Annotated in this window: 50 protein-coding genes, 1 tRNA gene and 1 pseudogene (1 of these 52 cut by a window edge); 28 read left to right on the top strand and 24 right to left on the bottom strand. The window is 52.9% G+C overall.

Annotated elements, in window-relative coordinates; all coding sequences use genetic code 11:
- Positions 1 to 833, top strand: the 3' portion of a protein-coding gene (locus Pr1d_RS22970; RefSeq protein ID WP_148075720.1) for an efflux RND transporter periplasmic adaptor subunit. Its footprint begins 58 nt before the window's first position; the window shows 833 of its 891 coding nt (coding positions 59-891); its start codon lies beyond the left edge, outside the window; the stop codon is at positions 831 to 833.
- Positions 834 to 931: 98 nt separating this feature from the next.
- The gene (locus tag Pr1d_RS22965; RefSeq protein WP_148075719.1) at positions 932 to 3,178 is read left to right on the top strand and encodes a biotin/lipoyl-binding protein; all 2,247 of its coding nucleotides are present in this window, start codon (positions 932 to 934) and stop codon (positions 3,176 to 3,178) included.
- 9 nt (positions 3,179 to 3,187) lie between these two features.
- Here Pr1d_RS22965 and Pr1d_RS22960 read toward each other — a convergent pair whose 3' ends face one another.
- Both Pr1d_RS22960 and Pr1d_RS22955 read right to left on the bottom strand, forming a co-directional pair.
- Complete coding sequence (locus Pr1d_RS22960) at positions 3,188 to 3,508, bottom strand: DUF5615 family PIN-like protein (protein ID WP_148075718.1); 321 nt, start codon at positions 3,506 to 3,508, stop codon at positions 3,188 to 3,190.
- On the bottom strand, positions 3,505 to 3,720 hold the full coding sequence (locus tag Pr1d_RS22955; RefSeq protein ID WP_148076496.1) for a DUF433 domain-containing protein: 216 nt from the start codon (positions 3,718 to 3,720) through the stop codon (positions 3,505 to 3,507). Before Pr1d_RS22955 ends, Pr1d_RS22960 begins: the two co-directional genes overlap by 4 nt.
- A gap of 263 nt (positions 3,721 to 3,983) precedes the next feature.
- Here Pr1d_RS22955 and Pr1d_RS22950 point away from each other — a divergent pair, with 263 nt between their 5' ends.
- Positions 3,984 to 7,478, top strand: coding sequence for an AsmA family protein (locus Pr1d_RS22950; RefSeq protein WP_148075717.1), 3,495 nt, complete (start codon positions 3,984 to 3,986; stop codon positions 7,476 to 7,478).
- A gap of 25 nt (positions 7,479 to 7,503) precedes the next feature.
- Here the strand turns inward: Pr1d_RS22950 and Pr1d_RS22945 are convergent, their stop codons facing one another.
- Complete coding sequence (locus tag Pr1d_RS22945; RefSeq protein ID WP_148075716.1) at positions 7,504 to 7,926, bottom strand: hypothetical protein; 423 nt, start codon at positions 7,924 to 7,926, stop codon at positions 7,504 to 7,506.
- Between the two features lie 199 nt (positions 7,927 to 8,125).
- On the opposite strand from Pr1d_RS22945, the gene Pr1d_RS22940 reads away from it, so the two are divergent.
- The 5 genes from Pr1d_RS22940 (at position 8,126) to Pr1d_RS22920 (ending at position 14,146) form a co-directional block, all read left to right on the top strand.
- Positions 8,126 to 9,454: a hypothetical protein gene (locus tag Pr1d_RS22940; RefSeq protein ID WP_148075715.1), complete on the top strand. Its 1,329-nt coding sequence runs from the start codon at positions 8,126 to 8,128 to the stop codon at positions 9,452 to 9,454.
- A gap of 107 nt (positions 9,455 to 9,561) precedes the next feature.
- A complete protein-coding gene (locus Pr1d_RS22935; RefSeq protein ID WP_148075714.1) occupies positions 9,562 to 10,836 on the top strand; it encodes a serine hydroxymethyltransferase in 1,275 nt (424 codons plus the stop codon).
- Positions 10,837 to 10,856: 20 nt separating this feature from the next.
- Positions 10,857 to 11,297 (top strand): response regulator, encoded by a 441-nt coding sequence (locus Pr1d_RS22930; protein ID WP_148075713.1) that lies wholly within the window; start codon positions 10,857 to 10,859, stop codon positions 11,295 to 11,297.
- 177 nt (positions 11,298 to 11,474) lie between these two features.
- A complete protein-coding gene (locus Pr1d_RS22925) occupies positions 11,475 to 13,331 on the top strand; it encodes a tetratricopeptide repeat protein (protein WP_168205440.1) in 1,857 nt (618 codons plus the stop codon).
- Entirely contained in the window at positions 13,328 to 14,146 is an 819-nt protein-coding gene (locus Pr1d_RS22920) for an alpha/beta fold hydrolase (RefSeq protein ID WP_168205439.1), read from the top strand. The genes Pr1d_RS22925 and Pr1d_RS22920 overlap by 4 nt, the downstream gene beginning before the upstream one ends.
- 86 nt (positions 14,147 to 14,232) lie before the next feature.
- On the opposite strand, the gene Pr1d_RS22915 is transcribed toward Pr1d_RS22920, so the two are convergent.
- On the bottom strand, positions 14,233 to 14,772 hold the full coding sequence (locus Pr1d_RS22915) for a DUF2617 family protein (protein ID WP_148075710.1): 540 nt from the start codon (positions 14,770 to 14,772) through the stop codon (positions 14,233 to 14,235).
- Positions 14,773 to 14,971: 199 nt separating this feature from the next.
- Here Pr1d_RS22915 and Pr1d_RS22910 point away from each other — a divergent pair, with 199 nt between their 5' ends.
- The 9 genes from Pr1d_RS22910 (at position 14,972) to pepF (ending at position 22,858) form a co-directional block, all read left to right on the top strand.
- Positions 14,972 to 15,643: an endonuclease III domain-containing protein gene (locus tag Pr1d_RS22910; protein WP_148075709.1), complete on the top strand. Its 672-nt coding sequence runs from the start codon at positions 14,972 to 14,974 to the stop codon at positions 15,641 to 15,643.
- Between the two features lie 186 nt (positions 15,644 to 15,829).
- Positions 15,830 to 17,200: a LysM peptidoglycan-binding domain-containing protein gene (locus tag Pr1d_RS22905; protein WP_148075708.1), complete on the top strand. Its 1,371-nt coding sequence runs from the start codon at positions 15,830 to 15,832 to the stop codon at positions 17,198 to 17,200.
- Between the two features lie 125 nt (positions 17,201 to 17,325).
- The gene (gene pyrE, locus Pr1d_RS22900; protein ID WP_148075707.1) at positions 17,326 to 17,868 is read left to right on the top strand and encodes an orotate phosphoribosyltransferase; all 543 of its coding nucleotides are present in this window, start codon (positions 17,326 to 17,328) and stop codon (positions 17,866 to 17,868) included.
- Between the two features lie 68 nt (positions 17,869 to 17,936).
- Complete coding sequence (locus Pr1d_RS22895; protein ID WP_148075706.1) at positions 17,937 to 18,611, top strand: hypothetical protein; 675 nt, start codon at positions 17,937 to 17,939, stop codon at positions 18,609 to 18,611.
- An 87-nt stretch (positions 18,612 to 18,698) separates the two neighbouring features.
- Positions 18,699 to 18,947: an anti-sigma-F factor Fin family protein gene (locus tag Pr1d_RS22890; protein WP_148075705.1), complete on the top strand. Its 249-nt coding sequence runs from the start codon at positions 18,699 to 18,701 to the stop codon at positions 18,945 to 18,947.
- A complete protein-coding gene (locus tag Pr1d_RS22885) occupies positions 18,937 to 19,365 on the top strand; it encodes a PIN domain-containing protein (protein WP_148075704.1) in 429 nt (142 codons plus the stop codon). The genes Pr1d_RS22890 and Pr1d_RS22885 overlap by 11 nt, the downstream gene beginning before the upstream one ends.
- Before the next feature lie 136 nt (positions 19,366 to 19,501).
- Positions 19,502 to 20,521, top strand: coding sequence for a beta-ketoacyl-ACP synthase III (locus tag Pr1d_RS22880; RefSeq protein WP_238476570.1), 1,020 nt, complete (start codon positions 19,502 to 19,504; stop codon positions 20,519 to 20,521).
- 65 nt (positions 20,522 to 20,586) lie between these two features.
- Complete coding sequence (locus tag Pr1d_RS22875) at positions 20,587 to 20,979, top strand: GxxExxY protein (RefSeq protein ID WP_148075703.1); 393 nt, start codon at positions 20,587 to 20,589, stop codon at positions 20,977 to 20,979.
- A gap of 55 nt (positions 20,980 to 21,034) precedes the next feature.
- Positions 21,035 to 22,858, top strand: coding sequence for an oligoendopeptidase F (gene pepF / locus Pr1d_RS22870; RefSeq protein WP_148075702.1), 1,824 nt, complete (start codon positions 21,035 to 21,037; stop codon positions 22,856 to 22,858).
- Positions 22,859 to 23,071: 213 nt separating this feature from the next.
- Here the strand turns inward: pepF and Pr1d_RS22865 are convergent, their stop codons facing one another.
- The 3 genes from Pr1d_RS22865 to Pr1d_RS22855 all read right to left on the bottom strand — a co-directional run bounded on the left by Pr1d_RS22865 (position 23,072) and on the right by Pr1d_RS22855 (position 25,458).
- Complete coding sequence (locus Pr1d_RS22865; protein ID WP_148075701.1) at positions 23,072 to 23,992, bottom strand: hypothetical protein; 921 nt, start codon at positions 23,990 to 23,992, stop codon at positions 23,072 to 23,074.
- Positions 23,993 to 24,089: 97 nt separating this feature from the next.
- The gene (locus Pr1d_RS22860; protein ID WP_148075700.1) at positions 24,090 to 24,803 is read right to left on the bottom strand and encodes a PEP-CTERM sorting domain-containing protein; all 714 of its coding nucleotides are present in this window, start codon (positions 24,801 to 24,803) and stop codon (positions 24,090 to 24,092) included.
- Positions 24,804 to 25,290: 487 nt separating this feature from the next.
- Positions 25,291 to 25,458, bottom strand: coding sequence for an SEC-C metal-binding domain-containing protein (locus Pr1d_RS22855; protein ID WP_210417808.1), 168 nt, complete (start codon positions 25,456 to 25,458; stop codon positions 25,291 to 25,293).
- A 262-nt stretch (positions 25,459 to 25,720) separates the two neighbouring features.
- On the opposite strand from Pr1d_RS22855, the gene Pr1d_RS22850 reads away from it, so the two are divergent.
- The 3 genes from Pr1d_RS22850 (at position 25,721) to Pr1d_RS22840 (ending at position 30,468) form a co-directional block, all read left to right on the top strand.
- Positions 25,721 to 28,240, top strand: a complete 2,520-nt coding sequence (locus Pr1d_RS22850; RefSeq protein ID WP_148075699.1) for a DUF2339 domain-containing protein — start codon at positions 25,721 to 25,723, stop codon at positions 28,238 to 28,240.
- Positions 28,237 to 29,619 carry a DUF3999 family protein gene (locus Pr1d_RS22845; protein ID WP_148075698.1) on the top strand — a complete coding sequence of 461 codons (1,383 nt, stop codon included), beginning with the start codon at positions 28,237 to 28,239 and terminating at the stop codon, positions 29,617 to 29,619. The genes Pr1d_RS22850 and Pr1d_RS22845 overlap by 4 nt, the downstream gene beginning before the upstream one ends.
- A gap of 129 nt (positions 29,620 to 29,748) precedes the next feature.
- Positions 29,749 to 30,468, top strand: coding sequence for a DUF1559 family PulG-like putative transporter (locus Pr1d_RS22840; RefSeq protein WP_148075697.1), 720 nt, complete (start codon positions 29,749 to 29,751; stop codon positions 30,466 to 30,468).
- Here the strand turns inward: Pr1d_RS22840 and Pr1d_RS22835 are convergent.
- The 5 genes from Pr1d_RS22835 to Pr1d_RS22815 all read right to left on the bottom strand — a co-directional run bounded on the left by Pr1d_RS22835 (position 30,430) and on the right by Pr1d_RS22815 (position 35,088).
- Positions 30,430 to 31,068 (bottom strand): DUF2306 domain-containing protein, encoded by a 639-nt coding sequence (locus tag Pr1d_RS22835; protein ID WP_238476569.1) that lies wholly within the window; start codon positions 31,066 to 31,068, stop codon positions 30,430 to 30,432. The two genes, Pr1d_RS22840 and Pr1d_RS22835, sit on opposite strands and share 39 nt — an antisense overlap.
- A gap of 52 nt (positions 31,069 to 31,120) precedes the next feature.
- On the bottom strand, positions 31,121 to 31,603 hold the full coding sequence (locus Pr1d_RS22830) for a YcxB family protein (protein ID WP_148075695.1): 483 nt from the start codon (positions 31,601 to 31,603) through the stop codon (positions 31,121 to 31,123).
- Positions 31,604 to 31,623: 20 nt separating this feature from the next.
- Positions 31,624 to 32,631, bottom strand: a complete 1,008-nt coding sequence (locus Pr1d_RS22825) for a Fic family protein (protein ID WP_148075694.1) — start codon at positions 32,629 to 32,631, stop codon at positions 31,624 to 31,626.
- 162 nt (positions 32,632 to 32,793) lie between these two features.
- Positions 32,794 to 34,284 carry a sulfatase gene (locus tag Pr1d_RS22820; RefSeq protein WP_238476568.1) on the bottom strand — a complete coding sequence of 497 codons (1,491 nt, stop codon included), beginning with the start codon at positions 34,282 to 34,284 and terminating at the stop codon, positions 32,794 to 32,796.
- A 249-nt stretch (positions 34,285 to 34,533) separates the two neighbouring features.
- Complete coding sequence (locus tag Pr1d_RS22815) at positions 34,534 to 35,088, bottom strand: fasciclin domain-containing protein (protein WP_148075693.1); 555 nt, start codon at positions 35,086 to 35,088, stop codon at positions 34,534 to 34,536.
- A gap of 395 nt (positions 35,089 to 35,483) precedes the next feature.
- Between Pr1d_RS22815 and Pr1d_RS22810 the strand changes: the two genes are divergently transcribed.
- From Pr1d_RS22810 to Pr1d_RS22785, 6 genes are read left to right on the top strand one after another with little or no spacing between them, the layout of a single operon-like run.
- Positions 35,484 to 36,365 (top strand): B12-binding domain-containing protein, encoded by an 882-nt coding sequence (locus Pr1d_RS22810; protein WP_148075692.1) that lies wholly within the window; start codon positions 35,484 to 35,486, stop codon positions 36,363 to 36,365.
- Positions 36,366 to 36,385: 20 nt separating this feature from the next.
- Positions 36,386 to 36,802 (top strand): thiol-disulfide oxidoreductase DCC family protein, encoded by a 417-nt coding sequence (locus Pr1d_RS22805; RefSeq protein WP_148075691.1) that lies wholly within the window; start codon positions 36,386 to 36,388, stop codon positions 36,800 to 36,802.
- On the top strand, positions 36,766 to 37,269 hold the full coding sequence (locus Pr1d_RS22800) for a hypothetical protein (protein WP_210417807.1): 504 nt from the start codon (positions 36,766 to 36,768) through the stop codon (positions 37,267 to 37,269). The genes Pr1d_RS22805 and Pr1d_RS22800 overlap by 37 nt, the downstream gene beginning before the upstream one ends.
- 56 nt (positions 37,270 to 37,325) lie before the next feature.
- Entirely contained in the window at positions 37,326 to 38,069 is a 744-nt protein-coding gene (locus Pr1d_RS22795) for an SDR family NAD(P)-dependent oxidoreductase (protein WP_148075689.1), read from the top strand.
- Between the two features lie 24 nt (positions 38,070 to 38,093).
- Positions 38,094 to 39,560: a cryptochrome/photolyase family protein gene (locus Pr1d_RS22790; protein ID WP_148075688.1), complete on the top strand. Its 1,467-nt coding sequence runs from the start codon at positions 38,094 to 38,096 to the stop codon at positions 39,558 to 39,560.
- 45 nt (positions 39,561 to 39,605) lie between these two features.
- Complete coding sequence (locus tag Pr1d_RS22785; protein ID WP_148075687.1) at positions 39,606 to 41,132, top strand: SDR family oxidoreductase; 1,527 nt, start codon at positions 39,606 to 39,608, stop codon at positions 41,130 to 41,132.
- Positions 41,133 to 41,206: 74 nt separating this feature from the next.
- Here the strand turns inward: Pr1d_RS22785 and Pr1d_RS22780 are convergent, their stop codons facing one another.
- Together Pr1d_RS22780 and Pr1d_RS22775 are read right to left on the bottom strand one after the other, a co-directional pair.
- The gene (locus Pr1d_RS22780) at positions 41,207 to 41,992 is read right to left on the bottom strand and encodes a heme-binding protein (protein WP_148075686.1); all 786 of its coding nucleotides are present in this window, start codon (positions 41,990 to 41,992) and stop codon (positions 41,207 to 41,209) included.
- Positions 41,993 to 42,028: 36 nt separating this feature from the next.
- The gene (locus Pr1d_RS22775) at positions 42,029 to 42,634 is read right to left on the bottom strand and encodes a glutathione peroxidase (protein WP_449240862.1); all 606 of its coding nucleotides are present in this window, start codon (positions 42,632 to 42,634) and stop codon (positions 42,029 to 42,031) included.
- 473 nt (positions 42,635 to 43,107) lie between these two features.
- On the opposite strand from Pr1d_RS22775, the gene dacB reads away from it, so the two are divergent.
- On the top strand, positions 43,108 to 44,517 hold the full coding sequence (gene dacB, locus Pr1d_RS22770) for a D-alanyl-D-alanine carboxypeptidase/D-alanyl-D-alanine endopeptidase (RefSeq protein ID WP_148075685.1): 1,410 nt from the start codon (positions 43,108 to 43,110) through the stop codon (positions 44,515 to 44,517).
- A gap of 271 nt (positions 44,518 to 44,788) precedes the next feature.
- Positions 44,789 to 44,968 (top strand): annotated as a pseudogene (locus Pr1d_RS26795) (hypothetical protein); the annotation flags it as partial.
- A gap of 278 nt (positions 44,969 to 45,246) precedes the next feature.
- Here the strand turns inward: Pr1d_RS26795 and Pr1d_RS22760 are convergent.
- The 10 genes from Pr1d_RS22760 to Pr1d_RS22715 all read right to left on the bottom strand — a co-directional run bounded on the left by Pr1d_RS22760 (position 45,247) and on the right by Pr1d_RS22715 (position 57,307).
- Positions 45,247 to 46,359 carry a DUF1559 domain-containing protein gene (locus tag Pr1d_RS22760; RefSeq protein WP_148075684.1) on the bottom strand — a complete coding sequence of 371 codons (1,113 nt, stop codon included), beginning with the start codon at positions 46,357 to 46,359 and terminating at the stop codon, positions 45,247 to 45,249.
- Positions 46,360 to 46,476: 117 nt separating this feature from the next.
- The gene (locus tag Pr1d_RS22755) at positions 46,477 to 48,474 is read right to left on the bottom strand and encodes an alkaline phosphatase family protein (protein ID WP_148075683.1); all 1,998 of its coding nucleotides are present in this window, start codon (positions 48,472 to 48,474) and stop codon (positions 46,477 to 46,479) included.
- Positions 48,458 to 49,309 (bottom strand): PEP-CTERM sorting domain-containing protein, encoded by an 852-nt coding sequence (locus tag Pr1d_RS22750; protein ID WP_148075682.1) that lies wholly within the window; start codon positions 49,307 to 49,309, stop codon positions 48,458 to 48,460. The genes Pr1d_RS22755 and Pr1d_RS22750 overlap by 17 nt, the downstream gene beginning before the upstream one ends.
- A 260-nt stretch (positions 49,310 to 49,569) precedes the next feature.
- A complete protein-coding gene (locus Pr1d_RS22745) occupies positions 49,570 to 50,235 on the bottom strand; it encodes a PEP-CTERM sorting domain-containing protein (protein ID WP_148075681.1) in 666 nt (221 codons plus the stop codon).
- 257 nt (positions 50,236 to 50,492) lie between these two features.
- The gene (locus Pr1d_RS22740; protein ID WP_148075680.1) at positions 50,493 to 51,929 is read right to left on the bottom strand and encodes a matrixin family metalloprotease; all 1,437 of its coding nucleotides are present in this window, start codon (positions 51,927 to 51,929) and stop codon (positions 50,493 to 50,495) included.
- A 356-nt stretch (positions 51,930 to 52,285) separates the two neighbouring features.
- A tRNA-His gene (locus Pr1d_RS22735) sits at positions 52,286 to 52,359 on the bottom strand.
- A gap of 396 nt (positions 52,360 to 52,755) precedes the next feature.
- Positions 52,756 to 54,099: a DUF1570 domain-containing protein gene (locus tag Pr1d_RS22730; RefSeq protein ID WP_168205438.1), complete on the bottom strand. Its 1,344-nt coding sequence runs from the start codon at positions 54,097 to 54,099 to the stop codon at positions 52,756 to 52,758.
- A gap of 937 nt (positions 54,100 to 55,036) precedes the next feature.
- On the bottom strand, positions 55,037 to 55,624 hold the full coding sequence (locus tag Pr1d_RS22725; RefSeq protein WP_148075678.1) for a zeta toxin family protein: 588 nt from the start codon (positions 55,622 to 55,624) through the stop codon (positions 55,037 to 55,039).
- Positions 55,621 to 56,028 carry a TA system antitoxin ParD family protein gene (locus Pr1d_RS22720; protein WP_148075677.1) on the bottom strand — a complete coding sequence of 136 codons (408 nt, stop codon included), beginning with the start codon at positions 56,026 to 56,028 and terminating at the stop codon, positions 55,621 to 55,623. The genes Pr1d_RS22725 and Pr1d_RS22720 overlap by 4 nt, the downstream gene beginning before the upstream one ends.
- A gap of 280 nt (positions 56,029 to 56,308) precedes the next feature.
- Positions 56,309 to 57,307, bottom strand: coding sequence for a sugar phosphate isomerase/epimerase family protein (locus tag Pr1d_RS22715; protein WP_148075676.1), 999 nt, complete (start codon positions 57,305 to 57,307; stop codon positions 56,309 to 56,311).
- Positions 57,308 to 57,671 lie beyond the last annotated feature (364 nt).

The raw sequence follows: 57,671 nt of genomic DNA, 5'->3' as shown, positions 1-57,671 counted from the left end.
CCGAGTCCACCACCGACCCTGTTTTTGAACGATGTATCGTCAAAGTGAAAGACGAGGTGGAGATTCCCGCACAAAAGGATGGTGTTCTCATGGAACTGCCTGTAATCGAGGGATCGCAGGTCAAGGAAAAAGAGACAATTGCCGTAATCGACGACCGCGAAGCAAAGGCTGCGGTAAGAGCTGCCCAGGCTGGTTTGAGAGCGGCCGAGGAGCGGGTCAAAGACGACATTGAAGAGCGCTATTCGAAAGCGGCAACGGATGTTGCCAGGATCGATTTGGAGAAAAGCCAGGAAGCGAACGTGCGAACGCCCTTCTCGGTCCCTGATATCGAGATCACTCAGAAAGAGTTGGTCGTAAAGAAGTCGGAACTCCAAACCGAGAAAGCGCAAAAAGACCGCGTAATGGCCAGCTTGGAAGCCGACACCAAGCGGGCGGAACTCGAAGCCGCCCAGGTCGCTTTGAACAAGCGAGTTATCCATGCCCCATTCACAGGAGAGGTCGTCAAGCTCTACCGCGAAAAATCGGAGTGGGTTAATCCGGGAGACCCGATTCTTACCCTGATGCGGTTTGACACCTTGTACGTCGAGGCCCAAGTCCCCGCCAGGAATTATGATCGCAATGAACTCCAGGGCCGTGATGTGACCGTGGCGATTCCCCGTGCTCGTGGCCGTGAAATTACTTTGCCCGGCAAAGTGGTCCATGTAGGCCAACTGATCGAAAGCGGCGGCAACTACATTGTACGAGCCGAAGTCGAAAACATCAAAGAAGACGGCTTCTGGGTCGTGCAACCAGGCATGGGCCAACGCGCGAAAATGACAATCCATTTGAAATAGAGGTTAGAGTAGTCAGTAGTCAGTCGCCAGTGGTCAGTTGTGTTGAATTTGCAACTGACCACTGACCACTGACCACTGACCACTGACAACGGACATACATGGCCACCCTTGCTCAAAGCATCGTTTCGAGTTCGTCGCGTAAGCTGGCGATACGGGTACGGCCTGATCTGAAGGCTCGCAAGCAGCGCTACCAGGGGCGGGTCTATTGGGTGGTCAAAGATCCTGTGGGGTTACAGTACTTCCGTTTTGAGGAAGAAGAGTTCGCCATCTTGCAGATGCTTGACGGGGAATCGAGCCTCGAGGAGATCGCCGAGCGGTTTGAGAAAGATTTTCCGCCCCAGACGATCCGAGTCGAGGAACTCCAGAACTTTATCGGCATGTTGCACCGCAGTGGGTTGGTACTCTCCGACTCGGCGGGGCAGGGGGTTCAGCTCAAGAAGCGACGTGACGAAAAACGCAAGCAGGAGCTGATCCAAAACTTCAGCAACATCTTGTCGTTTCGCATGCGGGGGATCGATCCTGAGGGAATTCTCAATGCGATCTATCCTTGGGTCCGTTGGTTTTTCTCGGTGCCAGCGACCATCTGTGCGTGCATCCTGGCATTGAGTGCCCTGTCGCTGGTCATTGTGCAGTTCGATGTATTTCAATCAAAGCTACCGTCGTTTCACTCGTTCTTTGCCGCCCAGAACTGGCTGGTGATCGCCGGTGTATTGGCGGTCACAAAAATCATTCACGAATTTGGTCACGGCCTTTCCTGCAAGCATTTCGGTGGCGAATGTCACGAGATGGGCATCATGCTGTTGGTACTCACACCCTGCCTCTATTGCAATGTTTCCGACTCCTGGATGTTGCCGAATCGTTGGCATCGGGCGGCCATTGGTGCGGCGGGGATGTATGTAGAAGTGGTCATCGCCTCGATCGCCACGTTTATCTGGTGGTTCAGCGAGCCCGGCTTCTTGAACTACCTCTGCCTGAACATCATGTTCGTCAGTTCTGTGAGTACCATCGTGTTCAACGCGAATCCGCTGTTGCGCTATGACGGGTATTACATTCTGAGCGATATCATGGAGATCCCCAACTTGCGCCAAAAGGCCAGTACGATTCTCAATCGCAAGCTCGGCTGGTGGTGCTTGGGACTCGAAGAGCCTGACGACCCGTTCTTGCCGCATCGCCATCAGGGGTGGTTCGCGCTCTACACGGTCGCATCGTTCTTCTATCGCTGGGTCGTGCTGCTCTCGATTCTGTACTTTCTCAACAAAGTGTTCGAGCCGTATGGACTCAAGATTCTGGGGCAAGCGATTGCAGTGGCATCTTTGTATGGCATGATCGTGATGCCATTTTGGAAAGTGTTCAAGTTTTTCCGTGTACCGGGGAGGGTGAGTAAAGTGAAAAAGGTCCGGATGTTTGCGTCGCTGGCATTGTTGGCCGCTGTGGTGGGTGGGATTCTTTTCATCCCTTTCCCGTCGAGCGTGACTTGTGAATTCGAACTCCAGCCGCGCGGGTCAGAGTCGGTCTACATCGACGTGGCAGGGACACTCGAAGAAGTGCTGGTCGAACCGGGCCAGAACGTCGAAGAAGGCCAATTGCTTGCTCGCCTACGCAACATCGATTTGGAGCTAGAGATAGAAAAAATTCAGGGGCAGCGCGAAGCGAGCCAACGTCAATTCGATAGTCTTAAGGATATGCAGCACTATGATCAAAACGCCGGCTTACAGATCGACGTGGTCCGCGAACGCTTAGCATCGCTCGATGAGCAACTCGTACAAAAACAGCGCGACCTCGATCGGCTCGAACTGACTGCCCCGCGCGCCGGTACCGTGATTCCCCCTCCGTATCGGCCTGATGCCCGCTCAAATCAGGAGGTCGAACTTGCCAGTTGGTCGGGTTGGCCAATGGAAGAAAAGAATCTGGGCGCCACTTTCTTGCCCGATGGATCAGAGAATCTATTTTGCCAGATTGGCGATCCCAACCAGTGGGATGCCGTGCTGGTGATCAATCAGAGCGATTTGGATCTGGTGCGCGAAGGGCAAGAGGTGCGTCTCATGTTTAACGAGTCAGCCTACCATGTCTTCGTGAGTACCCTCCAGTCGGTGGCCGACGACGAAATGAAAAGCATCAGCCCCCGCTTGGCCAGCACCTCGGGGGGCGCAGTACCCGCCCAACACGATCCCGGAGGCGAGGTCAAACCACTCGACACCTCCTACCAGGCCGAAGTGCAATTAGACAATTCCCTCGGTATCTTTCGCAACGGCCTCACCGGCACGGCGCGCATCAAGACGGAACCGCGTACTCTGGCGAGCCGCTTGTATCGTTATCTGAAGCGGACGTTTAATTTTGATTTGTAGGGTTCCTATTCAGGCAACAACTGTTACCTGTTTGGGTTGCAAGTGGCTCAATGCTTTGAGCAATTGCGGCAGAAGTGGGCGAATATCGTCGATGTCATTTGTTGCTGCCCGAAGAATTACTACAGCTATCGGTATCTCAATCAGGTTTTGCTCGTATCGAAGGTTGGCGTCCTTTGTCAGAAATGCACCAAAGCCAGACGAAGCTGCGAGCGATAGTAACTCACCGTTTTCAATCCCGGCCCAATCCATATATGCCACGGTGAAACATTCGTGCCCAGATATTTCATGACGAAGAGAATGCGGCAGGTTTTCATCCAGAAGCAGCTTCATGACTGTGATTGACAGGCGAGTGCCTGAATCTTGACTTCATCCAGTAGGTGCTCGACCTGACTGCGCTGAACAGTAGGGAACTGCTCCAAGAAATAGTCGATATTTCTGCCACGTTTGAGATAGTCAAATAGCGAGTTAACTGGCACTCGAGTGCCAGTGAATACAGGGGTTCCACCCAAGACGTTCGGATTAGTTGAGACTACGCTCGCCATGATTGCATTGTAGTCAGCCTTTGCGGCAGATAGAAGCGGTGCCAAAAGCTCAGCACTTAGGTTTTGCAGCAACAATCCAGATGCCTTGGGTCTTACGTCTCCCCTCGGAATGACGTCTAGTTCCCATGCTAGCAGCGCCAGCGCTTCACTCGCTCTAGGCTCGATTCTCTCACAGTCCTAGAATGGGCCATCGGAAAATCGTTTCTTCGAGAGGGATCTGTGCGCGGCTTTCGTTGCGTACCTTGCCAGCGATGGACTACGCAATGTCACGGCGCCGCAATTCGAACGACGGGCAACCGCGCCGCAAGAGTCGGTTCAAGCGTCGTATGTTTGCTCTCTTGCTTTTGGTTGTGGTGACTGTCTCCGCTGCCCCCACGATGATCGCCTATTCGCCGCTGCGCGATACGCTTTTGAATTGGCAAATGCCACAGGGTGGGTGGCACATTCAGAGTGAGCAGGGCTGCCTTTCCTGGATTGGTTCTCAATCGTTGACGAATGTGGCCATCGTTGCTCCCGATGGCAATCCTTTGTTGACGGTCGAGTCGCTTACTGTTGAACGCTCCCTAGTGGGGCTCGCGCTGCATTCGCGAGACTTGGGTGCCGTGCGTCTCGTGCAGCCCGTGGCATATGTGACGACTCGCTCCGATGGAAGTAATCTGGAAGATTTCTTGGCTGCCGTCGACAAACGCAGAGCATCAATCCCCGCAGAGTCAGGTGATCCAAGTAAACTTGTAGAGAAAATCTCGTTGCGACTCGACATCGTCGATGGAAGTGTGCACGGCTTCGATACGACTGCCGAGTCTAAATGGCAAGTCGATCAAACCAATCTCAAAGCTGTCCTTGCGGCAGAGCGTGGGCTTATCTCAGCAGACGGTTCGGCGGTTGTGCGCTATGCGGACGATCAAACGGGGAGCGTCAAAATCCGCGTCCAGGAGGCCGCCGACAATCATCAGCAACTAGACATGATTGCTGAGGGATTGTTGCTTGAACCGTTGCGGCCCTTGTTGCTTCGTACGCTGGGTGATTGCCAATTGGCAGGTGTCGCCGCGTTCGATGTCCATGTCCTGTGGAATCCGAAAAATGAGGGTCCACTGACTCTTTCGACTTGGGGACATACCGAGTGCGATTCTCTTACATTCTCGGGCGAAGTTCTCCAAGGGGACCGCTTGGAGTGCTCTCGGCTCGAGATTCCATGGAAGGCGAGCTTCGCCCATGGTGAAGTTGGCATCAGTGAATTGAAACTCAAATGCGATTGGGCTGAAGTTGCTGCTCAAGGGGCGCTGGCGCTGGAGGAACTCAAGACCTTCAGTCTCGCGAACCTCCCACAGCGGGAGTTCAAGCTCACCGGCAAAGTGTCGCTCGCGCGACTTGCGCAGATGCTGCCTCATGTGCTGCAAATACGCGACGGAGTTCGCATCGATGCAGGAGAGGTGGAGTGGAATGCCAACAGCGGACTGCGTGATGGTGCCTTTACCTGGTCTGCTGACGCCGCGCTGGCCAACCTGGCTGGCCAAGATGGGGAGAAGGCAATTCGCTCTCAGGAACCTGTGAAGATTGCCGCACAATGGAAGGACTCGCCTGCTGGTCCCCGTTTGGATCGATTCACGCTCACGGCTCCTTCCGCAGAAGCAACCGTGGTAACGACTGATGATCGGATGCATGGAGATTTTCAGGTAAACCTCGCCGAGATGGCTGAGCAGGCAGGACAGTTTATCGACATGCGCGATCTGGAATGCCGAGGATTCGCGCGAGGAAACTTTCAATACACGACGACTCACAATACCGAATTCGAGGCCAAAGCGGACGTCAAGCTCAGCGAGTTGGTTGTCACCCAGGGGCAGCGCCTCCTGTGGGAGGAACCCCAGTTGGTGGTGGACTGGCGTGCTGCTGGCCAAGCAGACCATATGCTACCGAAGTCGCTCGCTACCAGTTCCATGATACTGCATGGGGATCGCGATGAATTGGCAGTGACCCTCTTAGAGGCCGTGGATCTTTCCGCTGCAGGCAACTGGCTGGTAAAAATCGATGGCACGGGTCCCGTTGATTCCTGGGCGGGCCGCTTGCGTCCTTGGATGCAGGGTATCCCCGACGAGTTCGCAGGCCAAGCCAAACTGCAGGCCAAGCTCGCAATCACTCCGGTTGAATTGGCCGTGAGCGATCTGGCGGGAAGCATTGATAAACTGCATATTCGCAAAGGGTCGATGGCAGTGGATGACCCTCACATTGACTTTTCGGGAGATTGCAGCTGGAACGCAGCGGCGAACAACTACCACTCGCAAGAATTCCAACTCGCCGGAAGCATCGTCGCGTTCCGCTCGCGGGATGTGCGGATTGATTTGGCGGCCGGCGAGTTGCCTATCGTGACCGGTGAGATTGCCTATCGCACTGATTTGGAACGGTTGGCAGCAGCGGCGGGCCTCGTAAGTGGACGCGATTCGACTTGGCCACGTGGTGCAGCGACAGGCGTGTTGCGCTTGGCAACCAACTCCGAACAGATTCTGGCAGATTTTTCCTTGGATGCAGAGGGTTTGCAGTTAGTTCGCGCAGGGACAAGCAAGAACTCGACTCGCCAACCACCGGTAGTTGTCTGGTCCGAGCCTCAACTGCATAGCACCGGAAAGGCAATCTATAAGATCGCCGACGAGCAGGTAGCGCTTGAGAAATTCAGCATCGACGGTCAAACGCTGCAACTTACTGGCATGGCGACCTGGGACAAACCGGTTGAGGGGGGAGAAATCGCAGTCCAAGGAACTGCCCACTACGATCCCGAGTCACTCGACCGGTTGATCGCCAACTATACCGGCCCTGGTGTGCGCATCGAAGGAGATCGTGTCGTGCGATTCGAAGCGCGTGGCAGAATGCCCAAAGGAGAGTCGGCGCACTGGTCACAGCTTTGGCAAGCGACCGCCGAAGGTGGGTGGTCCAAAGCCTCGGTGTTCGGATTGCCCATCACGGCAGGCAATTTTCAGGGTTCGCTCGGCGCGGGCCAACTTGTGATCGCACCGCTGGACATTGCAGTCGGCGAGGGCAGATTCTCGGCAAGTCCCCGCGTGGTATTCGATCCACTGCCAAAACATTTGTTAATCCCCGCAGGTCCGTTGGTTACCGATGTGCAGATTTCGCCAGCGGTGAGTGAGGAGATGCTCAAATACGTGGCCCCAATCCTTGCAGGAGCGACGCGCGTCGATGGCAAGTTCTCGGTCGATTTGGCGGAATCCAAGATCCCACTGGATGCCCCCAAGCTTGCCAACACCGCAGGTAGACTGGCGGTGCATGAACTGACAGTCCTTCCTGGCCCCATGGTGGCTGACCTGGCAACTACGATCCAGCAGCTTCAAGCCATCAAGAAGGGCAAAGATTTGTTGCAAGGGGGAGTCGCCCCTAAACCTGCCAAGCTGCTTTCAATGCACGATCAGCAGATTGAGTTTCAAGTCGTGGAGGGTCGCGTCTATCACCGGAATCTGGTCTTCACAATCGACGACGTGCCGGTCCGCTCGCAAGGATCAGTAGGATTTGATCAAAGCCTGGCTCTGATGATCGACATCCCCATCCAAGACCGCTGGATCGATGGCGAAGACGCGCTGAGAGGGCTCGCAGGCCAAAGCCTGCAAGTCCCCATTTACGGCACCTTCGAAAAACCCCGTGTCGACCAAGAGGCCATGGCAAACCTCACCAAGCAACTCCTGCGCGAAACCGCCCGCCAGGCGATCGGTGGTGAGATCAATCGGCAGTTGGAGAAGTTGTTCAAACAGAGGTGAGAAAAGTCATTGAATACATCAAGTTCTAACGGATTGATTTACTCTGTGCACTCTCCGTCTGTTCTGGAAATATAAGATCACCATGCTCGTCATAATCGAGTTTGAGTGGCCCTGCTACCATTTCCCCCAACTCATCGAAAGACCCTTCCTTCCCTTCCAGAAGGTTGAGCAAGTCTTGACCATGCCGATCGATTAGGTTGGCTATTTTGCGCAGCGAACTGGAAGCAAGTTCGGGTGTGACTCCGCGCCGCACAGTTAACCACAGGATCGCTTCTCCCCCCATCGGGACCATCTCAAAATGGACATGGTCCCCATCAGCATCCATCTCAGGATAGATGACGTTTCCTTCTTGATCGCGCGATTTGGGGATGCGGTCTACATCGTGCTGCACTGGACGTTGGAGCGAGAATTCCAGGCCGATTTTTTCGCCATCTTGACTTGCATGCATCGCATTCATACCTCCAGATCAATGTTCACATGAAAAGACGACATAGATAAGACACTTGACAGAAACGGGTATCCGAAGCCTTCTCTCTCTATGATTAGCAACGAGGATCTCACTAGTCAACAGATTTGTTCATTAGAGGCTTTTGTGTCACATAGCAGCTGGGGAAGCTGATAAGAATCTAATAGGGTAGAATGGAATAATGTATCACACACTGTTACTCTTGTTTCTCTGGACTCTTTCGGTATCGGTCGACAGAGCTTTTGCCCAGTCGCCCGCAGATTGGCCCGCACCCCGCCATGTCAATCCTGCCCGCGCCGACGCAGTAGGCATCCGGGAAATCCCCGGCAAGCATTTACGACTATGGACAGATGTGCCCTCCAACTCTGCTGTAGATGAGCTACCCCAAGTGTTTGATGCTGCAGTCGCGCAGTGGGCAAACTACTTTGGTGTAACTGAAAAGCAAGTCGCCGATTGGCAGGTGCAGGGGTTTTTGATTCGCGAACGGGCGAAATTTGACGCGCTCGGCTTGTTGCCTGATGGGCATCATGACTATCTCAATGGATATGCAGTTGGGAATGAACTCTGGCTCGACGACCAACAGAGCGACTACTACCGCCGGCACCTTCTGCTTCATGAGGGAACGCATAGTTTCATGCTGGCGTTTCTCGGCAGCGCCGGGCCGGGATGGTACATGGAGGGAACAGCAGAGCTATTGGGAACACATCGTTGGCAAGAGAATCTGTTGGAGCTAAATGTTTTCCCTGCCGACCGAGAGCAAATGCCCCGGTGGGGACGGATCAAACTTATCCGTGATGCGCATCAATCTGGAAAGGCCTTGTCGCTGGGTCAGGTGATGGCAATTGACAATCGACAATCGCTCTCCACCGATGCCTATGCCTGGTGTTGGGCGCTGAGCAAATTCCTGGATTCGCATCCGGAGTATAGCGAGAAGTTTCGCAAACTTCCGCGGCTAGTGAAACGATCGGATTTTAACTCTCGGTTTCGCAAACTCTTTCACAAAGAGTGGGCCGACTTGAATGTTGAATGGCCAGCATTTGTGGCGACGCTTGATTACGGGTACGACACCGACCGGATGGCGATGCAGCATGGAGAGGCAAAACCGCTTGAAGATTCTGCTACTATCACGGTTGCCGCGGACCGCGGTTGGCAGGCAACCCCCTGGCTGCTGCGGGGAGGAACTCAGTACCAGGTGTCCGCTGCGGGCCGATACCTGATTGCCAACGTCGGCCAGCCTTGGCCGTGTGAGCCGGGAGGCGTCACAATCCGTTATCACGACGGCCAGCCGCTGGGGATGTTGCTTGGCGCCTTGCGGCCGGTGAAATCCAGCCAAGATGAGCAGGCCGACTTCGCCCATCCACTGGCGATTGGACTGGGTACGACGATCAAACCTGCTTATGACGCGGTTCTCTACTTGCGTGTGAACGATTCTCCTGCGGAGCTGTCTGATAATGAAGGGGCGCTTAACGTGCGGATCGCACCCGTCAATTCATCGCTCCACGGCGATTGACACTTCTGGAGGGTGTCTCAACAATAGGAAAGACCGGCGACTTGTAATATCGCGGTTATCATCTCCCCTTTGACTTGCGCCTAGCGCCTAACGACTCGCTCCTACTAATGACTAACTTTCTTGCTGAGAATGATCCCGAGGTGTGGGCTGCCGTTTCTGACGAAATGACGCGTCAGGAAGATGGTTTGGAATTAATTGCCAGCGAGAATTACACAAGCCCAGCCGTGATGCAGGCCGCGGGGAGTGTGCTGACTAATAAATATGCCGAGGGGTATCCCGGCCGCCGCTACTACGGCGGCTGTGAGTATGTCGATGTGGCCGAGAATCTTGCCATTGACCGCGCCAAGGAACTTTTCGGAGCCGAGTATGCCAATGTGCAGCCACATTCGGGTTCGCAGGCTAACACGGCTATCTATCTGGCAGCCTTGGAACCCGGCGACACAGTGTTGGGCCTGGACTTGGCCCATGGCGGGCATCTCACGCATGGTATGAAGCTGAACATCTCAGGGATGCTCTACCACTTTGTCAGCTACGGCGTGCGGAAAGAAGATCACCGCATCGACTTCGACCAGGTAGCCCAACTTGCCAAAGAACATAAGCCTAAGCTAATCGTTGCCGGAGCGAGCGCTTATCCGCGTGAGATTCCCCACGACAAGTTCGCCGAGATCGCTGAAAGTTGTGGGGCGAAACTCATGGTCGACATGGCCCACTACGCGGGTTTGGTTGCTGCCGGCCTGCATAATAGCCCCGTTCCCCTGGCCGACTTTGTCACGACCACCACACACAAGACGTTGCGAGGCCCGCGCGGAGGATTATGCTTAGCCAAGGCCGAGTATAGCAAGACGATTAATAGCCGAGTGTTTCCCGGTATCCAGGGCGGGCCATTGATGCACGTGATCGCCGGCAAGGCAGTATGCTTCGGCGAGGCGCTCAAGGGAGACTTCAAAGTATACATGCAGCAGGTGGTCGACAACGCCAAGGCGCTGGCTGAAACGTTGGCCGCCGGTGGATTACGCTTGGTCAGCGGCGGCACGGACAATCACCTGATGCTCGTCGACGTGACTCCGATGGAGATTGGTGGCAAGCTCGCCGAGTCGGCGCTCGATGCCTGTGGCATCACGGTCAACAAGAATATGATTCCCTTCGACGAGCGCAAACCTATGGATCCCTCGGGGATTCGCCTTGGAACACCAGCACTTTCCTCGCGGGGAATGGGAGAAGAAGAAATGCGTTCGGTGGGACGTTGGATATTGGAGGCCTTGCGGGCCCCGGAAGATACGACCACCCACGAACGAATTCGTGGCGAAGTGCGCAACATGTGTGAGCAGTTCCCAGTTCCCGCTGCGGCGTTGTGTGAAGAACTAGTTGCTGGAACCACCTGACAGAATTGAAGGCGAATGCAATGAGTGATACCAAACACCGCGTACTAATTGCCGACGACAACGACGCCAATGTCGAGCTCTTGGAGGCGTACCTGGCGGGGTTGGACGTGGAGACGGCCATTGCTGTCGATGGGCAGGATACGCTCGACAAAGTCGCCTCTTTTGAGCCAGACCTGATTCTGCTTGATATCATGATGCCAAAACTCAGCGGCTTCGAAGTCTGCCAACGACTCAAAGCAGAGCCTGCGACCAGCGGTATTATGATCCTGATGGTCACGGCGCTAAACGAGTTGGGCGACATCGAACGAGCTGTCGAGGCGGGGACGGATGACTTTCTTTCCAAACCTGTCAATAAGCTGGAGCTCGTCAAGCGTGTCGAACTCATGCTCAAACATCGCAGCATGAGCGATGAGCTAGAGCGGTTGCGGCGTTACATCGAAGAAATGGAAGAGGCCCGCTAGCTTAATAGTCCCGAGTCAAGTGCTAAGTGTCGAGAGCCGGAGTTTGCTTCTTGCTCTCGATCCATGGCTATCGGCTCTCGACTTCATTTCAGCCATAGTTTGCGTCGTGCCAAATGGGTATGATGAGAGCAGACCAAACCGAGTGTTCTCCCTCTTTCTCCACCATCGGCCAGTATCATGCGAGATAGCAAGATATTTCGGAGCATCGTGCTTAGCGCCGGCCTAGTTGGGTTTCTTGAGCCGGCTGTGGCCATCGACAAGAATCTCGCGGTGCGCCCCGAAGCACAATCTGCAACTTCGACCAACGATGCCGATTTGCAGAAGATCAAAGAACTCATTGCCCAACTAGGGAGCGATGATTTTCTTACTCGCCGCGAAGCGGAGTCGCAGATTATCGCTATGGGGGCGATGGCGTTTGATCACTTGCAAGAGGCACAGAACAACGCTGATCTAGAGATTGCCACGCAGGCTGAGTACCTGCTGCACCGCATCACTGTGGACTATTGGATTCGCTCCGACGATCCTGAAGAAGTTCGCGAACTGATGAAATCCTATGCAAAAGTGTCGCTGGCCCAGCGGCGCGAGATCATTGGGCAACTGGGGGTTCTCAATGACGCCATGGGAGTGGGAGCTTTGAGTCGCATCTCGCATTTCGAGTTGTCTCCACGACTTGCCAAGTTCGGCGCATTGGCAGTTTTAGGGGCGAGGGAAAAGCACCTCAAGTTAGCCGAGACAGTTGCTCTGAGCATCCGCCAGGAGATAGGTGACAGCCCCAGGGATACTGCTCGGTGGCTGCGCACCTATGCTGATCAGTTGCAAGATACCGAGTCCATTTCTCCGGAGTGGCTATCGTTGATTGATGCCGAGGCTGCTCTGCTGAAAGACGAGCCAGAGGAAACGAGCCTGGACGTTGTCATTCAACTGATGCAATTTCACATTCAATTGTGTGCAGACGAGAAACATCCCGCAGAATTATTCGAGTCGTTGCGGCGCCGGATTGATCTCGTGGTTGACCAAGGAGGCACCCCCAGGGATATCTTAGCAAAGACTTTGCTCTGGACGATGAATGAACAAGAGTGGAAAGCCCTGGAATTGATGGAGGCCCACTATGGTGAGCAGCTCAAGCAAGATCGGTTGCTTCTGTATTTGGTAGCCATTGCACGTGCCGAGAGAGGACAAGACGTCGATGCGAAGAAAATTGCAGGGCGAGCCTTTGACCTAGTGAAATCTGACAACGCTGAGCGGGCGAATATCGCCGACATCATCGCCGAGTATGGCCATCACGATTGGGCGGAGAAGGAATGGCGATTCGTTATTGATCACTCTGAAGTAGCTAGCCAGGAATCAATGGACGCCCGCCGGTCGCTGGCCAGCTGGTGTCTGCACGACCGAGGCGAAGATCAGGAGGCCGCAGAACTGATGGCAGAAGTTTGCGATGCGGTCGATGCGGACCCTCAGCTCAAGCAGCGCGTCATGCACGACAACGAGTTGCGTTATTTGATGAGCGATCTGCGCAAGAGCCGAGAGTTTTTCACTGCTTGCGATCTGAACAAGAAAGGCGACCATGCCGCCGAACGAAAGCATCTCGATTTGGCCTATGCCTATCAGACCGACATGCAAGACCCCGATATCTTGATCGCCATGTATCGCTTGCCAAATCAGGACGAGGCCTACCGTGCCAAGGTAAAAGAGCGTATTCGTCAGGCAGCCAATGATGTCGATCAACTCATTGAGAAATACCCCGACGAAGCACTCTGGTACAACCATTGGGCTTGGCTGGTAAGCAACACCGAAGGGGACTTCTCTAAGGCAGTTCGCTATTCTCACCGGTCATTGGAGTTGTCGCCTGATAGTCCCAGCTATTTGGATACGTTGGGTCGCTGCTATTATGCCGCCGGTGATCTGGGTAGTGCGATCAAGTATCAGCGCCAGGCCGTTGAGAAGCACCCTCAGGTTCAGGTGATGCGGCGGCAACTGACAACGTTTGAAAAGGCACTCGCAGAAAGCAAATTACAAGACAAGGGGCAACCGTGATAAAATCTGTTCAGCTCGACTCGATCCAAATCAACTATACCGACGCTGGCAGCGGGCAACCCGTGGTCTTATTGCACGGTTTTCCGCTGGATCACTCGATGTGGACTCCGCAGATTGCCGAGTTAAGTAAAGAATGTCGCATCATTGCACCGGACTTACGTGGCTTCGGCCAATCCACTCTCACGCTTGAAGATGCTGAGAATGGAGTCGAAATGCACCAATATGCAGAGGATGTCGCCGCATTGCTGGATAAGATCGGTTTGAAAGAGCCAGTGATTCTCTGCGGATTTTCAATGGGAGGCTACGTTCTGTGGCAGTTCGCTCTCCGCTATCCCAAACGCGTCCGGGCAGTCGTACTTTGCGATACACGCGCGGTGGCTGATAGCAATGAAGCTCGCGAAGGCAGAATCAAAACGGCAGAAGCTGTAATGGAATCGGGCCTAAATTCACTTATCGAGTCAATGCTCCCTAAGTTGTTGAGCAAAGTAACGCTCACCCAACGTCCTGAAGTTGTTAGCCAAGTGACGCAGATGATGCGGTCTTGTGAACCGGCGGCAGTTGCCGCAGCCCTGCGGGGGATGGCCGCACGTGAGGATGTCACGGGCGAACTCGCCAAGATTACGCTACCTGCATTGATCATCGTCGGCTCAGAGGATGTGATTAGTCCTCCTGCCGAAATGCGAGGCATGGCCGAATTGCTTCCCCATGTGCAATTCGTGGAGATCCCCGAGTCTGGACACATGACTACGCTAGAGAACCCCGGTGCAGTTACCGAATCGCTGCAACGATTTGTAGCGGAAATCACTGGCGGATGAAATGAATCCTTAGCCGGAGGCACACCTGCCTCCGGGTAACCCGCTAAGCCGCCCGCCATGGCGCTCTCTGCGACATGTGATCCAGTTTACGGAAGTTGAAATTTCGACTGAATCCGGACCACTGCGGCATCGTCAGGAAACGTATGAAACGCCTGAACGCGGAAGAGTTTGTCGCGGGCCTCGACATTAACGTAGCTGAGCGCCCCGGCCTCAAATCGCCCGCTGGCCTCGAAGCGCTGGAGGATTCCTTGACGAGTGGATTGAAGGGACAACTCGTTTTGGTAGTGCCGCATTTTTTCGGCGTTGGTGGCCTCAAGCGAAAAAGCTAAATCGTAGCGTATACCGCCATTGCATTGCAGGTAATCTTCCCGGGATGCGCGGATGCGGTTCGACATCAACCTTCGCTTCTGCGGAAGTTCTGCATGGGCAGATGTCGTGACCTCCGTAAGCAAGAGATCGCCAATTTGCCAGGTGACCAAGTGGCCGGTGCTGGTGATTCTAACCGTTGCCTTGTATTGACCCCGCTCGTAACACTGCGTTTGATGGATGTCGAATAGTTCGGGATGCAGCGATCTGCCATAGAGTTGGCAAACGAGCTCAGCAACTTTTGGTCGAACGGATAACACGTTTATACTCACCTGGTAAAAGGATGAATGACTGTCGAATGATTCCTTGATTATAGTTGTCGACTGCAACCATCTCAAAGGGAAAAATTTAGTTGGCCAAGTTCCCCCGAATTCAGTATTGACAAACCTGGAGTGAGTAAGTCTCAGATTGAGTATCATCGAGTTTAATTTGCTAGCATTTGCAGATGTATTTCAAACTATGTCCACGATCGCTAAACAAGTGTACGACCGGGTCATTCAAGCATGGGGTCCCCAGCAATGGTGGCCCGCAGATTCGCCCTTTGAAGTAATGGTCGGGGCGGTACTTGTGCAAAACACAAACTGGAAGAATGTCGAACGGGCCATTGAGAATCTCAAGTCTGCCGCCGTCTTGGCGCCGCAGGAATTGCTGGCATTGGAGCTGGAAAAACTCCAAGAGTTAATACGCCCGGCAGGATACTTTCGGAACAAAGCCAAGCGGTTGAGAGCATTAGTACAGTTTTTCGTCGACGAATTCGGCGGAGAGATTGTCGCGATGCAGGAGGTTCCTCTGCGTCAATTGCGAGAGCGGTTGCTTTCTGTGCATGGCATCGGCCCCGAGACGGCCGACTCAATCTTGCTCTATGCCGTCGGCCAACCTGCGCTGGTAGTCGATGCTTATACACTTCGGATATTCGCCCGCCATGGTTGGGTTCCCTATGGCACATCTTATGATGCACTTCAGCAGCATCTGGCAGAAGAATTGCCTGTAGATACAGCTATCTACAACGAGTTTCATGCTCTGATGGTACAGCTTGGGAAAGCACATTGCCGCAAAGCGCCGTTGTGCGATGAATGTCCTTTGCAGCAGCTTCTGCCAGCGAATGGCGTTGTCGAGCAATCTCGATGCTAGCACATTATTTTTCCTTTTTTTCCAGGAGTGGGGTAATAGTCAAGACTGATATAGCCGAGCCAACTCAGTTTGCCTATCATTCTCGCGCCTTCTGGGTCTTGTCGAGTGTGAGAGCTAGTTCCTTACATCGAGCCGTGATCCAGATGATCGTTTGCCATCCCAACCGCTTGTTATGGAGAACAAGCCGTGAATTCGCTTCGCCCACTTATTACTGTTGGTTTTTTGGCCATCGTTGGTCTCTTTCTGTACATGAAGATCAATGAAACCGAACCTGTTATCCCCGAGGCTGCCCTAGAGTGGAATCTCTCTGACGATGTTGAAGTAGGTGGCATGGATGGCGGCGGTTTGGCACAATTCGAACCGCAAATCGTAGATCAGTCTGCAGCTGCGCCTGTACCGACTACGACTGCGCCAGCTTATGGTGCTTCCCCCAGCTTCGAATCAGCTCCTCCTTTCAACGCGAGTACTCAGAGTGAACCTCCGCCAGCCTTTGATCCGAATGCAGCTCTCCCAGAGTTTGATGAGCCTGCCGCCAATCAAGAAGTGAAATCCGCACAAGCCGAGCCACAGACAGAGACCGACACCAACGCCACCGCGACGCCCCCCTTGCCGCCACTTCCGGCACTGCCATCTGCTGAGAATCGCTATGATACGGTCGAGACGAATACACAACCTTCTCAAACACAAGCTTCTGCCTCTCAATCCGCAGCGCAGGCACCGTCTGAGAAACTAAGTTCAGCACCAGCAGAGACCGTCGATTCGAAGGTTGCTCCAGACTTTGCGACACAGTCTCCCGTTACTCCCACCGAATCATTTCCTGCGACAGGAGCAGCAGCAGAAAATCAAGCGTCTCTTTTTTCGACTGCGCGGTTGAACGTTCAAGCGGCCCTCGACCGGGGCGAACTCTCGCAGGCATTGTTGCTGCTTTCGGATTGGTATGGCGACCCCTCCCTTTCGGAGAGTGAAGCGGCTGAGGTACAGGAACTTCTGAGCCAACTTGCCGGGAGTGTGATCTACTCGACCGAACATCGTCTCGAGTCTCCCTATCTCGTACAGGCAGGTGAGCAGCTGGAAGACATCGCCCAAAAGTTCAATGTCCCTTGGCAACTGTTGGCGAAAATCAACGGCATCGCCGATCCAGAGAAATTGCAACCCGGACAGCAACTAAAGGTAATCCGCGGTCCCTTCACGGCAAAGATCGATCTAAGCAGCCAAACGCTGGTCTTGATGTTGGATCGCCGTTACGCGGGAAAGTTCCCGCTGGATTTCGCCCCGTCGACTTCTGTTGAAGCCGGTTACTGGGTGGTAGATCAAAAGTTGCTCACACCGGGCGATGTCGGTATCACCGGCGCGGCGAGCAGCACTGCGACGGAAGATAAGAGTATTTTGCTCAAGAGCTCGGAGCCCGGTGTCAATCAGGTGGCTATCCTCCGTGGAACCACTCCGGCAGCTGGTTCTGCGGATACCGCTGGTCGCGTCATTCAGCTCAAGAATGCCGATGTCCATGATGTGTACGACATTCTCTCACTCGGCTCGCAAGTGATTATCCGTCGTTAGGAAGCACTAGATTTTTTGCAATAGCCTGAAGCGGAAGCGAGGGAACCACTTCAGGCATTTTCCTCGCCCGAGCTTCGGGTTACTATGCGGTTTGTCGCCTGTAGTACTCCCTTCTGGACAAGCCCATGTACGACCGCCAAGCACTCCACGATCTTATTCGCCAGCAAGCCCTCAAGTTTGGCGACTTTACGCTCGCCTCGGGAAAAAAAGCTACCTACTATCTCGACTGCCGACAAGTGACACTCGATTCGCAAGGGGTCAAGCTCATTGGTGCGGGGATGCTCGAACTGCTTCAAGCAGATCTGCCGCAGCTCGTGGGAGGCATGGCCATTGGCGCCGATCCTATCACGGCTGCGATTCTTACCCTGGCCGGTACTCGAGATATCCCGTTGCGCGGCGTGATGGTCCGCAAGGAACCCAAAGGCCATGGCCTCGGCAAGCACGTCGAAGGACCCTATGAGTCAGGCGAACAACTCGTAATCGTCGAGGATGTTGTCACCACGGGTGGCTCGTCACTGAAGGCTATCGAACATTGTGAAGCAGTCGGTCTGAAGGTCGAACGGGTGCTCGCCATCATCGACCGCTTAGAAGGAGGCCGCGAAGCGTTCGCCGAGCGTGGCTACGAACTGACGACGTTGTTTACTGTTAAAGACTTTGGAATCAACTGACTGCGGAAATGGGAATTCGGATTGCAGAATGAGATTTCACTCCGCACTCCGCATTCCCGATTCATTCCATGGAAACATCTCTTCATCGCCAATTGAAGGAATACTATGCGGGGGATACCAGCCTGCAGGAGGTAGCTTGCGCGGGGTATCGAATCGATGCGATTTGTCGGGGCCGGTTGATTGAAATCCAGCATGGTTCGTTGGCCGCAATTCGAGACAAGATCGCAGCGCTCTTGGTCGAGCATCGGGTGACGGTTGTGAAACCGATCATCGCTACCAAAAAGCTCGTAAGTCTGGCAAAGAAGAACGGCCCCGAGGTGAGTCGCCGTCTTAGTCCCAAACGCGGCAAACTCTTGGATCTTTTCGAAGAGTTGGTCTATTTCACACGCGTGTTTCCTCACAAGCGACTCACGTTAGAAGTCGCCTTGGTCGAAATCGAGGAGTACCGCTACCCCGGCCATGGTCGTCGGCGTCGCCGACGTGAGAAGGACTTTCAGATCGCCGATCAGCTGCTCGTTGGAATCGTCGAAACAAGAAAATTTCGCTCACTTGCTGACCTCCGCCGCATGTTGCCCAGAAGCTTGCCAACGACTTTTCATACGGGGCACTTAGCTAAGGAGATGCAGATCTCCCGAGCTGACGCCCAGCGGATCGCTTACTGCCTGCGCGAAACCGGCGGCATCCGCATGGTTGGCAAAGAGGGGAACGCTATTCTTTACCGCCACGCTCGACGTGCGGCCTGAAGCTTGAAGCAAGGGGCATCTAGTGTCCTATCGGCCTGGATAGAGCAACTCGGAGAGGTTAGAATTGAGAAATCAGGAGCTTCTACTATGTCACATGATCCTATCGATGAAATCATCAAACGTTTCGATCAACTTACCGATGAACAGCGTGGTGAGCTGATCAGTGAATTGGAGCATCGCCAAGTTGTCCATTCGAATGGTAATGCCAAAACGCAGTCGATTCTTGAGGCATTGCAGAGACGTGGTCTAATTGGTTCTATTTCAGGTGAGCCTGCCGATTGGAGTACAAATCCTGATTATCTAGACGGTTTCGGAAAGAATTCCGATGCTCAATGAACCCGTGCTCATCGATACAGGTCCGTTGATTTCAATCTATAGCTCGGATGATTTACATCACAGTGCGTGTATCGATCAGCTGGGAAAGCTTCCGGTTGGAAAGACATATACATGTTGGCCTGTTGTGACAGAAGCGGCTTACATGTTGCGTCATCATCCTGCTCAAAGAGACGACCTTCTGCAATCAATTATTGATGGAGACCTGTTGCTCCTTTCGCTTCGTGATGGTGATCTAAAGGAGGTGCGTGATATCTTTCAAACCTATCGGGATCAGCAGCTTGATTTAGCTGATGCCGCACTCTTGCACTTAGCAAATCGTGAAGGAATCAGTGCAGTTTTCACCCTTGATCGGAGGCACTTTTCGGTTTTCCGTAGGCAATCTGGGCAACCGCTCCATCTGTTGCCTGATTCTCTGTGACCTCCCCGGCTGATTTTACTAGTAGGATGGAGGCGCTGTGGGAAAGATGCGAATCTGCTAAGATTCATCTTTCCCCGAATAGACATTGAGCGGCCCCGGGTTGAATCCGTCGGCCGATCCCTATAAGGCTGCCTTGATGAGCGAACCCGTTGCCCGGCTCCGAAAAACACCCCTGAGCAAACTCATGGGAGTGCAGATCGTGGGGACCGGGAGTTTTGTTCCTGATAATGTTGTCACCAACGAAGACTTGATCTCGTTGGGTTGCGATGCCGAGTGGATTATCCAGCGGACTGGTATCCGCGAACGGCGGCATGTGCCAAAAGGGATGTCTACCAGTCACATGGCCACCGAGGCCGCCAAAAGATGTCTCGAATCGGCCAACTTGAATGCAGCCGATGTTGATCTTCTGCTGTTGGCGACCTTTACTCCTGATCGCTTGTTTCCGGCAACTGCGCCGATGGTGCAAGACGCTTTAGGTTTGAATTGCGGGGCGATGGATCTGGCAGCGGCCTGCACGGGCTTTGTTTATGCATTAGCGACAGGGATGCAATTCATCGCTACGGGTTCGTGCCAGCGGGTGCTTGTGATTGGAGCCGATGCCAACTCGCGCGTGCTTGATCCGACAGATAAGAAAACCTACCCGCTCTTTGGCGACGGTGCCGGTGCGGTGTTATTGGGGCCCGGTTCTCCAGAACAGGGGGCACTCTGCTACACGCTGGGTTCGGATGGATCGGGCGCCGATCTCTTGTGTCGTAATTCAGGAGGCGCTACCAAGCCTTTCGACCCGGCGCACATCAGTGACCGGGATTGGTTTGTCACAATGGATGGTCGCCCTATCTTCAAGTGGGCCGTGCGACTGGTCGACGAAAGCTCGCGGCAGATCGTCGATGCGGCAGGACTCCAACTGAGCGATATTGATTGGTGGCTCTTTCACCAAGCCAATGTTCGCATCCTTGATGCGGCTGCCGAAGCCCTAGAAATTGACCGAGAGCGAGTCGTCATGCATCTCGATCGCTACGGCAATACGTCGGCGGGAAGCATTCCCATCGCTCTCGATGAGACCTACCGCGCGGGCAGCATCCATCGCGGCCAGAATCTCCTCATGTGCGGCTTCGGCGGCGGCCTCACCTGGGGCACCATGGCCCTGCGCTGGTAATTCAAGGTGTTTTTAACGCAGAGATCGCTGAGGCGCAGAGTTCTTAAAGCAGAGAGGAAGAAGAGGTGCATGAGAACGATATTTCGAGCAAGATAATTGGTTGCGCTATCGAGGTCCATCGTCAACTAGGACCTGGTTTGTTGGAATCTGTCTATGAAGAGGCTATATGTTTCGAACTTGCTCGAGCGGGTCTCCGATTCAGGCGACAAATTCAGGTACCAATAAAGTACAAGGCTGTCTTACTCGAATCACCATTGCGGCTTGACGTGATCGTTGAGGGGAAAGTGATAGTGGACAACAAATCAAAATCAGAAATTCATCCGATCGACAAACAAAAACTGCTAACGTATCTTCGCCTGATGGATGTACACCTTGGAATCATCATCAATTTCAATGTCCCCAAATTGGTTGATGGCGTGAGTCGAGTCGTCAACAAACTTAGCGAAGAAGCTACTTGATCTTTCTTCCCTCTGCGCCTCCGCGAACTCTGCGTTTTCAAAAATGGAGTAGAATATGCCTACAACTAAGAAAAAACCCAAGACTTCCACCCTCCCGCCGCGCAGCAGAGTCAAGTCTGCTGACACTTGGGACCTCACATCGCTCTACCCAAACGACTCAGCCTGGGAAAAGGACTTTCTTGCCTGGGAAAAGCAGATCAAACGCTATGCCGCTTTTGAAGGGACTCTGGGCAAAAGTGCCGATCAACTTGCCAAGTGTTTGGACTTCGACAACAAGTTCGATCGTCGAGCTGAGCGGATCGGCAGCTATGCTTTTCTTAAAACCACAGAGGACACGGCCAACAGCGATTATCAACGGATGATCGGTCGCTACCAACATGCTGCGAGCGAAGCCGGACAGGCGGCCAGCTTTATTCGCCCGGAGATCATGGCGATTCCTGCCAAGAAACTATCCAAGTTCCTCCAGGAAAAATCGCTCGCGCCCTATCGGTTGCTGCTTGAGAAAATCGTCCGTTACCGACCTCACACACTCTCCAACTCCGAGGAGAAACTTCTGGCCATGCAGAGCCAGATGTCAGACACGGCCAATCACGCCTTCCGTCAATTGACCGATGCCGACTTCAAGTTCGGCATGATCGAAAACGATAAAGGAGAGACGATCGAGTTGTCGCAATCTTCGTTTTCGGCACTCCTACACTCGCCGAAGCGCACCGTTCGCTCGACGGCGTTTCACCAATTCTACGAGGTGTTTGCTAACCACGAGAACGTCTTGGCTGCTACCTTGAGTGGCTCCGTCGAACGCGATGTCTATTACGCCAAGGCCCGTGGATACAAGAGTGCCATCGAGTCGGCCTTGTTTCATGACAAAGTCCCAATGAGCGTTTACGACAATCTCATCGCTGCAGTTCGAAGCAAGCTGCCTGCTCTGTATCGCTATTACGATCTCCGCCGTCGCAAGATGAAGCTCAAGGATATTCATCACTACGACACCTATGTGCCAATTCTTAGCGATCTCGACCAGAAGCGTACCTGGAAGCAAGCTGTCAAGACAGTGGTTGATTCACTTGAACCTTTGGGCAGCGATTATGTCTGCACCCTTGATCGTGGATTGACAACCGATCGCTGGTGCGATCGCTACCCAAATCGCGGCAAACAGAGCGGGGCATTCAGTTGCGGCACCTTCGACGGTTCGCCCTACATCATGATGAACTACCAACCCGCTGTGCTGGACCATGTGTTCACACTGACGCATGAGGCAGGGCATTCGATGCACAGCTACTACTCTTCCAAGCATCAGCCGTTTCAATATTACGACTACACAATATTCGTCGCTGAGGTGGCCAGCACATTCAACGAGCAACTCCTGAGTCGCCACCTGATGGACCAAGCTGGCAGCACCGAAGAACGAGCCTACCTCATCAATCGCGACATCGACGCCATCCGCGGCACGATCATTCGCCAGACAATGTTCGCCGAGTTCGAGAAGATCATCCACGCCTTGGCCGAAAGTGGCGAACCGCTCACGATCGATTGCCTCAAGAGCGAGTACACCAAATTGCTGGAGGTGTACTTCGGTCCCGACTTTGTAATCGACCCCCAACTGCAACTCGAATGTCTACGGATCCCACACTTCTACCGAGCGTTCTATGTCTACAAATACGCAACCGGTCTCTCAGCCGCCATCGCCCTGAGCGAACGGGTCCTCAAAGGAGGCTCCCAGGAACTGGATGACTACCTATCCTTCCTCAAAGGGGGCCGCTCCAAGTTCCCCCTCGACCTCTTGCGCGACGCCGGCGTCGATATGGAAAAGCCCGCTCCGGTTAATACTGCTCTGAAGCGTTTCGAATCGCTCGTGGATGAGTTGGATACGATTCTTTAGGCAAGCGCAGCGAGCCGGAACGTTCCCAATTGGGCAATGCTGCTCACGTCCTTTAAACCTTTCCAAGTTTCGGTGGTCCGGCAAGCCAACAGGTGTTCGTCGATGATGCAAACCTCAACGTCCATGGCTTGCCAGAGCCAGCAGAAAATGCCCCAGCAAGACATGCTTTAATGGGGCATTATTGCTAAAAGCAACCTACAAGCGATAAGGTGCTCATCGGTGCCGTAGAATATTCGCTCGACAAGAGGAGGCGCTAAGGAGCATAATTCCTATCGTGACGGTTGCGGCGCAAGGCTCCGGAACATTTTCGGCACGGAGCGTAGCATCGGCGGCGGCGGTGAGGAAGGTACCGTCGGCAACGGTCAGATTTAGCGATTCCAGCAAATTGCGATCCGTCAGATCGAGGTCGCTAGTATTGTAGTCGCCGTAAATCGTGCCGTAGATCACAAGTGCAGCGAGCAAGGTTCCTCGATTTTGAGCATGCCACAAATCGCCCGAGTGCAGATTGTCGAAGTTGGTTTCTTGCCAGGCATCTCCGACCGGGGCCAGTAGAGTAACATCATCGCCGGCCGCGTCGTCGAGCGCCTCGTGCAGCATGTCGTACCCGGCGCGGATTTCCTCCTGCATCTCGTCAGGACCGGTAAAGAGGGGGGTGGCGCCGGTGAAAAATGCGTGGCCAGTGCCGCGAGCCCACGTCTCATAAAGGACAGGCCGAACATCGGGGCTGTGCTGTTTGGCGATATTGTGGAGCTGCACTGCAGTCGTTTTCGACTCTTCGATGCTCGCCGGGAACAATGGCTGACCATCGTACGCCCTCGTGAGCTTCGTCGAGTGCTCCTGCATGACGATGAAGTCCCAGTTATTCCCCGGAGCTATCGATGTGGTGATCCGGTTCGTGTTGTTCCCTACATGCCACTCTAAATCTTGTCCGGAGACCGCCGCACTGATCGTGAAGGGACGATCGTGCCCAGCGATGGTGGCAAGGTCGCGGACGATAGCGTCCACCGACCGAGAGCTGCCAGCCCCAAAGGTAAAACTGTTGCCGTAAAAAATGATGTTGAGTGGCTGAGCTTTTGCCGACCCCGCCATGAGGACGAGCACGACGAGCGCACCCCGACATATGTTAAGATTCATTGAACCGCTCCCTTTCCAGATCGAACTGCAACAGGCGTGGAGACACTTGAAGTGAAAACGCTCGCACCCCAGGTGAGCTGGGGTGCGAGAAGTCTTTCTAGCGATGGCGACGACCGAACGCCGCGAAACCACCTGCCAGGGCGAGCAGCAGGCCAGTCGCTGGTTCCGGGATGGCAGAGACTTGCATCAAGTTGATGTAGTAGAAGCCATTGCCGTTGTCGTTATTTGCTCCAGCCGACACTACGATTGAGATTTCACCGTTGGTGTCGGGCATGATGCCATTGATCGGAAGAACTTCCGAATTGTTGTTCGAAGTCGCGGTTACGCCGCTGCCATTATTGGCTCCTGTAACGCTAAAGGCGGTCTCGCGGTTGTCATTCACGCCGGTGCGCGAGGAAAAGAAGGTGAAGTCATAGGCGAGGCTCTGATTCAGCCCGGTGAGCTTGAAGCCACCGGTCGGGTTGTCGTCGCCCCCGCCGAAGGCACCGGTGTGACCGAAGTAATAGTCGTCCGTCGCGTCGACGGGAAAACCAGCCGCTGCGCCCGAGGGGCTCTCAGAGCCACCTTGCGAAGGTTGACCTACGATATAGAACGGATCAGTCTCTACTAAAGTAACGCCAGGAACAGGATTGCCGTTACTATCGTTCACGACAAAAAGCGTATCCGTCGGAGAGCCGCTGGCGTGGAAAACGTCGTTCCAGCCGGGCAGGTTTGTTAGCCGGGCGTTGTTGCCGAAGTCAAACGACATCGTGAGCGCGGACGCAGGGGTTGCCGTGGCTAATACGCACAGCAGAGTTAGTTGCCATCTCATGAGACACTCCTTCAATAAAGAAACGGTGAAATAAGAATTAGAACAGACGGTCAAGCTACGGGAAAAGTTTAGTTGAGAGCTCTATTTCCGCCCCTTAAGGTGAGCCTAACAGCGCGAACTTGCAGCTGCAAGCGGTTTCATGTCGAAATTGCGTTTCAAAACCTACAATTTGCGAATTCATTGGAGCATTAACAAGGGCTTAGTTCGCAGTGCAAGTACTCTCCTAGGTGTGCTGTCGGTCACCTCGTTAACGCTTGATTCATATCTACGGATCCCGATGAGGTTCGCGACTGTCTGGAAGCGTTTTTATTGAACTGCTTTTATTGGAACGCTCATTTGACGAAAGCTTTCCCAGATATGATGGTAGATATAGTCTAACTGATTAAAGTGTAATCGAAAGAATTCAGCCGTCCCCTCGCGTCAAACGACGCGGGGGAAACGGCTCGATCTCATTTCTCCTTAAAAGTACTCGTCGCGATTCACGCCGTCAAAAGCGCCCTGATTTCAGACAGCAGCGTTTGAGGCGCAAGCCGCTATTGCAAGGACAGAGGTCGTTGCGGCCGAGTTTTTCTTCGAGGAGTTTTTCGCCGTGGACGACGCGCACGCCAGCCTGGACCCGCGTTTCAGATGGGTAGCCGCGGCGACGCTTGCTCATTGGTTCGCGAGAATTTGGCTCGAAAGGAGAGTTCGTCGCTGAATCGTTTTTCGTTCGATGCGTGGCACATGGGTCACCTCTTGCTGGAATCCAGCTCTGATAGGAGTATTAGACGTACGTGCAAGGGGGACAAGGTATTGCAGTTGTAGGTTCGCACCATTTTCTCGCTTGGAGTTTCTCCCCCGGCAGGTGATAATCGAGGGATGAACGCTCTTCTCGATTTGTGCTCTTCACTCGTTGGAGTCTCGCGAGAGATTTAGCTATGGAAGAACTCTTCTTCATGCTGCTTGCCCTTGCGGCGCTGGCCGTGGTGTTTCTCGCGCCGATTGCAACGTATGTGATCGTCAAGCGGATCGAGCGAGATCAGGCCGACCGCTTTCGCTCGTTGCGGATCGATTTGAACAAGATCGGCAGTCAGGTCGCCGAACTTCGCAAGGGTGTCGCGCCGCCGCCGACATCGGAGTCGGCTCAGACGCCTCCCTCGCCAGCCGAGCCAAAGCCCGTTGAATCGGAGGTGCCGGCGCCGAGCGAGCCGCTCGAACCGGTGATGTCGATTATCGAGGAAGAGAAAGCCATGCAGCCGGCAGCGTTCTTTAAGGAACCTCCACCCAAAATGCGAGTTCCCCAACCAGTGCGCGAACCGGTTGAGCCCAGAGAGCCGAGCAAGTTTGAAATCGCCGCCAAGGAAACGCTGCAGAAAATCTGGAACTGGATCATCGTCGGCGAAGAGCATGTCCCGGCAGGGGTGTCGATGGAGTACGCCGTCGCCAGCCAGTGGCTGCTACGAATCGGTGTGCTGGTGTTAGTGATGGGAATTGGATTCTTTCTAAAATACTCCATCGATCGAGGACTGCTCGGTCCGCAAGCCCGGGTGGCCCTTTCGGTGATCACGGGCTTGGTACTATTGATTGCTGGTACTCGCATCCTGGGAAAGAAATACCATGTGCTAGGGCAAGGCCTCTTGGGAGCCGGTTTGGCGACGCTTTATTTCAGCGTGTTCGCCGCTTCGAATCTGTTTCACTTGATATCCGCCACGCCCGCGTTTGTACTTATGGGGTTAGTGACCGTACTCGCCGGCGGAATCGCGGTCCGCTTTGATTCGATGCTCGTGGCCGTGCTGGGTATCATCGGCGGCTATCTCACGCCGGTGATGCTCTCGACAGGTGTAGTGAACTTCCCTGGCCTGTTCGGCTACATGCTCGTGCTGGGAATCGGCGTGCTGGGCATCTGTTACTGGAAGAACTGGCCGCTGGTGAATTATCTCAGCTTCTTCGCCACGTACGCCTTGTTCTTTGCCGCGATGCAGAAATACGACGCAACCCATTTCTGGGAAGTGTTTCCCTTCATGATCGCTTTCTTTGTGTTGTTTTCGGCAATGACCGTGATGTACAAAATCGTGCGGCATACCAAGTCGAATCTGCTCGATTTGATTGCCATGTTTGTCAATGCGGGCGTGTTCTTTGCGGTAGGATATCGACTGATCGACGAAGTCTACGGTCGTAAGTGGATCGCCGCTTTGTCGCTCGGCCTGACTGCGTTCTACACGATCCACATCTACTACTTTCTCCGCCGCAAGTTGGTTGATCGCGAGTTGCTGGTCACGATGATTGGACTGGCGACGTTCTTCCTGGCGATCACAATGCCACTGGTGCTGTCGCGCGAGTGGATTACTGCCAGTTGGGCAATACAGGCGGTTGTACTGATGTGGGTAGCGCAAAAACTCAGCAGTAACTTTGTCCGCCAGGTTGCATTGATTCTGTTTGCCGTAGTACTAGCTCGGTTCTGTTTCTACGATCTCGGTCGTCAATTCAGTGGCGGAGTCGCTTCGACAGCCGATCTTCCGCTCTCCGACTACCTGCGCGCTCTCGTTGAGCGAGTGATCGCCTTTGGAATTCCGATCGCTTCGTTTGGTCTGGCTTACCGCATTCTGGAGAAAGAGCCCCCTCCGTCCAATGCGACGGTTGTCACTTCCGAGAACGACGTGGAGCCTTGGCTTGGTGGATCGACCACTCTTCGCATGCTGGTATTTGCTGCGTTCTCGATGGCATTTCTGTACTTGCACTTAGAACTCAACCGCACGATGGGACATTTCTACACCCCCGCGCGGCTGCCGATTCTTACCATTCTCTGGATCGGGTTGTGCGGCTTCTTGCTTTATGAATACTCACGCCGAGAGCATGTTGTCTTGCTCGCACTATTGGGCCTGGCCGTGGTGGGACTCGTATCAAAACTTGTCTTGTTCGATCTTCCCTCATGGGGGGTGAACGAGCGGATGCTCTACATGCAACCGTATTCCTTCCGCGATGCCCTGATGCGGCTGATCGACTTTGGAGCAATTATTGGCTTCCTTGGCGGTGCCTACGCACTGATGGCGAAACGCGGAACTGGCGATCAGATTCGTAGCGTGCTTGGTTTCGCCAGTCTGGCGATGCTGTTTGTCTATCTCACCCTTGAAGTGAATAGTTATCTTTACCACCATTACGAAGGACTACGGGCCGGCGGTGTGTCAATCCTCTGGGCCGTGTTTGCATTGGCGCTGATCTTGCGTGGCATCGGCAAGAATATTGTTGCCCTACGTTATCTAGGGCTCTTGCTTTTTACTATCGTGTCGCTGAAAGTCTTCTTCGTCGATCTGGCAAGGCTCGACCAATTCTGGCGAATCGTAGCATTTGGAGTGCTGGGTGTGTTGTTAATGGCGGGTTCGTTTGTGTATCTCAAGTATCGTGAGGATTTCGCGATTGCCGACACTAAGGAAGGTGATGCCGGAGAGGAGGAAGCATGAAACGATTTGTATTGACCAGTTGCCTTGGCTTGCTGACAGCCACTTCGACCTTGGCGCAGAACCAACTGCATTTTGCTAAACCAGTGGAGATTGCGCCTCAAGAAAGTGAAGAGCTAGTCGCGGTGCCATTCGATAGTGCCATCTACGACTCCACCCGACGGAGCTATCCCGATTTGCGAATTCTTGCTGTCACCGACGATGAAGTGGCTTTTGTGATTCGAAAGCAATCAACCAAAGTAGGTCGCAATGTCAAGCAGTTTTGGACTGCCAAAGACATTTCGCTAAATCCGCTTGAAGATGGCGGCCTGGAGATTACCGTCCGTGTTGACCTTGAGAAGCATCCCGAGCAACCTCAGGGAATTCGTCTCATCACACCCCTGCGTAACTTTGAGCATCAAGTGCGAATCGAATCATCTGCGTATGGTGAGAGCTGGAATCTGCTTGTCGAGGACGGTCTGGTTTTTGACTATTCCCAGTTCATGGATGTGAAGAACCTCTCACTCGAGTTGCCCTCAAATAAAGAAAACAAGCAGTCCTGGTATCGCATTACCATTGCGGATGTTACCCAAGAGCAACAGTCGCAACTCTTAGAACTGACTCGCAACTTGCAGGACGACGAAGAGACCAGTCGCACCGAGCGGCAGACGATCAAGCGCCAGCCATTTCGCATCGACCGCATCGAGTTCTGGCACGACGAAATGCAGCTCGACACGGTGCGAGACAAGAAAGTGGACTACGCGCTCACAATTGATCGAACCGAGCAGGACACCGAGACTCATCAAACACACGTCTACCTGAAATCACACCGAGAGCCGCTCACACGGTTGAATATAGAAACCCCGAATCGCAATTTTAGTCGGGCTGCCCGAGTTGAAGTGAAGCAAGAGTCTGGTGGGAAAGAGACGTGGCATCCAATCGGCTCGGCCAATCTCACCCACTTCGATTTCCGCAGCCTGAAACGTGAGTCGCTCTCAATCGGTTTTCCAGAGCATCGCGAAAAGGAATATCGGCTGGTGATTGAAAACCGCGATAGCCCACCGCTGGAAGTTAAGAATGTCACCGCACGGGGCAATACATACGAAGCCGTGTTTCTCGCAGAGTCGAAGAGGGAATACCGCCTTGCCTACGGCAGCGAGACCCTGGATGCCCCCAACTTCGACACGGCAGCGCTCAACGCTTCGCTTCGCGAAGGATTCACACCTATCACGGCCTCGCTTGGTGCGGAAGTTGAATCCGAGGTAGCACCCGCCCCGGGTGAGCCACTTGTCAAGCGACTCTTGAACAACGGCCCCTTGCTAACGGCGATCATCGCCGTGTTGGTGGTGCTGCTGGCCGTAGGGTTGTACCGGGCGACTCGGAATCTGGATGGGGTGGGGTGATTGAGTAACGCGTAGGCCGGAACAAGCCGTGCGCAGTTCCGGCATTTCCGTCTCAGCTAGGAGTAGGCTCGACCTGCCTACACAGGTAGGATTGTACAGCTCGTTCCTAAGACCCCTCTGGAGAAAACCATGCAACGATCTCGAATTGCGATCACATTATTAGAGGTTCTGGGAGTAATCGCGATCATTGTACTCCTTGTTGCTTTACTTCTGCCGGCTGTCCGAACAGCAAGGCCAGCGGCTCGGCGCAATTCCTGCATGAACAATCTGAAGCAGATCTCACTTGCCATACTCAATTACGAGTCTGAAAATGGTACTCTACCTCCTGAATATACTGTGGACGAAGATGGCAATCGCCTTCATAGTTGGCGAACGCTAATCCTACCATATATGGAACAATCAAAGCTCTACGAGAGTATTGATCTCACCAAACCATGGGATGCTCCAGCGAACGCGAAAGCGAGGGAGACGGTCGTGGAAGTATATCAATGCCCCAGTTCCGATGAAGCAGATGGACTGACTAATTACCTTGCTGTCGTTGGTTCCTTTTGTGCGTTTTCTGATTCTACTCCTCGAGAATTGTCAGAGGCTACCGATGGCCCAGAGAAATCTATCATGCTGATTGAGGTAAATTCTGATTTGGCAGTCCCTTGGATGTCGCCCAATGACACCAGTGTAGATGAGATCGTAGAAAAAGTTTTCGTCCGGGATTCTCTTACGAATCACCCTGGGACCATAAACGTTGCATTCCTCGACGGTCGCGTTAGCTCGATCCAACAGGAAGTCGACCAGGAAGTCCTCCGGGCCCTGCTAACGATTGACGGTGGAGAAACGATTCCTGAGCCATAGACACTCAAGTACAATCAGAGGCAACAACCAGCTAATCCAGGCAGCAATTGGATAAGTTCCTTCGACCTCCAGTATTTCTGAGAGTCCGCCAATTTTCCTCAACACGACAGCCGAACAAAGGAGTACGTAGCACCTTAGCATCCACTGGCGATGCTCGTCGAAGCGTCTTTGTACTGCTCTACGCCAGCCCATTGCAGCACAGAGTGCCGTCGCGATCGCCAACATTGCAAAACCGACTCCGGCAACTGCGCCCGTGGCGGCGAACCTAGCCATCCACAATCCGCTAGGCGTTACCAGTAAGAGCACGCATAACACCTGGACGCGTCCCAGTCGACGATGCCATGCAGGGAATCGTCGTCGCACGGAATCGCTAAGTAGGACTAGCCCAGCGAATAGCGTAAACGGGCCTGAGAGTATATGAGCATAGAACGCCCACTGATAAGCACCGAAGAAGTACCTGGATCGTCCATTCAAGAAATCGGAGTGAAAGTTGGGTGGAAAGTAATCGCGGATCGTGAGCAGAACGACAATCGTCGTCTGGAGCACGAGCGAGCATGCTAATAGTTGTGTAATTCGTAGCGTGAGGAATGATAATTTCACAATTCTTGCTGAAGCGGTACCACGAATTAGCCTGTGAAAATACTATTGATACTTAGGAGATATTGCCACCATTCTCAACAACTTTTGCTTCGATAAACCGTTGCACATCGTCCGGAAGTACATTGGTGGGAATGTAAGTGCTGGTCTTTGTGTCGAGGTGGGTAATCAGCCAAATCTCCTTGAACCGCCAGATTTCTATGGGAGCCTTCCAGTTTACCTTGGTGTCAGTCTCTGCGTATTTCATCTCGAGATGCTCGTCATCTACAAATACTGTTACTTTAGGATTTGCGACAGCCTGGACTGTTGAGCCCGCCTTGAGATAACTCCTGATCCATACCCAAATCTTGATTGATGCAGCTGTCAGTAATAAGATGACGTACCAACTGTGGTCTCCGTTTAGCAGCGAGATAAGACAGAATAAGACGGCGATGACGAGAAAAATCAACCACCATCCGGCACATCGCCAGATGTATCGAAGAGCAGCCTGTCGAGCAAGCTCCGGGGTGGCATTATATGTGAATTCGTAGCTTGGCATCGACTGCTATGTGTGAAGGTTCAAAGTTTGCACAAAGTATAACGCCCCGTCTTCTTGCCGCCAATTTTCTCGACCAATCCAGCGTCGAGCAATGGATTAAGCAGGTCCATCGCCCCTTGACGCGAAACTTCGAGCGCGGCCCAGATTTCTGCAGGAGTCATGCTGCCGTGATCTTGCAAGAGTTGTAGCAATCGTTCCTGCTTGGGACGCAAGACAAGTTTATCCACGGATCTAGGCTGGAAAGCCTGAATTCTTAGCCACACTCGATCGAGTGTGTGCCGTAAGCCCTCAGCACAATATATGAGCCAGTTGGTGAGGTCTTCTCCTTCCCTTCGGACTTCTTTTAAAGCGGCATAATAGCGAGGTCTATCTTCCCAGTAATATTCGTCTACGGAGAAGATGTGGTGGGTATCGAAACCGCGTCGATAGAGTTCCCACAAGGCCAGGGCTCGCCCCGTACGTCCGTTGCCATCTGCAAAGGGGTGGATACTCTCAAAACGATAATGCAGGATTGCTGAACTCATAACGGGAGAAAGCTCTTGTGAATCATTGTTCCACCATTCGAGAAGTTCAAACATCAAGCCCGAAACTTCACCTGATGCGGGGGGAACAAAATCACCGACTTGCACACTGATACTGCGGTAGCAGCCCGTCTCGCCCTGATCCATCACCCCTTTTGCCAGAATACGGTGCAGGGCAAAAATATCCTCGTGCTTGAGCGTCTTTTTACTCACATGTTTTTCCACGTAGCGGAGGCCGGCAAAATAATTGAGGACCTCGCGCTCAGATCGAGGATCGGAAGCCTCCAGCTCGCGACCTTCCTCCAAGGCACGTACTTGTTCGAGCGTGAGTGGATTCCCTTCGATGGCCGTTGAAGCATGCACATTTCGCGAGCGGCTATCCTTCTGCAATGCGGGGATCCACGCCAGTTCAACTGTCGCAGATTGAACGCGTTCGCGCAGAACTGCGATCTCTTCGATCAGCGAGAGTAGCGGCGAAGTAATCGTGAATTGCGGTTGGTAGGCCATCTTGTAAGTCAAGCATAAGTCAAGTTATTAGTCAAGCAAGGTGAATTCCGCGAAAAATGCCTTTCCTTTTGGTCAAAGCGTAGGCCGGAACGAGTTCTGCGAGTTCCGGCAGGACAGCGCGAAATGTATCGCAATGCCGGTACTCGCTCCACTCGTTCTGGCCTACAACTCAGGCACCGGCTCTTTCGGTTCAATCGGCGTTCCTTCCCACACGGCTTCGCCGTTGTGGTATTCCAGAATGCGGTGCTTGCTTCCCAGTGCATGTGGTGCGCTCTGCTCGGGCAACCATTCCCGAAGTTCCGCCTTCACCGCTTCGAGTTCAGGGCGATCAGTCAGGTTTTCCCATTCATGGGGATCTTTGACCATGTCGTAAAGTTCCTCGGACCCATCGGCGTAGACGATATATCGCCATTTCTCCGTACGAACACCGTGGTTGTCGGGATTGTGGGTAGTAATGGCAGGACGTTCGCGCTTTGTGTTGGCGTCCTGTAACTGGGGGACCAGGCTGACGCCTTCCAGTCCCTGCTTCGCTGACAAATCGCACAATTGGAGCAGCGTTGGATAGATGTCGAGTAATTCGACCGGCTGGTTGCACACTGCATGTTCCGTGATCCCCGGTCCTGCGAAGATCAACGGCACGCGGGTCGAGCGGTCCCAGAGCGAATTCTTTCCCGTGATCAATTTTTCGCCGAGGTGCCAGCCATGATCGGACCAGAGCACCACGATCGTGTCGTCGGCATGCCCACTCTTTTCGAGGGCAGTCAACACGCGGCCCACCTGACTATCGACGAAACTGATGCAGGCCAAATAGGAGCGTACCAGGTTCTTCCATTGATCGGCTTCTTTCAGGAACTTCAAGCGTGGTTCCGGTAAGCGCCAGTGCATGTACCAAGAGAACCGAGGGGTGTCGTCTCGGTCGTCCTGGCGAACTTCTGGGAGTTGAAGTGTGTCCTCAGGATAAAGCGCAAGCCATTTTTCCGCGGCGTAACATGGCACATGCGGCAATGAGAAACCGAGTGCCATGAAAAAAGGTTGATCGTGTTGTTGCTGTAATTGCTCAACACCCCAACTGGCGACCTGCCAGTCACCTTTATCTTCGTCACGGTGGGGAAATTGGCCCCAATCTACGAGGGGATGGGGTGAGGGGGTATCGACTAACTTTTTCGGAGGAAAGGGAGCTAAGGAAGGGGGCGCACCAATTTCGTCGAATTCCACGCCGGGCGATCTTCCAAAGTTCCCATGGTAAACCTTTCCTGCTGAATAAGCGCGATATCCGTGCTGCCGGAAATAGTTGGGTAAGCTGACTTTCTCCGCCAGCGCAGGGACTTTGCGATACCAAGGGGCAAGTCCATAGATGCCAGTCGTTGAGGGACGCAAGCCAAGCAGCAGGCTCGTCCGCGATGAATTACAAAGCGGGGCCTGGCAATGGGCATTGGTGAATAGCGTGCCGCGCGAAGCCAGGGCATCGATGTTCGGCGTCTGCACCTGAGGATGCCCTTCGAGGCAACCCTCCCAATCATTCAGATCGTCGATAGCGATAAACAGGACGTTGGGTTTCGGTGCGGCGAACCCGTTCACCGAGGAAAGCCCAACTAGAGACAGTAGAGCAAGAAAAAGGCAGGCAGTTCTAAGCGTGACAAGTAGAGAAATCACCTCACCCTCATTGTTCTCAAATGGTGTAATTCGTTCGGATAATGAATCGAACCGTAACTCGGAATTCTTGAGAAGTCAATGGAGTGAAAGGAAGTGCATTGCCGGAACCTACTCTACTTTCTCTACTTTTCCATGGTAGGAAAGTCCATAGTAGGGTTCATAACGATTGCTCTCGAATTACATCGAGGCGCCCACTTCTCTGTTCGAAAGTGGACGCCTCTAGGTTTACAGCGGAGAGCTAGTTTGAAACTACGGAAGGATCACAGCGTCGATGACGTGAATCACGCCATTCGAGCACTCGATGTCGGTTTTCACGACATTTGCACCATCCACCATCACCTTGCCGTCTTCAACTTTGATATCAACATCAGAGCCTTGGACGGTTTTAGCGTTTTGAAGTTTCACTACATCCGCGGCCATTACTTTGCCAGGGACTACATGGTAAGTCAGGATGCCGGTGAGCTTCTCTTTGCTCTCAGGTTTCAGCAGCGATTCGACCGTTCCGGCAGGTAGTTTGCTGAAGGCCTCATCGGTAGGCGCAAAGACAGTAAATGGCCCCTCACCCTTTAGAGTCTCAACTAATCCAGCTGCTTGTAATGCAGCGGCCAGCTTGGTGAACGATCCGGCACTTACAGCAGTGTCGACGATGTCCATTTTGGCTTCCTTCGTATAAGCAACAGTTTGGACATGTCCTGCTTGGGCCGTGCTTTGAGAGCAGTGCTCACCAGCATTCACCAGTGACGGTGCAACCAACAGAGAGCAGGCAACTGTCGAGACGATAGAGTGTTTCAGTGCATACAACATGGTAGGTTCCTTTTCAAAATTCGGTTTCAAGGTTTCGTTCAATAGTTCTTTGAAGCGATTTGATGAAATTGCGGGTCCTGGTGGCCACCATCCGGACAGGCGTTGCGGGACGTCAGAGGTGCAGGCGTCATAAAGTTTGACTGCGTGCCCCTGACTGGGTCTCGCGAAATTCGTCCAAATCGTTCTCTAGTGTTTATACCGAGGGTTGGAACGGTTGTCAACAGAAAATCATCCAAATCATTCAAAATGATTTTTCTTCTGCTTTTTATAGGTGCTGTCCTGTTGCGAAATGAGCGGTTTCCTGGCTAGACAACCAGTCTGTGAGAATCTATAATTCGTTCCAATCGATCATTTTTGCTTTTTTGGCCCTTCAGAGCGGGTAATCTGGGGTATCTGTGACAAGACTCTTAACTCCCAAGCAAGTGGCGCAAGCTATTGGTGTGAGCGAATCATCGCTCAAACGATGGTGCGATAAAGGATTGTTGGCTACGATTCGCACGGCAGGTGGTCATCGTCGTCTGGCATTGGACGAGGTATTTCAGTTTTTGCGGCGGTCTGATCAAGAATTGGTACGCCCTGAATTGCTGGGCCTCCCTTCGAACACCGGGCGTGGTGAAATTGTCCTCACCAGGGCTCGGGAGCAAATAAGTGCTGCATTAGTCACCGGAGATGAAGAGCAATGTCGGCGGATCGTGTTGGATCTTTATTTGGCCGGGCAGTCCGTCTGCGAAATCTGTGATCGCGTGTTAGCTGAGGCGTTTCATGAGATTGGAGACCGCTGGGAGTGCGGCGAGGTGTCCATTTATCGTGAACGAAGAGCTTGCGAGATAGGCTCAAGAGCTCTGCATGAGCTTCGAAGCGCCATGCCTACTCCTCGCGTGGATGCTCCGCAAGCCATCGGAGGAACCATGCAGTCAGATCCCTACCGACTTCCGACAGCCATGATTGAAGTCGTACTGCGCGAGTTGGGCTGGCAAGCTACGTCACTAGGAACGGAGTTGCCGAGCACTACGTTTGCTGAAGCACTCCACGATAACGAACCAAAATTATTGTGGTTGAGCATTTCATCTTTCGCATCTTCTGCTCAGTTTTTGGAAGACTATGCTGAGATCCATCGTGTTGCCGAAGAGGTGGGTGCAGCGGTAGTCGTCGGGGGCCGAGCACTGAGCACAGAGATCCGGCAGGAGATGGTCTATTCCGCTTTCTGCGACAACTTGCGACACATGGTAACGTTTGTTGACACATTGCAAGCCGGGGTCGGGCAGCAACAAAGTTGAGAAAGGAGGGCATCGTATCAATGCCAGACCGAACGACTCCTAACTACGAAATAGAAGTCTTTTACGATGGAGGGTGTCCACTGTGTTTGCGTGAAATCTCTATGCTTCACCGTTGGGATAAGCGGAGTAAGATTCGTTTCACGGATATCGACGCCCCTTCATTCGAAGCTGATGAGATTGGGAAAAGCTACCAAGAACTCATGGCTAGAATGCACGCCAGACTTCCCGACGGCACATGGCTGGTAGGGGTCGAGGTCTTTCGACGCCTTTACGAAGTCGTAGGTTTTAAACGGCTGACTGCCTTGAGTCGCTTGCCGCTGATCTCTCAAGTTTTGGACTTCGGATATCGGATATTCGCGCGAAATCGGCTCCGCCTGACAGGACGTTGCTCAGCACAAGCATGTTCGACCAAGCACACAGCTTCAACCTCTCGGTGATCGAGGAGAGTCCTATTGTGAGCGATACGGTTCTGCTCTATCTCCATTTGATCTCGACTCTGATCATGGTCGGTATCATCTGGTTTGTACAGATAGTGCATTACCCGCTGATGGCTCACGTTGGAAGTGGGCTATTTCCGATGTACTCGAAATTGCATCAACGCCTCACGACTCTGGTCGTGGCTGGACCGATGCTTGTCGAGGTCTTCACAGCGATCTTGTTGCTGGTTTGGTATCCCTCAATCAGAAGTTCCGCAGTTTTCTTGGCTGCGACGATTTTGTTGGGCGTCGCTTGGTTTTCAACCATTTTCTGGCAAATGCCGATCCATCATTCGCTTTTGGCGGGTTATGACGAAAAGCGGATACGACACTTAGTAAGCACTAATTGGCCACGTACCATCGCCTGGAGCATCCGCGGCATTCTTATCGGTGAACTTTGCTGGTCGATGACGGTTCATGTCTCATAGAGTCTCCCAGGCTCATCCTCCTGGACCCTATCCCTTTACCTTCTCCTACTCAAACTATGTCAACCATCGCGATACTTGGAGCCACTGGATCAATCGGCTCCGCACTGGCAAGACATTTGGTCGCCGAAGCGAAGCAAGTACTTCTGCTTGGCAGAGACCATGACAGACTGGCAGCGCTGGCAGCTGAACTAGATCAGCCCTTTACCGAGGTCAATTTCTCCGCTTCGCAAAGTCTGGAGGACGCTTTGCTGAAAAACTCAGAGCAATGTGGCGGATATCAAGGAATCGTGAATTGCATCGGTTCTATGTTGCTGAAACCAGCTCATTCCACCTCGGACGAAGAATTCCGCGAAACTATCCATGCCAATCTGTTTACGACATTTTCGACCATTCGCGCAGGGGGCAAAGTACTGCGGAGATCCGGTGGGTCAATTGTCTTATTTGCCTCGGCAGCAGCCGAGATTGGGATTCCCAATCACGAAGCAATCGCGGCCGCCAAGGGAGGAGTCATCAGCATGGCGCGTTCTGCGGCTGCGACCTATGCTGCCCAAGAGATACGTGTCAATGTCATCAGCCCCGGATTAGTGCGTACCAGCCTTACAAAACAAATATGGAGTAACCCTGCTGCCGCCGCAGCTTCAACCGAGATGCACGCATTGGGGAGGCTCGGAGAGTCTCGAGACTTGGTTGCGGTCGCAGTTTGGTTGCTGGATCCCTCAAACAGTTGGATTACTGGCCAAGTCATCGGTGTAGACGGAGGACTTTCAAGTCTCCTGCCGAGACGAAGACAGCCAACCTGAACTATCAAACAAGCTTACAATGCAATGCGTGCCGCACTCATCTATCCTCACCAGTTGTATCCGGATCATCCTGCAGCCAGAGATGCTGACATTTGTGTGTTGATTGAAGAACCCTTGCTGTTCACTCAGTATCTATTTCACGCCAAAAAGTTGATGCTCATGAGGGCTGCCATGCAATCTTATGCCAGCCAACTCAAACAATTGGGCCTCAAGGTTAGTTATGTCGATTCACATCAACTCAATTCAACTGAGGAGTTAACGGGCATTCTTATTGAACTTGGTGTGACTCAAGTGCAAGTCGTCGATCCCTGTGATGACTGGCTCGGAAAACGACTTGAATCTGCCCTTGAAGTGGCGGGTATCGAGTTAACATTGTTCGATGATCCTCACTTTCTGACCCCTCTCCCAATCTTCAGCGATTATGTGTTACAGAGCGAGAATCTGCTCTTCAAAGATTTCTACGTCTTGCAGCGAAAACGGCTCAAAGTCTTGCTCACCGAGCAAGATAAGCCTGTCGGGGGTAAGTGGAGCTACGATGCTGCAAATCGAAAAAAGCTGCCTCGCGATTTGACAATCCCTGTTGTTGAGTGGCCACAGCCCAACTCCGTGGTTTGCGCTGCAGAGGAATATGTCAAGAAATACTTTCCTGAATCCATCGGCGATACGAAAGATTTCTGCTATCCGACTACATCAGAACAGGCCGAAGCTTGCTTGCAAGATTTTTTCGAGAATCGGTTTTCCCATTTTGGAGACTACGAAGACGCGATCTGTGAACAAGAAACCTACCTTTTTCATTCTGTATTGACGCCGGCGATGAACTGTGGGCTGATCTCGCCGCGGCGCGTCGTTGACAAGGCGCTTGAATACACGGATGACGTGCCGCTGAACTCACTCGAAGGATTCTTGCGGCAAGTGATTGGTTGGCGCGAGTATATGAGGGGTGTTTACATTCATTTTGGCAGAGAGCAGCGAACGAGGAATTTTTGGGACCACCATTACTCCATGCCAGCATCATTCTACGATGCGTCCACTGGCATCGTACCCGTCGATACAGTGATTCGGCGAGTGGAGAAATATGCCTACTGCCATCACATCGAGCGACTTATGGTTCTCGGTAATTTCATGCTGCTCTGCGAAATTGATCCCAATGCGATCTACAAGTGGTTCATGGAATTCTTCATCGATGCTTACGATTGGGTGATGGTGCCAAATGTCTACGGCATGAGCCAACACGCCGATGGCGGGCTGATTACTACCAAACCGTACATAAGTGGTTCGAACTATATCTTGAAAATGAGCAATTTCAGCAAAGGTCCCTGGTGTGAGATTTGGGATGGTCTCTACTGGCGATTTATCGATAAAAATCGAGACTATATTAAGACTAATCCTCGCATGGCGCTCATGGTTTCTCAAGCAGATCGCATGGGGGATCGCTTGAAGATTCATCTTCGTGTGGCAGAAGATTATCTCGAGCAACTGCATGGTAATTAGTCGTGGTTAGGTAAGATACTGGAAAGCACTCTTGGGCATATAGTTATGAACCAGAATTCGAAGCAACAAATCCTGCTGACAGGTGCAACCGGCTACATCGGTGGTCGTCTGCTGCCGCTCCTAGAGCAGCGAGGCTTCCATGTGCGTTGCCTTGCCCGCCGTCCGGAAACACTCGAGGGAACTGTTGCCCCCTCCACTGAAGTTGTGGCGGGAGATGTGCTCGAACCAGAGTCACTCAGCGGTCCTTTGGCGGGTGTTGATACAGCTCTCTACTTTATCCACTCGATGGGTGCCGACCGAGATTTTGAAAAGCAGGATCGAATCGCGGCAGAAAACTTTGCAAAGGCCGCAACGGCTGCTGGGGTTCGTCGAATCATTTATCTTGGTGGACTCGGAAGCTCCGATCAGGAGCTGTCCAAGCATCTCCGCAGTCGCCAGGAAACTGGCGATGTGCTTCGCGCACACCATCGACATGTCGTCGAGTTTCGTGCCTCGATCGTGATCGGTTCCGGCAGCTTGTCTTTCGAGATGATCCGCGCACTTGTGGAGAGGTTGCCGGTAATGATCTGTCCGCGCTGGGTTCAGGTGAAAGCTCAGCCGATTGCAGTCGAGGACCTGCTGAGTTATCTCTTGGCCTCGGTAGCTAACACCGATGGGTCGCCACAGATCTACGAAATCGGCGGTCCTGACCAGGTCACTTACGGGCAACTGATGCAAGAGTATGCCCGCCAACGAGGTCTAATACGGTGGATGATTCCAGTGCCACTGCTCACGCCTTATCTGTCGAGTCTGTGGCTGGGACTTGTGACGCCCATCTATGCGCGTGTGGGACGTAAACTTGTAGAAAGCCTGCGAAACCCCACGTTGATCTCAAATAATCTGGCGGAAACAACATTTTCGATTCGACCTCGCTCAGTGCAGGAAGCGATTGCTCGGGCGATGGTCAATGAAGATCGTGAGTTCGCTGAAACACGCTGGTCCGACGCCTACTCCTCTGCCGGGGCACCCCGTGTGTGGGGTGGGGAGCGATTTGGTTCCAGGCTCGTTGATTCGCGCACCATCGAAGTGAAAGCTCCTCCTGTCAAGGCCTTTGCCCCTATTCGTCGCATTGGAGGTGAAGCAGGTTGGTACTACGGCGATTGGCTGTGGTCGCTGCGTGGTTTTCTCGACCTACTCGTCGGAGGCGTCGGCGTGCGCCGAGGTCGCAGAGATCCTCAAAGCTTGCGAGTTGGCGACGCAGTCGATTTCTGGCGAGTCGAACTCTATGAGCCGCCCCATCGACTGCGGCTCTACGCCGAGATGAAACTCCCCGGCCGCGCCTGGCTGGAGTTTGAAGTCACGCCGTGCGAGCAAGGGAGCCGAATTCGCCAAACGGCTATTTTCGATCCCCTGGGGATCTTGGGCTTGAGCTATTGGTATGGCATCTATCCGCTGCACCAAATCGTGTTTGCCGGGATGCTAAGAAGTATCGGTCGTGCTGCGGAACTTGTAAGCTCTGAAGAGGATTATCAGCAGCACGAAGAATTGACCAAAGAATCGCGAATCCCCGATTTGCCGCCTATTACAAAGTAGGACTTTATTGAGACACAAATCTGTAGTCCAGTTGAAGGATATTTCGCTTTCGATCGCAAAGCTCGACTGGAAGTTTATGGTGCCGAGTTTTGCTTGACGGGAAGTTGGATTTCAAAGAATTGTGATTTGGCGGGCACCATGGGGCTGTTGTAGCCCATGACAACGAGATTGCCATTGGATTCATATTCGGGATGCTCCGCTAACCAGGCTCGCAACCGTCGCTCTCCCTCAGCGATTACTTTCTTGTCACGAGATCCTCGATGGCCCAATGCAACCACCATTTCGCCCGCTTGCTCAACGACCTGAACATTGCCTTGAACTCCCACAGAACCGATTGTTGGTTTGCCATAGTAAAAGGCCATCGATTCCTGCTTCAGTTTGCCATTCTTGCCACGGTCAAATTCCATGCGCACGGGCGTAGTCATGGCAATCTGATTGCGAGTGATGTGACCAAAGAGTGTAAAGAATTGCTTGGCTATGGCTCGTCGATTCTTGGGATAGACTTTCAACTCAATGACACCCGCAGGAGTATAAGTTGGAAAACCTTCCGGAAGATCCGCTTCATAGCGAGGAACAAAGGTAAGCATCTCCAATACTTCATTTCCAGCTTGACGCAAGTCGCCTATCTCCGCAGGTTTCGTCAGTGCTTGCCTGAGCTTGTCAGCTGCCGGGCTTTGAGGTCCCAATAGCGTTACTGCCTGTTCGAGAAGACCCTCTATTTCCTCGATCTCAGTTTGCGATTCGGCACTCTGAAGTAACTGGATTGCCTCCATCGCAGGTCCTTGAGGAGGGGCGAACCCTTCGTTTGTTTCTCCAGATAGGGCAGTTGTGACGAAAAACGCAAGAAATGTAAGATTCATGATGGGGTTCCTTTGCTACTCTCGAATCTACTTGAATCAGCTGGAAGGTTTCTCAATAGGTTCTTTGGCTAATTCTCTTTCGATGATCTCTACCACCTCGGGTGCGTCAGGCTTAGTGCGTGAGCCAAATCGAGCGATTACCTTTCCATTGCGATCTATCAGAAACTTCTCAAAGTTCCAGCTGATATTTCCTGCCCCTTTGGGTTTTGTATCAATCGAGGTCAGTTCCTGATAGAACTCACATGCCTTTTCCCCTTTTACGTCTATTTTTGCAAACATCTGGAAGGCCACTCCATAGTTGGCACGGCAGAACTGTTCGATCTCTTCCGCAGTACCTGGCTCTTGTCCCAAGAACTGGTTGCAAGGGAATCCAAGAATTGCCAGACCCTCGTCAGCATACTTTTCGTGCAACTCTTGAAGTTGTTCATATTGACCAGTGAATCCACATTTACTGGCCACATTTACCACCATCACCACTTTTCCTTCATAGCTGGAAAGGTCGATTTCTTTCCCATCCAACGCTTGCATTTTGTATTTCAGCACGGGACCCTCCTGTTGGACTCCTTCAACCGTTGTTCCACAGCCGGACACGACCAGCAAGTAGACGGACAACAAAAGATAACAAAGACGATCTCGGATCATAGGGATATCCTTGAAAGAATTGGGTAGGGTTACGCTGCGAATATCAAACCCATTGTAGCAAGACCACGCATTCACTAGTGAGAGAAAACCGTAAGGGATCTCGTGTTGTTAACAATGGCCTCTGCCTGAGAGCCAGATAGCATAAACTTCCTCCAAGCTGCCGGTGAGTTTCCACTACTTATTCTCGGCTCCCGGATGACCCTTGAAAGGCCTCTTAACCTCCGGAGTAACCCATCCCTCCATAAAGAACTCCACGCTGTGCTTCCACAGTATTCCCCCCAACATAGCACTCCTGCATAGCTTGTTACAACGACCTGAGATCTAGAGAGGGTGGATAATAGGATTGAACCCAGTAATAGTCTAAAATTGTGGAGAGCCAACTGGCCCGCTAAACACCCTACCAAAATTCCTGACCAACTTGGATCAACACCAAGCGCAAGAAGATTTCCACAATAGTATTTTCGGAACCCAATATGCTGTATCACTGCCTCCGAGTTGCAGGTCTGTTTGCATTGGCCAAGATCGCATTTGCAATTAGCTGTGCATCTGCTGCAACTCCCCCTGATCTAGACCTGTCCAACCAGCTAGACGCTGTGCTCGAGAACCACGCCACGGCGCGTCAGACCACCGTGACCCTCAAGGTGATTGATCTTGATACAGACGTAGTGCTCTATGATCGCGGCGGTGATCGACTTCTTACACCTGCGTCTAATCTGAAAATCTATACTTCGGCCTGTGCGTTAGACTGCTTCGGCCCAGAACATCAATTTCAAACCAAAGTTACTACCAAGGGAGATCTGCGGAACGGCGTACTCCATGGTGATCTGGTGCTCACGGGCGGTGGCGACGCGATGTTCAATAGTAGTGATCTGGCTAAATTGGCAGATCGCGTTACAAGTGAGCTCAAAATCAGCGAGATTTGTGGCAAAGTTGTGGTCGACAATTCGCGCTACGCTTCGCCATTAAAGGGTCCTGGTTGGATGTGGGATGATGACCCCGACTATTACAACATGTCCATTACTCCGTTAATGGTCGACTTTAATGTACTGGCGTTGCGACTGACTCCGAGCGATGAGGGAGTTGCAGCACAGTTGGTAATACCCTCCAGTTACCCCGAGATCAAATTCCTCTCGCGTAGCACTTTTAGCGGCGACACGTTGGCAACTCGCCGACCATTTACACATCCCCTCCTAATTGCCCAGAACGGACACCTCAATGAACCGAAGGACTTGCGACTTACCATGCAAAACCCGGGAGCATGGGTACATGGCATGTTTACAGCAATGCTTGCCGATCGAGGCGTGCGGTTTTCACTGCCAGACGAAATCAATCGCGCTTCAGCCTCGGCAGGTTCAACAGAGCTAAATCACCTCGGACCTTCGCTGGCGAAAACATTGACCCACTTTAACAACCAGAGTGAGAATGCCATCGGTGAAGTGCTGCTTCACGAAGTCGCCATTGCCAAGGGAACTAAGAAACCCTGCTGGCCTGATGGTGCAGCGGCAATAACCAAATGGCTTGCGGAAAGTGGAGGCCTCGAGCCGGGTTCTTTCCGCTTAGTCGACGGATCAGGATTGTCTCGCTACAACCTCATCTCAGCAGATTCGTCAGTTCGACTGCTTAAGTTCATGCACGATCATGAGCACGCGGATACCTTCTATTCCGCCCTGAAAACCTATGAGGTGAACGTCGCAGGCAAGATGCAGCCACTCGTGGCGGCAAAGTCCGGCGGCATGGCCAGCGTCTCGACAATCTCCGGCTACCTCAAGACTCCGAGCGGGCGCCTGCTAGCATTCTCACTCTTAGCAAACGGCTACATTGGCTCCGCCAAACCGATCTTTGATCTTCGCGAGAAAGTCTGGGAGACGCTGGCGCAATTGTGAGAAGATTGAAACCGCTCTTTCGACAGCGAAGGTCTACTCAGACCCGCCAAGCTCTGGAGATAGGCCGTGCGATCGATTTGTTCCCGCGAATCAGAAAGGGTGGCTGATGGGATTCGAACCCACGACCTTCGGAATGGCAATCTGAAGCAACTCAGGCTTTTTTGATTCAACTCCTTCCAGCGAAATCTCGCCAACATTCGGCTAATTTGCCAGATAGCAACACTGCTGTCCGGCTAACGGACAGCAGTGATCGCATTTACAAAAGCTTGAGCAATGGCTACCTGCGCAGAATAATCTCAAGGTTCTCCGTCTGGACTACGGAGAATTGGTAGCCGATCCACTTTCTGCCGCGATGGAGCTCAACGAGTTTCTTGGTGGCCACCTAGACGCTACCGCCATGTCTGCGGCAGTGGATCCCCAGCTCTATCGAAACCGACGCGACTCCTCTTGATCGGCGACACATCGGGAACAGGTTCTCACTTCCCTACTCAAGGTGCCGTTTGCGATTGCTCAGTATCGTTTGCTGATTGATCTGTCCCTCGACTCAGGCGAGCCTCGGGGCCTGGGATCGGGAGAGGGTTTTCGGGGATGTTGATCTCATTTTCATCGCTACCACAGCCAGAGAGAGTAGTTCCACACAGCAATATTAAGGTGACCAGTACGCATCGTACGCTTCGCGAAAATAAAATTGGAGCCATGAGGTCTTTAACCTGTGCTAGTTAACATTCGTTAGAGGCTGGATTCATCGACAACTTCAGCGCCTCGAATAGTCGAGAGGGATTGGAAAACAGTTCTGTCGACGTTTTTGTTGAGTGTATGGACCGATCCGTCCACAAAACAAAATTGCACCACATCCCCCGTATGTAATGAACCGTAGTAGGACCACTTCGTAGCAAACTGAGCCCCGTTGCGGTTTTCGTTGGCCAGATCTAACCCAAAGGCGGCGGGAAGCGTACCGAAGCCCGCCCAGGCATTCCCTTGGGTGTAGCCCGAATATCTTCCCGACAAAAAGTCGTCGGGGATTTCAGTTCCAATGCTTCCCGGTGCTTCGCCGAACATCAGCGTTTGGGAAGTTCCATCTGTGATTTGTCCCATGCGTATCTTGGATCGTACCCCGAATACCCCCACAAGATCGTCGTTGACATTGCGGCTTCCTGACCCCATGTTGTATGTAAGATTAGGGCTAACTTGCCCCCAAACGCCAGAGTTTCCCATATATTGGGTCAGACCCAGTTGCGACTGCAAAGGGTCCCATGCATCCGATTGCAATGCCAAGAAGCCTCCCTTCAAGATGCCATAAGTCTTATCGAGGATGGCGGTTCCGGGCACCTCTTGGGGAGCACTCGGACAAAGCAAGGCAGTTAGTCTTGCTTGAGCAATCGACCACGCGTTGATGTCATTGTAGTAGTTGTTGTCCCGACTATCGACGCCTAGGCTTAGAGACTGCGTGAATCGATCATAGATGACATCCGCCTCAATGTGGGGAAGCAGAAACACGAATACGCCACTGAGCTGATGTAGGCCTTGTGAGTCACTCGATGATTCTGGTTTCACGAAATTAGTGCCCGCTAAATAGCCGGGAGGCATCCGACCGTTCGCCGATTCATAGTTTAGCGCGGCAAGTCCAATTTGTCGTAGATTATTGGAGCAGGAGGCCCGTCTCGAAGCTTCTCGAGCGGCTTGAACGGCTGGCAGAAGCAGTGCCACCAAGACTCCAATGATAGCGATGACAACAAGCAATTCCACCAAGGTAAAAGCGCGCTTATTCAGACCCAGGCAATTGGCAGGGCGAGGCGATACAGAAGGGTGGATTAACCAGTCGGCAAATTGTGTCGGATGCATGTCCAATCCAAATGAGTTTCTCGAAAACCCCAAGATTCAGCTTCAAGTCAAAATCGAACCTACGCTAGTATTGCGTCTATTTCAAGCCGATCAACGCTATTGTCAATGCTCCTTCCGTCAAGCCAGCACTCCTTTGGCCCGAAGTTCGGCCTCGTGAGCTTTGTCGGTCTGCCCAAGTGACCGGTATGCCTTAGCAAGGGCTTGGTGTGCCGCCGCCAAACGCGGGGCTTGTCTTACGCAGCACTCCAAGGCTTCGATAGCGCCATGATGGTCTCCGAGGGAGATACGGGCTTCGCCAATCACCAAATGCACTCGCGGAAAATGATGAACGAGCTCGGCAGCCGAAAGGCCAAAATCTAGCGCAGCCTCAGGCTCGCTGACTTCGAGCTTTGTGCGAGCCATCCCGGCCAGGGCAATCGGGTTCTCTCCGTCAATTTGGAGCGCCTTCTCAAAGGCTTCAAAAGCTTGGTCGTATCTTTTCACACTCAAAAATACTTCGCCAAGCTTGTTGTACAGTCCAGGCTGGCGAGGCTCTGATTTGACGACCTCTTGGAAATGATCGAGAGCAGCCTCTGTGTTGCCATCGGCAAATTCAAGTGTGCCGAGCATCATGTGCATGCGAGGAGCCTCGGGCTGCTGGGCTTCGATCTCCAACAATACGCTGCGGGCACGTTTCCTATCGCCGACCCCCAGTAGACATGAAGCGAGCAACAGCTTCGAAGCCACGAGATCGCGAGTCTCATCATCTAGCTGCTCGAGGATTTCAATCGCACCTGCGTAGAGCTGGGCATCCATCATCGCCTGTACCAAGGAAATTTGATTGCCGGCGATTGTTTTTGCCACGGAGATCTCAGCATTTTCCCCTTCGGCTTCGATATATCCCAAGTCGGCCAGCTGCTGAAGCATAGCTTGGGCCTCAGCAGGATCGACACGTGTCTCCGGAGGATGCATGCCGCATTTTCCCTCGATATCCTCCCAGCTCTCGATTCGAGGCAGGGTGGAGCACTCCTCAAGGATCTCGGCCATAACTCGGCCGGGCATGTCGTAGGCGGCCGGCAGCCCCAGAAGTTGCAAAACGGTCGGTGCAATCTCAAGCAGGCTGGCACCATAGGCTCGACTGCCAGCGCGGATTCCGGGGCCATGGGCCGCAATAATTCCAAACGGTCGATGCCATTCAACTGGACCCGCTTTCCCCTCCCCTGGATCAGGTCGCAGATGATCATTGTAGTATCCGTGGTCGGACATCAATACGACAGCTGTGTCATCTCCAGCCAACTTGAGAAGTGTTTCGAGCAGCATGTCGTGAAAGCGATAAATAGATTCCATACAGCCTTTGTAGGCTTCGTATTCCTCGTCGGACACCTGTTCCATTTTGGGAGGATGGCAGTGCATGAACTCATGCCCACAGCGGTCGATCCCCTCGTAGTAGATTGCGGTGAAATCCCAATCAGTGTTGGCCATCAGATGGGTGGCGACAGCATGGATCGTGGCCGACTGCGATATAAGATGTTGAAGCTTTCCCAAGCGATTCGATTCCTGCCGAGCAACTTCGGCAGCTTTTGGAACGAAAGGCAACAAGGCAGACGCATCGATCTCGCGGGGATGGACGCGGAAACTTGCCAACTCGTCGGCTAATTCTGGTGGATGGACTGCACCAGTTGGCAGCGGTGCGTCGAGCCCTTTTTCCAGGTGTGAATTCTCAAACTGATTTGAGACAATTACTCCGTTGATTGGTTCTGCAGGGTGAGATGCATACCAGCCCACCACATTGCTTCGCAGCCCGCATTGGCTAAGGATATTCCAAAGTGCCTTGCATTTGCGGCTAGTACTGGAGGTGGGACGAACTCCAGTTGCATCGGCATCAGGTTCCGTAAAGCCCAGCACACCATGCTGATCCGCGCGTTTGCCAGTAGCTACGGTGTTCCAGAGGATAGGGGATAGAATCGGCCTTAGCGTGGCTAAATTACCCCACGCTCCTTCACTCATGAGTTTGGCCAGAGTTGGCATGTACCCCTTTTCAATTAGGGGATCGATCATCTGCCAATCGGCAGCGTCCCAGCCTATCAGCAGAACACGTTTCGGGCCGTGGGGAGGGTGGCTACGCTTGATCTTCATGGGCTCTATCGTTCTGGTCAGCCCGCCGTTTTCGCCAAAAACTCAATCCGCAAGCACCGGCGGCTAATAGACCCAACGTCCCAGGCTCGGGCACCGAGTTAAGCATTGGAATAGAACTCATACCATATTCAGTTTGCCAGTCCACTAGATTCGTCGAGTTATAGGTACCGCCAAACCCCCGCTGCAAGTCCAAGAAGTCGGCCCCATCAACGTCTCCATCGTCATCAAAGTCCGCCAGGAAAAGTGGTGTGCCCATATCACCTACGGTAATACCCACTCCGGTTTGATCCTCGTAAGCCCAATCCTTAATCAGGAGCGTGCCAGCGGCATTGTCAACGTCAACCCGCATCCAAGCGAAGTACAGATCGGTCGGTCCAATCGGAAAGGCAAAACCAATGTAACCATCTGTTATGTTGTTGAATTGTGCGTTCGGATTGAGAGCACCGTAGGCCATCGACCCATAAAAAGAAGGGCCCAGCGAAGAAGAGTCAATAAAGGTGCCGACCGACAACGCAGTCATATACTCCCCTGAAATCGCCGGACCATTCGTGCTGAAACCAACGGTCTTGCCAGGGTAGAAGCTAACGGTGGCTCCTTGGTAGTTACCTCCGTTAAAAATATAGTTTTTGAGAACAATATCGGTGTAGTTATCAAGATTAAGATCGATCGGTTGCCCTATTTCCTGCGGAACATCAATCGGTCCCTCGAAATACTGGACTGCCGCTTCCGACTCAGCCGCACAACTAGTTGCCACGACCGCCCCTGCGGCAAGTTTATAGGCAGCCCTTTTAGTCGCGCGGAGGCGCGACTTGGCTGATTTGGTTTTCTTGGCCACTTCTCTAAACTCCTCTATGGACCTCTAACTCGCCTTCACTGCACGAGAAAATCTGCTTCAAACCTCGCCTCATTTTAGGGGGCAGAGGTTCCAATGTGAATTCTCAAGAGGAAAAAATAAATCTATTCACAGTATTGGAAGCTGGCACAACCAACCACCGCGAGAAAGACATAACAACAGTATCTCACTGCTTTAGACTGCGGAACAGGCGTGCTGAGATTCATACAAAAAACTGGTTCCGACACTGACAAACCATTCGGCTAACTTAGATTGGATTCCCGCTTCTTCCGTCGGAGGGCAGCGACACCTAGAGCACCTGCTGCCAAAAGTCCAAGTGTCGAAGGCTCTGGAATCTCGCCCGTATGAATACCAACCCCTGGTTGCGACTCGTAAGCCCAATCTTTTATCAGGAAAGTGCCTGCAGCATTATCGATATCGACTCTGATCCAACCGAAGTGGGAAGTCGCATTGATCGGGAATTCAAGACCGATGTAAGCATCTGTAACATTGTCGAATTGCGAATTAGGGTTGCTGGCGTAAGCCATCGATGCTGAAAAAGGTCCTCCAGTAGTGGCAACACTATCAACTAGAAAACCTGCACCCAAAGCAGACACATAATTCAGCCCAGCATTAAATCCTACGACCTTACCCGGTGCGAAATTAACATAAGCTCCCTGGTAATTACCGCCACCGAAAACATAGTTCTTGAGTAAGATGTCGTTATAGGCATCCCCGTCGAGATTCAGATTTTGAGAGCTAAATTGCCCAATCGCAATGTTTTGAAGCCCTGAATAAACGACCTGGGCATCAGCGTCAGAAGCGATCGTAGTGACAGCAGCACCAGCGGCGAGAGAATAAGCGGCACCCCGCTTAACAGAATTCCACTTGGATTCGTGGCTTGGAGAACAATTCTTGACGGCACTCATGAGCGCTCCTCGGGAAGGTTGAGAATCTAGATGGGACTACAACGCAAACCCCTTGTCTTGCTTCTACGAGCCGCCTGAGTTGACAGTGGGGACAGACACTACCGTGCCTGAACTGGGAGTATAAACGGGCGAAACGCTCTCGTCAAACTTTTTTCTAGAGTCGTGAGTCTCCCGTTGCGGAAAGCCGCATGCCCTGCAAGCTAAGAGTGAAGTCGGGCCACTTTGGCGTCTAGATTTGCGCGGAAATACTGCACCCTTCAGGGCCAGAAGCTGAAGCATCGTGGTGCAAACAAGTAACTCACTACCAACGCTGAATAGAGCAGGGAGAGTAACGGTGGTTCCGGGACGGCGACCGCCGCCGCCGTATTGAGCGGAATTCCGTAGTTGTTTTGCCAAGCCGCCAAGTCGTTTTCGCCATAAAGTGGACCAAATCCCCGCTGCCAGTCGAGAAAGTCTGCTCCATCGACGTCTCCATCTTCGTCAAAGTCGCCATTCGAGAGGGCCTCGCCTGATAGGCTGAGCTTGTAGAGTTGAACATCATTGGTCGACCCAGAAACCCGAACGAAGTACTCACCTGCTGTGGCAAGCATGAACTCTTGGAGCGTTTCAATTTGGCCGATAGGTGCCGCATCGACTGTTGTCAAAAGTTCCGCACTACCTTCGCTGGCCGGCCCATAAATATCAAATTTCAAGTTGCTAACTTGTGAAGAGCGAGTGATAGTTTGGCTGCCCGCTGCCCCAGAAATCTTCTCGAAATAGTTGGGCCCCGAAGGAGTCAGCACAACATTCAAAATCGAGCCTGATTCAATGGTGAAGGAAAAGAAATCGACATCGTTCAAGTTCGCAATACTCAAGAAGTCCGTTTGAGATGATGTGATCACTGTGCTGGCCGTAATGTCGGTTCCTATTTGCAATGACTGTCCGTCAGCTAGAATCCCCAAGTTCGTTGCCGTTTCAAGGGTATTGTTTGGCTGCGGACCCATAGAGCCACGCTCACGAGAGTCTCCGTAGAGTTGATGAACCCCTCGAAGATCGTCAATTTGCGGGCCATCAAAAGTGCCATTGTAAGACGGTTCCATCAGAAAGCTGGCCGTCGAATCGATGTGACCCAGCCCCAACGAGTGGCCGACTTCATGAGTGAGGGTATTACGAAGATTCAAGAAATTGTCGGTAGGATTGGCATAAAACAGTGAATCCCCTGTGTCGACGGTAATATCCCCATTGGGTATGAAGCCGGCCTGAGCACTTGTGCCACCCTGGCCATCGAGAAAAGTTCCTCCCAGCCGGATATCACCGCGAGTTTCAAGGATTCCGGAGAAGTTACCTAGTGTTGCTCCATCGTCCTGCTGCTCGTATTGGAAAGTCAGGCCACTGAGGGCTGTCCATCGGTCAAACGATGCCGCAACGACATCCTTGAACCACGGCCGGGTTTGTAGGTCAATTCCTCCATCGCCGGAGCCATAAAGCCCATCAAAAAAAGCGATCAGATTGCTGGGGTTGCGGCCCGGTATCGGTGTTCCATCCGGCACGATACTCCATGTCAGTGTAGTTGGACTACCACTGGTTCCAGTAGGACCATCGGTCGCAGTGAAAGTCCACCGCCCGTTGGAAAAAAAAGCATAGTTGGTTTCTACTTGCCAGCTGAGCCACACTACCAGCAGCACGCACAGAGATAGGACAGAACGATTTTGCATGCAAGGCGTTTAGAATGTTAGGCGTGCGGTCACGAACACAGTATGCTCATTACTCCTTTATAGTCACTTCTCAATAGGTCGGCAACTTTTCGGTTGTCCATATTCCTGCACTGGAAAACTCTCCCCGTTGATATATTTGACAGATGGGAGAAATCACCTCGGCTGAAGAATGAGAGGGATTGCCAACGCATTTTACGTTTTACCACACAAGCGGAGCAATTGGCACGGGCTTGCAGTGCGTCTCGTATCCACCTTTTAGGCGGAAGCAAGCTGATATCGATTGCAAAGAATTGTGACGAGACCACCAGAGAGTGTTTTCACCCTGGCAAACCAAGCGTTTCCCGCGAATCAGAAAGGGTGGCTGATGGGATTCGAACCCACGACCTTCGGAATCACAATCCGACGTTCTAACCGACTGAACTACAGCCACCGCATGAGAATCCAACGATCCTACTATTGACCCCGCGGATGGTCAACGGGATGCGTCATTGAGGCCGTTTCTAGCGGGAGAAGGTCTTCTTCAGCGCCAGGGTCAGTAGGCTGCCGGCGAGCATTCCGCAGACGAATAACATCAGGCCAGAAGGCAATTCCTGGGGGGTTACATGAGCAAGTAGCGACAGCATAGGGAGTCCTCCTGAGAACAATTGGTTCGGTTAGTTTGAAAAATCATGAACCTTAGTAGGTATCGTTTTGCTGATTGCCACGAAAAACACAAGAATGCACAAAAATTCTATTAGATTCCCAGTCGAGGCAATAACTTTCTTTGTGACTTTTCGTGTTTCTTGTGGCTATGGGGTTTGGGTCCAAGCGAACTTTGTGTTCGGCATTATTCTTTTCTATCATCTGGGGTCAGACACAGCAGATACTCACGATACTGCTTGTCCAGCTCGGCGAAACTTTGGCCGGTGACTTCCTGAAGGGTAGTCGGTTTGTCGCGGCCTGCATAGATGAGCTGCAGGTACTTCATGAGGGCCGGGCGGTAAATGCCATCTTCGTAGTGCATGAAGAACGTGGCCAGCCCGGCCGACTGGCTGTAGAGCGGGGCGATGTCTTTGCGACGTTGCAAGTCAGTGGTGCCGAGTTTGCAAAGATCTGCTAGCGGAATGTAATAGTCATCGAGAATGCAGCGCTGGTAGGCGGCCGGGAGCCTGCCGGCGTTGGGGGTGCCAATGGTGAAAGCTTGCTTGCCCTCGGCGACGCGCATGGGGGTGAGCGACTCAAAGTAGCAGGCGATTCCCTCGATGATCCAGACATTGGACAGGCCGCCGACATTGCGGGCCGCGGGGGCGGACTCTTGAAAGAATTGATGCACAGCCTCGTGGGTAATCGTGCCGGGGTCTTGCTCCTTTCCGGCAAAAAAGTTTGTCGTGCGGTTCGTATCAAAATAGATGCCCAGGGTCATTCCGATGCGAGGTTGCTGGCGGATCAGATCGTCATTGTACTCACCGCGCGTCCGGTAGTATTTCACTTGGAATGGTTTGATGCGGTAGCTGCTCGATGACTTACCCTCGAACCGTTTTTTTAGGTCGTTCGCATCTAGAAAAAAACCGGCGCAGAGTTGTAGCCAAACCTGGTGGGTCTCTTCCAGTCGTGTAGCGAGTTCGACGGCTGAAGCTGGGCTGTCGTTGGTGGTGACCTGAAAATGGTCGGTGCGAACTCGCCAACCATCGTCGATAGATGCATGACGACGAGCATCGGCCTCGGCGCTGATCCACTTCTTGCCAAGGGGACGTTCGCCCGCTTCATAGCGGGGCAAGTCTTCGGCTGCGATCCAGCCGAACTCACGGTTCCAGATATTGCCCGCTTCCAACTGCCGCAAGGCGAATGCCCCGGCCCAAGTGTCGTTGTACTTTTCGTAGCCCAATACGCGTCGGGCATCGGTGTGATCGGGATCGAACATCAGCGTGCGGGCCGTCCACCGAAGGGCAGCGCCGACGTCTCCCTCATCGCAGAACTTCCGCGCACGGGCAAAACTGGCTGCTGCGCTATTACGGTCGGCATCCGAGACATTTCTCGATTCGCTCTCAGCCGAGTAGAGGTCAGGAACCGCGAAGAGGACTTCACCGGTGGTGAGTGATGGCTGGGAGTGCTCGGCCTCTTTGGCATGTAAGCCTACCATCGGCAGGAAACAAGACACGAGGAGAGCGAAGTGGAGACCTGGTTTCAGCACGGTATTCCTTTGAGAGAGTCGGCAATATCGCAGATGCCTTTTATTATAACATTCATTGCGCATCGACCCACCCTCTTATTGATAAGCTGGGGACGATTGGCCGCTTGTGTGCTGTGGTTGAAGTCGTTGGTTCGATTGGAAGAGGAATTCATGGTAGCCACAAAAAACGCAAGAAGACACAAAAAAGCAAGAACTGCAAAGCCGAGAATCGATATATTCTTTGTGCCTTTTCGTGTTTCTGGTGGCAAATTTAAAACGTCGTTCTTGTTCACTGTTAGAACAGAGGCGAAGGAAGAATTTGAAACGCAGAGTACGCGGAGACGCAGAGGTAGTAGTTCCATTCTAATTTCTCTGCGTCTCGGGGTGCTCTGCGTTGCAACTAATCTTAGCGAATGCCGTGGTACTGTTTCTATAAGTGGTGTGTAGGAGGAAACCACTGGCTTACACCGGGTGGCTCGCCTTGAGGGTGCCACGGTTTTGTTCTCATTCCTTTTCTACAAAACAAAACTCGCCTCTTTCATGCCGCTGATCGGCATCTTGACTTGTTGACGGGTCATGAGTTACGCGGATAGTTACGTCCTCAATTCAGGAGGGTTTTGCAAACAAAACCCTAGGCTCAAGCCAATCCGAGCTTCAGCCGTCGAGTCTTTGCTCTTGCGTAGGCATTGCCCAGATAAACACAGAGGATGCCTGACAAGTCGCAAGCACTATTATCGAGATTGGCTGGCAGAAATCCACAACGATTCTTGTGCCACTTAACGGAAATGCCGACGTCTACCTGCCGCTTCTTTGAAATGTATGAGCAATCACTGCACTGAGAAAAAGCAGCACGAGGGAAGTTGGCTCTGGGGCGGATGCAAGATTGACTATTGAAGCGATGCTGCTTCCGTAATTGGCTTGCCAAGTGGCAAGGTCGTTTTCGCTGGCTTTATTCTGATCAAACAGCTTCGAGCACATTTCGCAGCCATTTGGGTATTGGTTTCGCCATCTCAATGGCCTCGCTATCTGTGAAAACTGCAAGTTGACGATAAGGGTTCGCCAAGTCGCTGTTGTCATAGATTACGACATGCGGCAAGCGTTTGATGCTGGCCTGCAGGTTTGCCAAAGTTCTTGGAAAGCGATTGGTGATTTTGTCAGCTGGAACATCGTGCCCTCCTTGAGAGACTCGCATCGCAACACGCTCAGCAGAAAGTTTTGGCGATGCAAGCCCAATAAACATGAGGGCTGTCGTGTAGCCGCTCGCTGCGCAACTTTCCAGAAACTGCAGCTTCTCATGAACTGGATCGGAAAAGACGGTTTCAAAAGCAAAACTTTCCTGTTGATTTACTAGGGCGTGGCGAACCTGGTCGGCAACCTGTGCCGCTGCGTAAGGATCAATATCGAGTTCAGCCGCGAGTCGGTCTGCGTTCACTAACCGCAGACCAGCAGGTGCAATATGAGCGTGATAGAATGTCGTCTTTCCTGCGCCGTTTGGCCCGGCTATCGCCACTACGACCGGCTCTTCGTCGAGCCATGCCCAGCTCATGACCGGCCTTTGCGTTCAGTCTTCTTGGATTGCTTCGTCTTGGCAGGTTGAAACTCGCCTTGGTGAAACTTACCAAGAGTCCGTCGCCCATTCTCTTCAATGCGAACTAGCAGTCCAGCCTGATCCTCAACTGGCTCATAGTGGGGAAAGGGTTGTGTGGATAGAAATTCAGCAACCCGCTGGTGGCCCTTGGGAGCGCTGACTGTGGCGATGAGAGATGAAAGCGGCTGCTGATCTCCTGCTCTTCGCAGTGCCAACACTCGATCTCCTGAGAGCAGGGTTTCGACTGCCCGACCCAGTCGTGCCCAGAACTCGATTTGGCCCGCGATAGACCGCTCCGCGACACTTCCAGTTTGTCGAGCATCAAGCACGAGGGCGTCAGATAGTTTAACAGGTTGGCTCATAGTTTAATGGTAGCATATTGCTACCTGATGAGCAAGGGTCGATTTGGCTTCCGGCTATCGAGAATGGATTTTCTCAGCGACGTTATCCGTTTTCGCGATTCAGGTGGCCAATTTCCACGACGAATTCTGAGTCGATCAAAAGATTGCTGCTTATGACTCTCATGCGACATCGACTCACTTCTCGTTTGATTTCACTGCTAGTGTACTTGGCAGCAAATCTCGCGCTTCGCTCAGCCGAGCAGGACTCGGCGGACGCGGCGCGGCTAACGAAGAATTGTTGCTACTTGTCTGCAAAAGCAGCGTCAAACGCTACGTTCGACGGGGCAAAGTCGAGTCGCTTCACGAATTCGCAAGCTTCCCGGGCGCCGTGTTCGCGGTCCATGCGGGCGTCTTCCCATTCGACGCTCAACGGGCCAGCGTAGTTGATGTCGTTGAGGGCGCGGATGATTTCCTCGAAGTTTACTCCACCACGACCGGGAGAGCGGAAGTCCCAACCACGACGGGCATCGCCGAAGTTGAGGTGGCTGGCCAAGATGCCGCTCTTTCCATTGAGAGTGACGATGGCATCTTTGATGTGGACATGGTAGATGCGATCGGGGAAGGCGCGGATGAATTCCACCGGATCGACACCCTGCCAGATCAAGTGGCTGGGATCGAAGTTGAAGCCGAACTCTTCGCGGTGGCCGACGGCTTCGAGAGCCCGCTCGGCGGTGACGATGTCGAAGGCGATCTCGGTGGGGTGCACTTCAAGTGCGAACCTCACCCCGCATTCTCCGAAGACGTCGAGGATGGGATTCCAACGCTCGGCGAATTGGGAGAAGCCGGCTTCGATCATCGACTCGGGGACTGGCGGGAAGGAATACAAGAGGGGCCAGATGCTCGATCCGGTGAAGCCGTTGACGACTTCGACGCCGAACTTCTGTGCCGCGCGGGCCGTGTTCATCATCTCCTCGGAGGCACGCAGGTTGACTCCGCCTGGTTTGCCATCGCCCCACACGTGTTCGGGGAGGATAGATTGATGTCGCTCGTCAATGGCATCGCATACGGCCTGACCCACCAGATGGTTGCTGATGGCGAGGCATTGGAGGTCGTGGCGGTCGAGTTGCTCACGCTTGGCTTCGGTGTAGCCGTCGTCAGCCATTGCTTGGGCGACGTCAAAGTGGTCGCCCCAGCAGGCGAGTTCGATTCCATCGTAGCCAAACTCGCGTGTCTTGCGGGCCATGTCGTCGAGTGGCAAATCGGCCCATTGGCCGGTGAAGAGTGTGACGGGGCGCGACATGGAACGAGTCTCCTGTGAAATGGGGGAATAAGAGTTGAGGATTGGCCATTTTCGCAAATTTTTGGCAGTTGGCAACCGACTCCATGCAATTAACTGAGAGTGTCTGGGGATTGCACCCGCTACGTTCAAGGGCAAAGCGAATTGTCATCCCGAGGTACTCCGAGGGATCTGGCCAGATTTCTCGGAGTACCTCGAAATGACAGATACCGAATTCCCGGACACCCTCAATTAACTTACTTCTCTGAGCGATTGATAGCCGTGGTGACAGGCCCATGGTTGTCCTTAAATAGAACCATGTGCTTCCGCCCACGGCTAGTACATGGAGAAACGATGCAGCTCGACTTTTAGCAAGCTATACTTTAAG

It is taken from the genome of Bythopirellula goksoeyrii, assembly GCF_008065115.1.
In the GTDB taxonomy this organism is placed as follows: domain Bacteria; phylum Planctomycetota; class Planctomycetia; order Pirellulales; family Lacipirellulaceae; genus Bythopirellula; species Bythopirellula goksoeyrii.
Note: the sequence above shows the minus strand (reverse complement) of the source record. Positions and strands in the feature narration are given on the sequence as shown.

What these genes read in the sequence shown, in the direction of transcription:
- Pr1d_RS22965 (WP_148075719.1), top strand. Translation starts at nt 932, where the DNA reads ATGGCCACCCTTGCTCAAAGCATCGTTTCGAGTTCGTCGCGTAAGCTG.
- Pr1d_RS22960 (WP_148075718.1), bottom strand. Translation starts at nt 3,508, where the DNA reads ATGAAGCTGCTTCTGGATGAAAACCTGCCGCATTCTCTTCGTCATGAA.
- Pr1d_RS22955 (WP_148076496.1), bottom strand. Translation starts at nt 3,720, where the DNA reads ATGGCGAGCGTAGTCTCAACTAATCCGAACGTCTTGGGTGGAACCCCT.
- Pr1d_RS22950 (WP_148075717.1), top strand. Translation starts at nt 3,984, where the DNA reads ATGTCACGGCGCCGCAATTCGAACGACGGGCAACCGCGCCGCAAGAGT.
- Pr1d_RS22945 (WP_148075716.1), bottom strand. Translation starts at nt 7,926, where the DNA reads ATGCATGCAAGTCAAGATGGCGAAAAAATCGGCCTGGAATTCTCGCTC.
- Pr1d_RS22940 (WP_148075715.1), top strand. Translation starts at nt 8,126, where the DNA reads ATGTATCACACACTGTTACTCTTGTTTCTCTGGACTCTTTCGGTATCG.
- Pr1d_RS22935 (WP_148075714.1), top strand. Translation starts at nt 9,562, where the DNA reads ATGACTAACTTTCTTGCTGAGAATGATCCCGAGGTGTGGGCTGCCGTT.
- Pr1d_RS22930 (WP_148075713.1), top strand. Translation starts at nt 10,857, where the DNA reads ATGAGTGATACCAAACACCGCGTACTAATTGCCGACGACAACGACGCC.
- Pr1d_RS22925 (WP_168205440.1), top strand. Translation starts at nt 11,475, where the DNA reads ATGCGAGATAGCAAGATATTTCGGAGCATCGTGCTTAGCGCCGGCCTA.
- Pr1d_RS22910 (WP_148075709.1), top strand. Translation starts at nt 14,972, where the DNA reads ATGTCCACGATCGCTAAACAAGTGTACGACCGGGTCATTCAAGCATGG.
- pyrE (WP_148075707.1), top strand. Translation starts at nt 17,326, where the DNA reads ATGTACGACCGCCAAGCACTCCACGATCTTATTCGCCAGCAAGCCCTC.
- Pr1d_RS22895 (WP_148075706.1), top strand. Translation starts at nt 17,937, where the DNA reads ATGGAAACATCTCTTCATCGCCAATTGAAGGAATACTATGCGGGGGAT.
- Pr1d_RS22890 (WP_148075705.1), top strand. Translation starts at nt 18,699, where the DNA reads ATGTCACATGATCCTATCGATGAAATCATCAAACGTTTCGATCAACTT.
- Pr1d_RS22885 (WP_148075704.1), top strand. Translation starts at nt 18,937, where the DNA reads ATGCTCAATGAACCCGTGCTCATCGATACAGGTCCGTTGATTTCAATC.
- Pr1d_RS22880 (WP_238476570.1), top strand. Translation starts at nt 19,502, where the DNA reads ATGAGCGAACCCGTTGCCCGGCTCCGAAAAACACCCCTGAGCAAACTC.
- pepF (WP_148075702.1), top strand. Translation starts at nt 21,035, where the DNA reads ATGCCTACAACTAAGAAAAAACCCAAGACTTCCACCCTCCCGCCGCGC.
- Pr1d_RS22865 (WP_148075701.1), bottom strand. Translation starts at nt 23,992, where the DNA reads ATGAATCTTAACATATGTCGGGGTGCGCTCGTCGTGCTCGTCCTCATG.
- Pr1d_RS22860 (WP_148075700.1), bottom strand. Translation starts at nt 24,803, where the DNA reads ATGAGATGGCAACTAACTCTGCTGTGCGTATTAGCCACGGCAACCCCT.
- Pr1d_RS22855 (WP_210417808.1), bottom strand. Translation starts at nt 25,458, where the DNA reads ATGAGCAAGCGTCGCCGCGGCTACCCATCTGAAACGCGGGTCCAGGCT.
- Pr1d_RS22850 (WP_148075699.1), top strand. Translation starts at nt 25,721, where the DNA reads ATGGAAGAACTCTTCTTCATGCTGCTTGCCCTTGCGGCGCTGGCCGTG.
- Pr1d_RS22845 (WP_148075698.1), top strand. Translation starts at nt 28,237, where the DNA reads ATGAAACGATTTGTATTGACCAGTTGCCTTGGCTTGCTGACAGCCACT.
- Pr1d_RS22840 (WP_148075697.1), top strand. Translation starts at nt 29,749, where the DNA reads ATGCAACGATCTCGAATTGCGATCACATTATTAGAGGTTCTGGGAGTA.
- Pr1d_RS22830 (WP_148075695.1), bottom strand. Translation starts at nt 31,603, where the DNA reads ATGCCAAGCTACGAATTCACATATAATGCCACCCCGGAGCTTGCTCGA.
- Pr1d_RS22825 (WP_148075694.1), bottom strand. Translation starts at nt 32,631, where the DNA reads ATGGCCTACCAACCGCAATTCACGATTACTTCGCCGCTACTCTCGCTG.
- Pr1d_RS22815 (WP_148075693.1), bottom strand. Translation starts at nt 35,088, where the DNA reads ATGTTGTATGCACTGAAACACTCTATCGTCTCGACAGTTGCCTGCTCT.
- Pr1d_RS22805 (WP_148075691.1), top strand. Translation starts at nt 36,386, where the DNA reads ATGCCAGACCGAACGACTCCTAACTACGAAATAGAAGTCTTTTACGAT.
- Pr1d_RS22800 (WP_210417807.1), top strand. Translation starts at nt 36,766, where the DNA reads ATGTTCGACCAAGCACACAGCTTCAACCTCTCGGTGATCGAGGAGAGT.
- Pr1d_RS22795 (WP_148075689.1), top strand. Translation starts at nt 37,326, where the DNA reads ATGTCAACCATCGCGATACTTGGAGCCACTGGATCAATCGGCTCCGCA.
- Pr1d_RS22790 (WP_148075688.1), top strand. Translation starts at nt 38,094, where the DNA reads ATGCGTGCCGCACTCATCTATCCTCACCAGTTGTATCCGGATCATCCT.
- Pr1d_RS22785 (WP_148075687.1), top strand. Translation starts at nt 39,606, where the DNA reads ATGAACCAGAATTCGAAGCAACAAATCCTGCTGACAGGTGCAACCGGC.
- Pr1d_RS22780 (WP_148075686.1), bottom strand. Translation starts at nt 41,992, where the DNA reads ATGAATCTTACATTTCTTGCGTTTTTCGTCACAACTGCCCTATCTGGA.
- Pr1d_RS22775 (WP_449240862.1), bottom strand. Translation starts at nt 42,634, where the DNA reads ATGATCCGAGATCGTCTTTGTTATCTTTTGTTGTCCGTCTACTTGCTG.
- dacB (WP_148075685.1), top strand. Translation starts at nt 43,108, where the DNA reads ATGCTGTATCACTGCCTCCGAGTTGCAGGTCTGTTTGCATTGGCCAAG.
- Pr1d_RS22760 (WP_148075684.1), bottom strand. Translation starts at nt 46,359, where the DNA reads ATGCATCCGACACAATTTGCCGACTGGTTAATCCACCCTTCTGTATCG.
- Pr1d_RS22755 (WP_148075683.1), bottom strand. Translation starts at nt 48,474, where the DNA reads ATGAAGATCAAGCGTAGCCACCCTCCCCACGGCCCGAAACGTGTTCTG.
- Pr1d_RS22745 (WP_148075681.1), bottom strand. Translation starts at nt 50,235, where the DNA reads ATGAGTGCCGTCAAGAATTGTTCTCCAAGCCACGAATCCAAGTGGAAT.
- Pr1d_RS22740 (WP_148075680.1), bottom strand. Translation starts at nt 51,929, where the DNA reads ATGCAAAATCGTTCTGTCCTATCTCTGTGCGTGCTGCTGGTAGTGTGG.
- Pr1d_RS22725 (WP_148075678.1), bottom strand. Translation starts at nt 55,624, where the DNA reads ATGAGCTGGGCATGGCTCGACGAAGAGCCGGTCGTAGTGGCGATAGCC.
- Pr1d_RS22720 (WP_148075677.1), bottom strand. Translation starts at nt 56,028, where the DNA reads ATGAGCCAACCTGTTAAACTATCTGACGCCCTCGTGCTTGATGCTCGA.
- Pr1d_RS22715 (WP_148075676.1), bottom strand. Translation starts at nt 57,307, where the DNA reads ATGTCGCGCCCCGTCACACTCTTCACCGGCCAATGGGCCGATTTGCCA.